The organism is Streptococcus sp. HMSC34B10, from assembly GCF_001839505.1.
GTDB classification, from domain to species: domain Bacteria; phylum Bacillota; class Bacilli; order Lactobacillales; family Streptococcaceae; genus Streptococcus; species Streptococcus peroris.
On record NZ_KV841553.1, the window covers coordinates 1 to 57,671 of the forward strand.

Below are 57,671 nucleotides of genomic sequence, written 5' to 3' on the forward strand. Positions count from 1 at the left end.
TTTTACCTGTCTACTTGACAGGGGGCATATCAAACTTCTAGGTGCTTTTATAAGTTTTCTTTAAGGATACTTTAATATTCTAGAGTTGAAAAGGAGGAACGTCTCATGCGAAAGAAATTCTTTCTAACTAGCGCTGCAGTACTTTTAGCAGTTGCAACACTGCAAAGCGCCCAGGCAGCTACTGATGTTCAAAAAGTAATTGATGAAACCTATGTTCAACCTGAGTATGTCTTGGGTTCTTCACTAACGGAAGATCAAAAAAATCAAACACTGAAAAAACTTGGCTACAATGCCTCAAAAGATACTAAAGATTTGAAGACTATGACACCAGATGTCTACTCAAAGATTATGAATGTTGCAAATGACTCTAGTCTTCAACTTTATTCGTCAGCAAAAATTCAAAAATTGGGTGAAAAATCTCCACTTGAGGTCAAGATTGAAACGCCTGAAAATATCACTAAAGTGACACAAGATATGTACCGTAATGCGGCTGTTACCTTGGGTGTAGAGCACGCGCGTATTTCCGTTGCGGCACCAATCCCAGTTACTGGTGAAAGTGCCCTAGCAGGTATTTACTATTCCCTTGAGTCAAATGGTGTTCAATTACCTCAAGAAAATAAAAATTTGGCACAGAAAGAGCTCAAGGCCTTGTCGGACATCAATGATGAAAACAAAGATAAATCAGGATATGATGCCAATAAACTCAATGTAGCCCTTGCTGACATCAAATCAGCGGTAGCAAAGGCCAAAGAGTCCAAAGGTGAACTAACAGAGGACGATGTTCGTAAGATTGTTGAAGATACTTTAAAGAACTACAAACTAGATCAAGTTGTTACGGGTAACCAAGTTAATGTCATTATTAACTTTGCCTTCAATCTTTCAAAGAGCGATATTCTTAATAACGAAGACTTTGCAAAGACTCTAAAAGATTTGAAACAAAGTATCGTTGCGCAAGCAGGTGATAGTTTCAGCAATATCGACTTAAACTTTGATGCTAATAAAGCTATCCAAGATGGTGGAAACATCCTTAGCTCAATTTGGCAAGCTATCCTTAACTTCTTCAAGAGTTTTGGTGCTTAGGTCAATTCATGGTATAATAGATGGTAACAGGATTGTTGCCGTCTTTTTTTATCGGCTTATAGAAAGTGAAATTATGTTAAAGAAAAATGATATTGTAGAAGTTGAGATTGTCGATTTGACCCATGAAGGAGCTGGTGTTGCCAAGGTTGATGGCTTGGTCTTTTTTGTAGAGAATGCTTTACCAACAGAAAAAATCCTTATGCGTGTCCTTAAAGTTAATAAAAAGATTGGTTTTGGTAAGGTCGAGGAATATTTTACACAATCTCCACATCGTAATCAAGATTTAGATTTGGCTTACCTGCGTTCAGGCATTGCCGACTTGGGACATCTAGCTTATCCAGAGCAACTCAAGTTTAAAACTAAGCAAGTAAAAGATAGTCTCTATAAGATTGCTGGAATCACGAATGTAGAGGTTGCTGATACTCTTGGCATGGAAAATCCTATCAAGTATCGTAACAAGGCTCAGGTTCCTGTTCGTCGCGTTAATGGTGTTCTGGAGACTGGTTTCTTCCGTAAGAATTCTCATGATCTTATGCCGTTGGAAGATTTTTATATCCAGGATCCAGTCATTGACCAAGTTATTGTAGCCTTACGTGATTTGCTTCTCCGTTATGACTTAAAACCCTATGATGAGAAGGAACAGTCTGGCTTGATTCGTAACCTTGTTGTTCGTCGTGGACATCATTCAGGTCAAATCATGGTTATCTTGGTGACAACTCGTCCTAAAATTTTCCGAGTTGAACAGTTGATTGAACAAGTCATCAAGCAGTTCCCAGAAATCGTATCAGTTATGCAAAATATCAATGACCAAAATAACAATGCCATTTTCGGGAAAGAATGGCGTACGCTTTATGGTCAAGATTACATTACGGACCAAATGTTGGGGAATAGCTTCCAAATCTCTGGACCAGCCTTTTACCAGGTCAATACCGAAATGGCAGAAAAGCTCTACCAGACAGCTATTGACTTCGCGGACTTAAGAGAAGACGATGTGGTTATCGATGCCTATTCAGGAATCGGAACTATTGGATTATCTGTCGCTAAGCATGTTAAGGAAGTTTATGGGGTTGAGGTCATCCCAGAAGCGGTAGAGAATAGCCAGAAGAATGCAGAATTGAACGGTATCACCAATGCCCACTTTGTCTGTGACACAGCTGAAAATGCCATGAAGAATTGGCTCAAGGAAGGCATCCAACCAACCGCCATCCTGGTTGATCCACCCCGCAAGGGCTTGACCGAAAGCTTCATCAAAGCAAGCGTCCAAACAGGAGCTGATCGCATCGCCTATATCTCATGTAATGTGGCAACCATGGCGCGTGATATCAAACTCTACCAAGAGTTGGGCTACGAATTGAAGAAAGTCCAGCCGGTGGATCTTTTTCCGCAAACGCATCACGTCGAATGTGTAAGTTTGTTAGAGAAACGCAGCTAAACATCTCGCTTTTACATTTCAAGGGGAGTTCAAAGCTCCACTAGAGCTTTGAACTCCCCTTACCTTTTGAGTCCACAAACGCATCATGTTGAGGTAGTTTCACTGCTTGTACGAGCTGAGGCATCAGTGAATTAGAAGTAAATGATCTCCCATGCGATAGGACTCGTAGAATGAGGAGGGAAACCGACGAAATGATACGGTAAGTCCGAGCCGCTGAGTGCGTTAGTTTGTTGGTAAAACTTAACTAATCCTCAAAAGGTTCACGTTGATGAGTCATCACTACTTGTTCAAACTGATTAAACAAGTATTTATCTGGTGAAAGTCCTACAGTAAGGAGTTTATATATGAGATTCTATGAATTTGGAGATAGGAATTTGCCTCCTATCATACTGATACATGGCGGTGGCAGTTCTTGGTGGAATTATCTTCGACAAGCGCGAATCTTGTCAGAAGAATACCGTGTTATTCTACCCACGCTGAATGGCCACGGTGAAGAATATCAACTCGATTATGTTTCTACGGAAGATTCTGCTTTGGAGATCCTAGACTATGTCAAAGCAAACTGTGGTGGGAAATTGTTTGCGATCGGTGGTGTTTCGCTCGGAGGTCAAATTGCCATGGAGCTTTTGACATTAGACAGCGAGATAGCTGAGAAGGCCATCATAGATGGAAGCCTCTGTATTCCTCAACCAAGGTTTGCTAAAATCAGCATTTTTCTAGTATCACTATTTGGTAAACTGATGTTCAGTAAATTCTCTTGCAAACTTCAATTAAGCATGATGAACAAACTCTATCCTAAACTGGCTTATCCTGAGGAAATAAAAGCTTATTATTTGGAGGATTTGCCAAGGATGTCTATCAAAACATTGGTGACCATTTACAAAACCTATATGGGGCATTACAAGCTAAAGGATACGATTTCTGCAAGTAAGGCGCAGGTTATTTATATTTATGGTGAAAAAGAATTGAACTGTGTGAAAGCATCAGCGAAATTATTTCAACAACTGCATCCAAATACGATTTTGTATGAAGCTAAGGGCTATAACCACGGCTATTTATCAGCTTACCTGCCTCAAGAGTGGATTAATTTGGTGGTGCCATTTTTAAAGAGTGATTCATTGGAAATGTGTAATGAATCTGATATATCATAAGGAGGAATCTGATGCTAGGAGCAATAGTTGGAGATATTGTTGGTTCTGTTTACGAATGGGACAACATTAAAACGAAAGACTTTCCATTATTTCGTGAGGATTGTTTTTTCACAGATGATACGGTTATGACCTGTGCCGTTGCAGAAGCAATTATGAATGGCGGTCAAAAGAATGACTTTATTGATGCCATGAAGAAATATGGTAGAATGTATCCCGATGCTGGTTACGGGGCTAGATTTAATACATGGATTCAAAGCAATGATTGTTCCCCTTATAATAGCTTTGGCAATGGCTCTGCGATGCGTGTTTCTCCGTGCGCTTGGATGATGGATTCCACCACAGGCGAGTTGCCGTCTGAGGTGAAACGTCTGGCGCAACTTTCTGCAGAGGTGACGCATAACCATCCAGAAGGAATCAAAGGAGCAATGGCTACAGTGGATGCTATTTACATGTGCCGTTATTTCTTTGGTGATGATAGTAGCGATAACCCTGAGGAGCTTAAAAGACGCATCAAGGAACACATCGAGAAAGAGTATGGATATGACCTTTCTAAAACGTTAGATGAAATTCGTCCTACGTATCGATTCAATGAAACGTGTCAGGATACGGTTCCTCAGGCCATTGTTGCCTTTTTGGAGAGTACAGATTTTGAAGATGCGATTCGAAACGCGATTTCACTTGGTGGGGACAGCGACACTCTTGCTGCAATCACAGGAAGTATCGCCGAAGCAGCTTATGGAATTCCTGAGTGGATTAAGGACAAGGCCTATAGCTATCTCGATGAGCCTTTGAAAGAGGTGCTTAGACGATGGGAAGAATTCGTAGTAATCAAATAATCGTATATATTGGCGTATGACCATATGTTGACGGGGCATGCAGATTGACGTTACAGTCGTAGATTTGAAAGGTGGAGGTGATGGTTTGACGGAAAATAGACCTAGTTTTAAAGAAATCAAATCATTTGAAGAATTTAACCAATACTATTGGTATCGAGAGGAACTTTCCCAAATTTGTAAGTCTCTTGGATTAGAGTACAGAGGTACGAAGAAAGAATTGACTTTTATAATTGAACAGTATTTTCAGGGAAATAAAATAGAGAAATCTTTGAGAAAAAGCCATAAAACTCAATCCGAAGTAATCACTTTAGAGACTCCGCTCCTGAACTGTGGGTTTTCTTTTAACCAGAAGTTTAGAGATTATTTTTCAGCAGTAACAGGGGTCAGTCCGTTTAAATTCAATGCGGATATGGCAACCGCTTGGCGAAAAGTAAAAAGGGATAATGATTTACAATTTACGATTCAAGACATGATTAAAATTTATTATGGAGAGTCAGATTACGCCAAATATGATCATTCGGCTTGTCAGTGGAATCAATTTTTAAAAGACTTTTGTTCAGATAAAAGTAGTCATCAGTATGCGAACAAGCTAACCGTTGCAGCAATCCTTTGGAGGGAAGTTCGAGATTCAAAAGATGAAAAAGTTTATTCCAAACAGCTTCTGAAAGAACATAGCCATAAAATAGAGGCGTATCGTAAATAAGCAACTACTCTTTCTTCTATCTGATCCATTGTTGCGAAAGCCTCTACGTACCTTTTAAAGGATTATAGATAGGGTTCCTCATGAAGGCAGGTCTACTGGATGTACATCGTGAGCGTTTGTTTCATGATAATTGACGGCAACATAATAATGTTTAGAACGAAAAAGCTTAGGAGGGTTTTCGATGGTTATATTGGAATTGTATCAAGGTGATTATCAAAAGGATTTAGTCGCTTTTGATTCTTTAGAAGAAGGGAGAGCCTTTGTAGCTCAAATTCCGGGATATACTTTAGAAACAGAAGATGGGTTTGAAGTGGAGTATGTGAACCCCAAACAATTGCCGGATTATACGGAAATTGTCTTCAATGGAAATATTGTCCCTTTATCTAGATTTTCGTTTAATCCTGAGGAAAATGTGGATATTATTTGGAAAGAAATTTCGAATCTATCCGCTAAAAACGATAAAGTGATCGAAGGCGCTACAAAAATCGATGCGTATGTCGTTAACAACGATGAAGTGAAAGCCTATGTCGAAGCCAGAGAAGCTAACTTCAGAAAGGCAAAAGACTTCTTAGAACGCAACGGATATGAAGTCGACAGAAGCTTTTTTGGAAGCGAAGACGGCGAAGCAATTCTCTACAGAAAACACGACACCGAAGATTGGCACTTCTTATGCCACTTAGACCCGCTGTTTGTAGAGATTGAAGATGTAGAGGGATATGTGAAAGAAGCGATGAATGCTATTCAATAGCCAACCAAAGTTCGTTTTGAGTTGCTATCACGTCTTGTGTGAGCTGATTGACCATCAAATAGTAAACCTTTAGCATTGCTAGTTTCTTAAGGAGAAATATCTATCATGAAAATGGAAATCGGGAAAACCTATCTTGTAAAAAAAGATATTTTTGGTTTAAAAAAAGATGAACTTTGGACTTTAGTTGACAAGGGTTATCAGGCTTATTTTGGTGAACATAATTTCGTATTTGTCAATGATGATAAAGTGAAGGTATTTGCAGTTTTGCAAGATGGTTCAGAAGAAGATATGCGAATCTACCATCATCCTGATGACTATCTTGAAGAAGTCGCTCATGAGAATTTCTAGAAGAGGATGCGAGTTGCAAATTGAAAGCTCTTACTTTTAATTAAGCTTAGACCTAATTAATCAATTTTAGGTTAAGAGTTTATATTTGAAATAGAGTCTTCATAGAGACTTTTTCGTTATAAAAACATTAGACTGAAACAAAGGTGAAAACCATCCGCTTCAGTCTTTTTTTCTGTTTATGTAGTATAATATAGGATGTAGGTATTTTATTTTTTAATAGTTTTTTCAAGAATGAAAATTCATCTAGAAAGAGGAAAAATATGAAACAATCACTTGAATTTTTAAGAGAAAGAATCACCAATAAGATGCCCTTGGAGGGAATGGTCGCAATCTTTGAAGACTTGTGTCGTGAGCCTATTGATGATGAAATGATTTTGTTTGAAGTAGGGACATTTACAAGTATATCTGATAAACCCTTGTTTCAACCATCATTAGTAAGGCAAGCTCCAAATGAAGATGAAGAGTTTTATCAAGTTCACCTTGATATTTTCTATGAAGCTAGTCAAGAGAATCAAATCTTTAGTGAATCAACCTGGGATGAAGATATAGAGGAAAATATCTTTGATTACATTAGAGCTTCAGAGGTATTTAACTATGCTAAAGAACAGGAATACCAAGCGGTCAAGATTTATATGGACCAAACTTGAGATGGTTAGTTAAAGTGAGAAAATCTAATGACAGGAGAATTATAAATGAAAAAAATTATGGTAATCATCAATCCAACCTCTGGAGGCGAAAAAGCCTTGGATTATAAAGTCAAACTGGAGAATAAAGCTAGAGACTATTTTGAAGATGTGGAAATTAAAATTACGGAGAAAGCGCAAGACGCCACAAACTTTGCAGAAGAAGCTTCTCGTGAGCGATATGATGCTGTTCTTGTTTTTGGTGGAGATGGGACTGTCAATGAAGTAATCTCAGGTATCGCGGAAAAAGACTACATTCCTAAACTCGCGATTATCCCAGGAGGAACTGGAAATCTCATTACGAAATTTTTAGAAATCAATCAAGATATTGATGGTGCCATTGACGAGCTTGATTACAATTCTACAAACAAGATTGATATCGGAAAATCCAATGGGCACTATTTCGGCTACATTTTTAGTATTGGTTCACTACCAGAAGCCATCCATAACGTTGGAATTGAAGATAAAACAAAGTTTGGTATGCTAGCTTATGCGATTAATACCATGAAGTCTGTTGTTACAGATCAAGCATTTAACATTACTGTTGAGACTGAAAATGGAAATTACATCGGCCCTGCCAGCCATGTCTTGGTTCTCCTTACCAATTATTTCGCTGACAAGAAGATTTTTGAACAAGATAAGGATGGTTATGCCAATATTTTGATACTAAAAGATGCTTCAATTCTTACTAAATTGTCAGTCATCCCTGATTTATTAAAAGGGGATGTTGTCGAGAATGAGAATATCGAGTATCTGAAAGCTAGTCACATCAAAATCTCTTCAGATAGTGAATTGGAAACGGATGTTGATGGTGATAAATCAGATAACTTACCAGTAGAAATCAAAGTTCTAGGTCAGCATATCGAAGTCTATTCTCAACCGAAAGAATAATAAAATATGTTTTAAATCAATTTTTGAAGATTCGAAAACTATATAGGTGAAGCACTTGCAAAGTAGTTCTAGCATAAATAATGTTTGTCTGAGTCGGAGTATGGGCTGTTTGGGTTATCTAAGCTAACCAAATTAAACCAAGGAGAAATGAGAGATTTATTGGTTATATCAATAAATATGATAGCGATGGTGAACCCTACCAAACAGAAGTTTGGGAAATGACAGAAGATGATGACCAGTGTGATTAGACCTGAAGGTTTTTGTTAGGTCGGTTTTTCAAATAATATATTTGTTCTTTTATCATGCTTGGTCTATAATGAAATAAATGATAAAAATAGGAGAAAAATATGGAATTACAAGATTTTACAGAAAAAGAACAAGAAATGATTAAAAATGGACTTACAACGTCCAAGATTAGTGACAAGGAAACAGCAGATAAGATTATCACCTTGGTTCCCCAAGATTACATTAAACGGATCCCATTTTTCGTAAGAAAACATGCGATAACACGGACTATTAAAAGAATTTCACTTGAATATCCTGAATTATACGCTGTTGCTGCGCAAAAAGGAGATCTTCCGGAAAAAGAAAGAGAAGAATTACGTCAAATTATTACGGGTATTTTCCAAGAGAAAATGAAGAAGCATGACATCAAGTAGATGCTAAAATCTGTCGTAATAACAACTTTATATTATGCTTGGTGAGCTGAAAGGAATAGAATGGATTATCGAAAAATACGAAACAAATATATACTACCTGGTAGAGTGGTGTCTATTTTGGTAGCTTTTCTCATCATTTTTTTCCATTGGATGATAAAAGATTTAACTTTACAGACCTTGTCTATACTTCTATTGGTTGTTTGCTTGTCTATCTTTGTATGGTTTAATAACACAAAATATCTGAAGAGAGTTGAAACATTAATCTATGTGGATATGGATTTAGCCTCTTTGAAACAGTATATTCAAATAAATAAGAACGCAAGGTCTTCAAAGCTACAAATTGACGCGAAAGTCATAAATGTCATGTACTTCTACATGATTGGAGATTTTGATAGCGCCATCCAAAATTCTCAAGAAATTTTAAATGATAACAAAGTAAAACAACAGTACAAAAATATTTTGCAGAACTATATGATTCGCTCGACGATTCTTTCTCGTCAAAATATGGATAGGGAAGAATTGGACTCTTTGCTAAGAGGTTTGACTATCTCCGATGCTGCGTTTGCAGAAAAAACTAAAAATTTGAGTAGGGCTATCTACGACTTAACAATCGCGCATCAAAGCAATGATTACTTTGAAAATGATAGCCATGATTATAAATACCAGCAACTAGAAATAAACTACTTCCAGGCAATGAATGCCTCTATCAAAGGAGACATTACAAGGGCTACTGACTTGCTCAATCAACTATCAAAAGAAGATGATACGCTCTATATTGTACGAATGGCTAAAAACATACTCGCTTCAATGTAGTTGTTGAAGAAGTGAGGCGCTTGTTATAAAAAGGGATGTTACTATTTAGTGTAAATGAAAAAGCATAACATCAAGTAGATACTAAAATGAGTAAATAGCTACTTTATATTATGCTGACTGATCGGAGAGTAAAATCATTCCCACATGCTGTGTTGGGCTCGGACACCATAGCTTTCTATAGAACCATCTCTATTAAACTTGGCTTCGATCCTGTATCTTTTCCAGAGGTCGTAATCTTCTGTTTGGATGGTTAGAATGAAGTTATCGTCGGTATCGGAGATATTATAATCAGCAGGATTGACTTCAAAGATATCGATTAATTTTCGTGTTTGAAAATCCTGGAGTTTGAGGTTTAATAGATTGACATGATTGATAGAAATTTCCTGTAGTTGATGGGCATCTTTGGGTGTTCTATAGTAGGTAATGACGCAGTTTTTGAGTTGATCAGTATCCTTTCCAGTGGGAGTAAGACTCATAAAACCATAAGGCTGATTATCCCGCTTGATTTCAAGAAGTTGACCGTAGTAGAAATGGTCGTTTTTAGGGTTGGTAATTAGGCTTTCTGGACTTTTATCTTCGAAGGTAAAGCCTTGGTCTAAAAGTTCGGAAGCCTTGGTCTCTCCAATAATAACATTGGTATTTTGAAGCGTTACTGGAACAGGTTGAGCTGGGAGTCCACTCATCATGATGCAAAACATAAAAATATAACTCGTGAAAAAAACAGATCCGATAATAGCATTGGTTGGTGCATAAACATGACTGTTTTGAAAGTTCTTTCTTATTGCTGTTACAATCAACTTGCCAATACTTTTGAAAATCATACTAACAAGTACGATGAAAAATTGTTTTTTCAAACATTCATAGATTGCTTGAGGTTGGCTATAACCATGATAATAAAATCCAACGAATACTAGAAGATTTACAATTAGATAGATTAAAAAGAACCAATGAACCTCTTTAAGAGCATTGGAGTCAGTGATTTCTTCATAGTCAACGTGAATTCTTCCTTGAAATGCCTGTCCAAGCTTATAGATCCATTTTGGGAGATTTTTACCATGTCTGATTGCGACTACAAGTCTGAGATAGAGATAGATGGTAAAGAATAAGGATAAAAAGAAAAGAGCATAAAAAGCCAAAACGATATTAGTGAACATGACTGTTTCCCCTGTTTTTCAATTGCTAGAGAACAATTTTCTTAGCTCCATTATAGCATTTTCTAAAGAAATAGATTTAGAAAAATCAGTATTATACTAAACGATTCAAAAGAGAAAAATCATGGGAATGAATGCTCTACTGACTTTACCCATTGTGCTGATAGAAGGTAGTCCGTTTTTGCTAATCGTTTTGGTAATTGGAAATTGGGTATTAAAGAGAAAGATAAGATTTGAGATAGAACATAAAGGAGTAGAAAGCCATGGCTAGAACGGTGATTATAGATACTTTAATTGCTTTTGCAATCTTTAATCTGCTGCTAGGCCTGGGCTTTTATCTTTTTCTCAAGAAGAAAAAAGAAAATGGGCAGGCGGTGTACGAAACGTCTGTAAACCAGCAAACTCGAACGGATAAGCTAGGGTTAGGTGAGCTTTTGATTTACCTGACATTGATTGCAATTGCAGGGATGTTTGCATTTCAGACCTTAAATAGAGGTGGTGTTGGGAATTCTATTTTAGCTAAAATGATTATTTTCCCAGCTCTAATGGCCCTTTTCAATGCTCGAAAGCGGACTGGGAAGTCTTTGCTTGCCCTCCTTATAACCTTTATGGTCTTTCTAGTAGGAGTCATGTTTAATCTCACGATTGGTTTCCCGCCTCAAGCACCGATTTTGCAGATTAATGAAAATAAAATTACTCTAGCAGAGACCAAAGCAAGTGATCTGATGGAAGCTGGATTTGATATCTATGTAAAACAGGGTGATGGTGGTAGGGACTACGAAGATCTCCTGACAGATAGAAGTTTCCAGAAGTATTCAGGAGATAAATCAATCACCATCGGAAAAGGCTTTAAGCTGGATAGCAATGCTGTGTCCTATGCTCCCTATCTTCTAGTAAAAGACGGCATTGTACTGGGGAGTATCTCCTTTTATGGAGCTGAGGACCAGGATGTGGCTTTAGAAGATTCCAAGGTTATTCAGGTTCGATTTAACAAGGAGAGCATTGAAGCAGCCAAAAAACATTCTATAACATTGAAATTGGATGAACTCAACTTGACTACTAGACTAGATGTTCCACTTGTTCAAGAAACTTTCAAAAAGCATCTATGGTCAATTCCCCCATCCAATACAAACGATGTCACTCAGCTATGGTATGGATTAAAGTGGAAAAGTAATAGCGATCATCTATTTTGGAATGAATATTATAGTCTCATCCGCTTAGATGAAAATTACCACATGATAGATTTTGAATTATCAGCTGAGATTGCAAGAAATGATTGAGAACTGGACCTTATAAAAATAAGGCAAACAAATATTGAGGATGAAACAAGGAGAAAAAATGAAGACTTATTTTATTGGTGGTTTAGGAAGCAATGAGTACCATGCTTTGGATTTTTTTAACGAGTTGAATGAGCCAGTTACGTTTTTAAATCCCTACCATTCAGAAATTACCAGCAAGGAAGATTTAATAGCTTGGTTTTCTCGTGAACTTCATAATGAAACAGAAGTTTGTCTAATTGCTCATTCCTTGGGTGCTGATATGGCTCGCTTTTTGGCAGCTCAGTGTCCACAAGTTGCTTTCTTGATTTTATTAGATGGTGGCTATTTGGACTTGGATCAATTGATGTCTCTTGAGGATGAACTAAGGTCAACGGATGATTACTTTAAAACACAGACCTTTACCGATATAGAAGTGGTCATTTCCGAGGAAAAGAAAGGTGCTCCTTATTGGTCGAAAAATTTGGAGAGGGCTGTAAGAGAGTCCTTTAAATGGAATGAAAGAGATCAAAAATTTGAACTGGCACTCGATCGAGAGAAAGTTTTTAATCTACTAAGGTTAAGACGAGAGCTTAAGGCTAGTGACATTAGATTGGTTGCTACCAAGGTATTGTTGATTGTCCCAGACTTTCCTAAGGATCAAGACTGGCGAACTCAAGCCCTCAATCAAGTACCAGCTTCATTTGAAATGAGGTTTATTGAAGATTGTGGGCATGACCTCTACACAGAACGTCCCAATGAAGTTGCGCGTATGATTCACCAGTGGTTTGAAAAATCAGTAAGGTAAATGATTCAGTTTCGATTTCTTGAAGTTGCTATACAGAAATTTTCTTTTTAAATCGTAAAGAATCGACGAAACTAGCGAAGCAAAAAATAGCCGAAAAGTATTTACAAGCCTTATAAAATATGATATAGTGATAATGCTTAGAAAATGGGATTGATGTTTTCTAGCAAATATAAACCCGAGTAAAAAATACCTACGGACAGGTTGGGTTGAATGCCGAAGCGTGGCTGGTAAGTCACATTATTGATAGGGTTAAAAGCCTACTTTTATAAGTTGATGTTAGGATGAAGATCCTAATTCGTATACATTTGTTAGTGTGGTGAAAGCACACGTCATCTTGTGAAACGATCAATAAAGTACGTAATATTTGCTACTAGAGAGTTTGGAAACATCAGGAACAGAAATACTCAACAGAAACAAAGTAAAAAACGTCAGTAGATTGTAGAGCGGGTGGAAACCTGCTCTTTTTTCATGAGTTCATAAAATGAAGTAGCTCATATGTAAACGAGAAAAATTCCTAAATGAAGTAAAGGAGTTCTATTTGTATCATTTGGATCAAAGTCAAGCCCCGATTTATGAGGGTTTGGTAAAATTACGAAAGAAAAGAATCGTGCCTTTTGACGTCCCGGGCCATAAACGTGGACGTGGAAATCCAGAACTGGTCGAATTGTTAGGCGAAAAATGTGTCGGTATCGATGTGAACTCGATGAAATCTCTAGATAATCTAGGGCATCCCATTTCGATTATTAGAGAAGCAGAGGAGCTAGCAGCAGAGGCGTTTGGTGCAGCCCACGCCTTTTTAATGATTGGTGGTACAACTTCCTCTGTACAGTCGATGATACTAGCCACTTGTAAGGCTGGTGATAAGATTATTTTGCCGCGAAATGTACATAAGTCTGCTATTAATGCTTTAGTCTTATGTGGCGCCATTCCCATCTATATCGAAATGAGTGTGGATCCAAAGATTGGAATAGCCTTGGGACTTGAAAATGACAGACTGGCACAAGCCATAAAGGAGCATCCAGATGCCAAGGCTGTTTTAATCAACAATCCGACTTACTACGGGATATGTTCTGACCTTAAAGGATTGACCAAGATGGCCCATGAAGCCGGAATGAAGGTATTGGTTGATGAAGCTCATGGAGCTCATTTGCACTTTACAGATAAACTCCCCCTATCTGCCATGGATGCAGGTGCAGACATGGCAGCCGTTTCTATGCATAAGTCTGGTGGGAGTTTGACTCAGAGTTCCATTCTGCTCATAGGAGAGCAGATGAGCCCAGAGTATGTTCGGCAGATTATCAATCTTACGCAATCTACGTCAGCTTCCTACTTATTGATGGCCAGTCTAGATATTTCACGACGTAATCTGGCCCTTCGAGGAAAAGAATCATTTGAGAAGGTGATTGAGTTATCTGAGTACGCTCGACGCGAAATCAATGCCATCGGTGGCTACTATGCCTACTCAAAAGAGTTGATTGATGGAATCAGTGTTTGTGATTTTGATGTTACCAAGCTATCTATCTATACTCAAGGGATTGGTCTGACAGGTATTGAAGTTTATGATCTCTTACGTGATGAGTATGACATCCAGATTGAGTTTGGCGATATTGGCAATATCTTAGCCTATATTTCTATCGGAGATCGAATCCAAGACATTGAGCGTTTAGTCGGCGCTCTGGCTGATATTAAGAGACTCTACTCACGTGATGGAAACGATTTGATAGCGGGTGAATATATCCAACCTGAACTCGTTTTATCTCCCCAGGAAGCCTTCTATGCTGAGCGCATTAGCCTTCCAATTGCTGAAACTGTTGGTAGAGTCTGTGGAGAGTTCGTGATGTGTTATCCTCCAGGTATTCCAATCCTAGCACCAGGTGAACGAATCACTCAGGAAATGATTGATTATATACGTTTTGCCAAAGATAGGGGTTGTTCCTTGCAAGGAACGGAAGATCCAGAGGTCAATCACATCAATGTCATTGAGAGAAAGGAGAACTAGATGGACTTATGGTTTTCAGAAGTTCACACACCAGATGTTAAATTGTCGCTACGCACAGTTAAGCAACTCTATGCTGGAAGAAGTGAATGGCAAGATATTGAGGTTTTAGATACGCCAGCTTTTGGGAAGATATTGATCTTAAACGGGCATGTTTTGTTCTCGGATGCAGATGATTTTGTATACAATGAAATGACGGTTCACGTTCCGATGGCTGTCCATCCCAATCCCAAGAAAGTCTTGGTCATTGGGGGTGGTGACGGAGGTGTTGCCCAGGTTTTGACACTCTATCCTGAATTGGAACAAATCGATATTGTAGAACCAGATGAGATGCTGGTTGAGGTTTGTCGAGAGTATTTTCCTGACTTTGCATCTGGATTGGATGACACCCGTGTTCATATTTATTATCAAAATGGGTTACGTTTTTTGAGAAATTGTGAGGACACTTACGATATTATCATCAATGACGCGACTGATCCCTTTGGTCATACAGAAGGTCTCTTTACCAAAGAGTTTTACGGTAGTAGTTATCGGGCTCTCAAGGAAGATGGCATTATGATTTACCAACACGGAAGTCCCTTTTTTGATGAGGACGAATCCGCTTGTCGGAGTATGCACCGCAAGGTCAATCAAGCCTTTCCAATCAGTCGGGTATATCAAGCCCATATTCCAACTAGCCCTGCTGGTTATTGGTTGTTTGGATTTGCATCAAAAAAATATCATCCTATTGAAGATTTTGATAAAGAAGGCTGGAAAAAACGCCAGTTATTTACGGAATACTACACTGCAAACTTGCATATTGGTGCCTTTATGTTGCCTAAGTATGTAGAAGACATTTTAGAAGAAGAGGAAGGAAAAAAATGAGTCGTTTATTAGTTATTGGATGTGGGGGCGTTGCCCAAGTTGCTATTTCAAAGATTTGCCAAGATAGCGAAACGTTTAAAGAAATTATGATTGCTAGCCGTACTAAGTCAAAATGTGATGACTTGAAGGCTAAATTAGAAGGCAAAACAAATACTAAGATTGAGACAGCTGCTCTTGATGCTGACAAGGTAGAAGAAGTGATTGCCTTGATCGAAAGCTACAAACCAGAAGCTGTTTTGAACGTAGCTTTGCCTTATCAAGACTTGACTATTATGGATGCTTGTTTGGCAACAGGTGTCCACTATATCGATACTGCCAACTATGAGGCCGAGGATACAGAAGACCCTGAATGGCGTGCGATTTATGAGAAACGTTGCAAGGAACTTGGTTTTACAGCCTACTTTGACTACTCATGGCAATGGGCTTATCAAGAAAAATTCAAGGAAGCAGGCTTAACAGCTCTTCTTGGTTCTGGTTTTGACCCAGGTGTAACCAGTGTCTTTTCAGCTTATGCACTCAAACATTACTTTGACGAAATTCACTATATCGACATTTTGGACTGTAATGGTGGTGACCACGGTTATCCATTTGCGACAAATTTTAACCCAGAAATCAATCTACGTGAGGTTTCTGCACCAGGTTCTTACTGGGAAGATGGAAAATGGGTAGAAGTCGAAGCTATGTCTATCAAACGTGAGTATGATTTCCCTCAAGTTGGTCAAAAAGACATGTATCTCCTCCACCATGAAGAAATCGAATCATTAGCAAAGAATATTCCAGGAGTTAAACGCATTCGCTTCTTTATGACTTTTGGCCAATCATATCTAACGCACATGAAATGCTTGGAAAACGTTGGTCTCCTTCGTACAGATGCGATTAACTTTAACGGCCAAGAAATCGTACCAATCCAATTCTTGAAAGCCTTGCTTCCAGATCCTGCAAGCCTTGGCCCACGTACTGTTGGTAAAACTAATATTGGATGTATCTTTACCGGTGTCAAAGATGGCGTTGAAAAGACCATCTACATCTACAATGTTTGCGACCATCAAGAATGTTACGCAGAAGTTGGTTCACAAGCCATTTCTTATACAACGGGTGTTCCAGCTATGATTGGTACAAAATTAGTGATGGATGGCACTTGGAAACAACCAGGAGTTTATAACCTTGAAGAATTGGATCCAGACCCATTCATGGAAGCTTTGAATAAATTCGGTTTGCCATGGGTTGTGGTTGAAAATCCACAAATGGTGGACTAATGAAGTTAGAACAAGTACCAACACCAGCCTATGTCATTGATTTAGCAAAACTAGAAGAAAATTGTAGTATTCTGCATCAGGTTCAGGAAAAGGCTGGCTGTAAGGTTTTGCTAGCTCAAAAGGCTTATTCTCTCTATAAAACCTATCCCTTGATTAGCCAGTATCTCTCTGGTACAACGGCTAGTGGACTCTATGAAGCGAAGTTAGCTAGAGAAGAGTTTCCGGGGGAAGTCCATGTATTTGCACCTGCTTTCAAGGAGGCTGACATGGAAGAGCTGCTTCAAATATCGGATCATATTGTCTTCAACTCAGAGAGACAACTACGAAAATATGGTCAACGTTGTCGTGAGGCTGGTATCAGTGTAGGCCTACGCCTCAATCCTCAGTGTTCAACACAAGGAGATCACGCGCTTTATGATCCTTGTGCTCCTGGCTCTCGTTTTGGAGTGACTTTGGATAAGATACCAAGTGATTTATTGGAATTGGTTGATGGACTTCATTTTCATACCCTCTGTGAGCAAGGGGCAGATGATTTACAAACAACTTTGAAAGCAGTAGAAGACCAGTTTGGTGCCTATTTGCATCAAGTTAAATGGCTCAATATGGGTGGTGGACATCATATTACAAGAGATGACTACGATGTGGACTTGCTGATTTCTGAAATTAAACGGATTCGAGAAACCTATGACCTTGATGTCTATATCGAACCAGGTGAAGCTATTGCGCTTAATGCTGGATATTTAGCTACTGAAGTCTTAGACATCGTTGAAAATGGGATTGAGACCTTAGTGCTAGATGCCTCAGCAAGTTGTCATATGCCAGATGTCCTTGAGATGCCTTATCGCCCACCATTGAGAAATGGTTTTGAAGCCCAAGAAAAGGCCTATACCTATAGACTTTCTTCCAATACCTGTCTAACAGGTGATATCATTGGTGACTATAGTTTTGAAAATCCAGTTAATATTGGGGATAGACTTTACTTTGAGGATATGGCAATCTACTCCTTTGTTAAGAATAATACCTTTAACGGGATTGGACTCCCAAGTTTGTATCTCATGGATAAAGAGGGTGAATGCAGTTTAGTCAAGGCCTTTGGCTACCAAGACTTTAAGGAGAGATTATCATGATGGACAGTCCAAAGAAATTAGGCTATCGTATGCCTGCAGAGTATGAACCTCACCATGGGACCCTCATGATATGGCCTACTCGACCGGGTTCGTGGCCTTTTCAAGGGTTGGCTGCTAAAACAGCTTTTAGCCAAATCATTAAAACCATTGCTCAAGGAGAAACAGTTTATCTTTTGGTGGAGGAGGACTATCTATCTGAAGCACAATCCTATCTTGGAGACCAGGTTGTTTATCTAGATATCTCAACAAATGATGCCTGGGCACGTGATACTGGTCCAACTATTCTCCTTAATGATAAAAAGGAAAAGTTGGCAGTCGATTGGTCTTTCAATGCCTGGGGTGGTGCTGTTGACGGTCTCTACCAAGATTATGAAGCAGATGACCAAGTCGCGTCTTCCTTTGCTAAAGAATTAAATATACCTGTTTATAGCGCCAAACCTTTTGTACTAGAAGGTGGGGCTATTCACAGTGACGGTCAAGGAACTATTCTTGTGACCGAAAGTTGCCTTCTAAGCCTTGGTCGTAATCCTCACATGACTAAAGAGGAGATTGAAGAGACCTTACTAGAGAGCCTTGGTGCCGAAAAAGTCATTTGGTTGCCTTACGGTATTTATCAAGACGAAACCAATGAACATGTCGATAATGTTGCAGCCTTTGTTGGTCCAGCGGAGATTGTTTTAGCTTGGGCGGACGACCAAGATGATCCCCAGTATGCCATGTCTGCAGCGGATCTAGCTTTTTTAGAGACGGAAACCGATGCAAAAGGCCGGAGCTTCACCATTCATAAACTTCCAATTCCAGCTCTTCATCAAGTAGTGACGGAAGAAGATTTGCCGGGCTATACTTATGAAGAAGGCGAAGAGGAGCGTTATGCAGGTGAAAGACTAGCAGCTTCCTATGTGAATTTTTACATTGCTAATAAGTCTGTCTTGGTGCCGCAATTTCAAGATGTAAACGACCAAGTGGCCCTAGATATACTCAGCCAGTGTTTTCCAGACCGTGAAGTCGTAGGAATCCTGGCTAGAGATATTCTTTTAGGTGGTGGGAATATCCACTGTATTACCCAACAAATTCCAGAATAGGAGAAAAAGATGAGAAATGTAACGGTTGCAGCCATTCAGATGCAATGCGCTAAGGATGTGGAAACCAATATCCAAACAGCTGAACGGTTAGTTCGTCAAGCTGCTAAGCAAGGAGCCAAAATTATTCTCTTGCCTGAATTATTTGAACGTCCCTATTTCTGTCAGGAACGTCAATATGACTACTATCAGTATGCCCAGTCGGTGACAGAAAATACGGCTATTCAGCATTTTAAAGTGATTGCCAAGGAACTAAAGGTCGTTTTACCAATCAGTTTCTATGAAAAAGATGGTAATGTTTTGTATAACTCTATCGCTGTCATTGATGCAGATGGAGAAGTACTAGGAGTTTATCGTAAAACTCATATCCCAGATGACCATTATTATCAGGAGAAATTCTTTTTCACACCTGGAAATACTGGTTTCAAGGTCTGGGATACTCTCTATGCCAAGATTGGTATTGGGATTTGTTGGGATCAGTGGTTCCCAGAAACAGCCCGTTGCCTTGCCTTAAATGGTGCAGAATTGCTCTTTTATCCAACAGCTATTGGTTCTGAGCCAATTTTAGATACAGATAGTTGTGGTCATTGGCAGCGTACCATGCAAGGACACGCAGCAGCAAATATTGTCCCAGTTATTGCAGCCAATCGTTATGGCTTGGAAGAAGTACAACCTTGCGAGGAAAACGGTGGACAAAGTTCTAGCCTTAACTTCTACGGTTCATCCTTTATGACCGATGAAACAGGAGATATTTTAACTCAAGCCGAACGACAAGATGAAGCCATCCTCTTAACAACTTATGACCTCAACAAAGGAGCAAATGAGCGCCTAAACTGGGGCTTGTTTAGAGATAGAAGACCAGACATGTATAAAGATATTGTCAGATGAAAAAGCCTATCGTAGGCTTTTTTCTGTAGATACTATAGTAATTTTTGATAATGTCCTAGGATTCTGATAAAATGGGGTATAAGAAGTTTTAAAATTTTGTATGTCAGATTTTTAAAATTGAAACATTTTGAGAGGTAAAATATGATTACAGGCGAATTAAAGAATAAGATTGATCAGCTTTGGGAAATGTTATGGACAGAGGGAAATGCGAATCCTTTGACTAACATTGAGCAGTTGACTTATCTTTTATTTATGAAAGACTTGGATAGGGTCGAACTTGGACGAGAAAATGATGCTGAATTTCTAGGTATTCCCTATGAGGGAATTTTCCCAAAAGATAAACCCGAATATCGTTGGTCAACCTTTAAGAATTTGGGAGATGCGCAAGAAGTTTATCGTCTGATGTCACAAGAGATATTTCCATTTATCAAAAATTTAAAAGGTGATACAGATGATACAGCTTTTTCACGCTATATGAGGGATGCTATTTTCCAAATCAATAAACCAGCTACCTTACAAAAGGCGATAGCTGCTCTGGATGAGTTACCTACGGATATAAAAGATATCGGAGACATTTATGAGTATCTATTGTCAAAATTATCTCAAGCAGGGGCAAATGGTCAATTTCGTACGCCTCGTCATATCATTGATATGATGGTTGAACTCATGCAACCAACAATTAAGGATATTATTTCAGATCCTGCCATGGGTTCTGCTGGATTTTTGGTTTCAGCTAGTCGCTATTTAGACCGTAGAAAAGAAGAGTGGCAGACAAATATTGACAGTGTAAAACATTTCCACAATACCATGTTTCATGGGAATGATACAGATACTACTATGTTAAGACTTGGGGCTATGAACATGATGCTTCATGGTGTTGAAAATCCCCAAATTAGCTATCTAGATTCACTCTCTCAAGATAACGAAGAAGCTGATAAATATACTCTAGTTTTAGCCAATCCACCTTTCAAAGGATCTCTTGATTATGATTCAACCTCTGGTGATTTGCTGGCTACGATTAAGACTAAAAAGACAGAGTTGCTTTTCCTTGCCCTTTTCTTACGCACTCTGAAGCCAGGTGGACGTGCAGCTGTTATTGTACCGGACGGTGTTCTATTTGGTTCCTCTAAAGCTCATAAAGGGATTCGTCAAGAAATTGTTGAGCATCACAAACTAGATGCAGTTATTTCAATGCCAAGTGGTGTTTTTAAGCCTTATGCAGGAGTTTCAACGGCTATCCTTATCTTCACTAAGACTGGAAATGGTGGAACGGATAAGGTTTGGTTTTACGATATGAAAGCAGATGGTCTGAGCTTGGATGATAAACGACAACCTATCAGCGATAATGATATTCCAGATATTATTCAACGATTCCATCATTTAGAGAAAGAAGCAGATCGCAAGAGAACAGACCAGTCCTTCTTTGTTCCAATTGATGAGATTAAGGAGAATGATTTTGATCTGTCCATCAATAAATACAAAGAAATCGAGTATGAAAAAGTTGAGTATGAACCAACAGAAGTCATTTTAAAGAAAATCAATGATCTAGAAAAAGAAATTCAAGCTGGCTTAGCAGAGTTAGAAGAATTACTAAAGTAGGGAGATACATGTATGAAAAAAGTGAAGTTGGGGGAAGTTTGTGAGATAAGAATTGGCAAGACACCAAATCGTTCTCAAACTTTATATTGGGGAGGTGACTATCCTTGGTTATCCATTTCAGATATGAAAGGGAAAATATTATGTACGACTAAGGAAAAAATAACTCAAGAAGCTGTCCAAAAAGAAAAAATGCAAATTGTTTCAAAAGGGACAGTTGTGATGAGTTTTAAGTTATCTATTGGCAAGGTTGGGATTCTTGACGAAAATATGTACACAAACGAAGCAATAGCTAATTTTGTGGTTAAAAATAATAAGATGCTTTTTAATGAATATCTTTACTACGCACTACAAGGAATGAATTTTGATAGTTTAACAGACAGGGCTGTGATGGGTAAAACGTTAAACAAGGCAAAGTTGAATAACTTGTCTATTGTATACAACGAGCCTTTTATGCAACAGCAAATTGTTTTGAGATTAGATGGTGTTAACAAATTAATTGAATCTCGTAAACAACAACTATCTGAATTATCAAAACTCGTCAAATCCCGATATTTCGAGGAGGTGGTTGCATGAAGAAAGTGAAGTTAGGGCAATTAGTTTCTATTCAAACTGGTAAATTGGATGCTAATGCAGCAGTTTTCGGAGGTAAGTATCCTTTTTTTACAACAGCTAAAGAAATTTCAAGAATTAACGAATACGCTTATGACGGTGAGGTAGTTTTAGTAGCTGGAAATGGAGATTTAAATGTTAAGTATTATAAAGGAAAATTTAATGCTTATCAGAGAACCTATATTTTGACTAGTAATTCTAATGTAAGAATGAAATATCTATACTACTTTCTTGATAAGTATATAGAAGTTTTACGATACCAATCAATTGGAGGAGTTATAAAGTATATTAAACTCAATAATTTATCAGATGCCCAGATTCCAATGAGGAGTATTTTTGAACAAGATAAAATTATTGGAATATTAGAAAAGTTAGATAATGAAATTATTATTAGAAGTAAACAACTTAGTGAACTCTCAAACCTTGTAAAATCCCGATTTAACGAGATGTTTGGATCAAAGAAGTTTGATAAGGTAAGTATTTCTGAACTGGTTGACGATAGAATAGAAACTGCGAAAAAAATATTTGATCAACACGATACAATTAAATACATTGATATTTCATCAATTGATAATAAAAATTATAAAATGACTGGTTTTCAGGAATATATGTTAGATCAAGCTCCATCAAGAGCTCAACAACATATTAGGAAAGGAGACATTGTTGTTTCAACCGTCCGACCAAATCTTAAAAATATAGCAATGACGGAGCTAGATGACGAGAATTTGGTAGCTTCCAGCGGATTCTGTGTGCTTAGAGCTTTGAAATGTTTACCAGAATATTTATTTGCAATAATTTGCTCTGATAGATTTACGAATAAAATGGCTAATATTGTTACGGGAGCTAATTATCCTGCAATTAAATCTTCCGATATAATGAATTATATTGTTCCTTTACCTCCAATTCAGTTACAAAACGAGTTCGCAGACTTTGTGGCTCAGGTAGACAAATCACAATTGGCAATTCAAAAATCGCTAGAAGAACTTGAAACTTTGAAGAAATCCCTCATGCAGGAGTATTTTGGCTGATATTCTGTCATTGTAATTACGGTAATTATTTGTTATAATACTTCAAAGGAGGAAAACAGATGGTAGTAAAAACAAGAAAACAAGGAAATTCAATCACCATTACCATTCCAAGTGAATTCAATATTCCAAGTGGTGTTAAATACGAAGCAAAATTGTTACCAAGTGGTGAAATTATCTTTACTCCTGAAGAGTCTGGACATCAGTTTTCTTATGTAACTGATGATGCCTTTGACTTAAATTTGGACAAAATTTTTGACGAATACGATGATGTTTTCAAAGCTTTGGTGGAAAAATGACAGTCTATCTGACAGAAATGCAAATTGAAAAAATCAATGCTTTAGCAATTGAACGGTATTCACCTAATGAAAAAATTCAAACAGTTAGTCCTTCTGCCTTAAATATGATTGTCAATTTACCAGAACAATTTGTCTTCGGTAAACCTCTTTATCCGACAATTTTTGATAAGGCAACGATACTATTTGTTCAATTGATCAAGAAGCATGTTTTTGCCAACGCTAATAAACGAACTGCTTTCTTTGTTTTGGTGAAATTTCTACAGTTAAATGGATATCGTTTTTCTGTAACAGTTGAAGAAGCGGTAGATATGTGTGTAACTATCGCAGTAGAATCCTTAACAGATGGAAGATTATCTAGCTACACCAAATGGATTTCTGAACATTCATTTAGAGTTAATGGCAACAATTAAGCTTGGATGTTTAAATCCTATAAGAAAAAAATAGATAAACAGACAGTATTAGAATTCTGTAATGCAGAAAACTAATATTGTCTCTTTTTATTGAAATAATGAAAGTGAGAAAATATGGAAACAAAAGTGACAATCATCATTCAAGAAATGCTACCTCTTTTAAACAATGCACAATTATTAGCATTGCGGGAGAGTTTAGAGCGTCATTTAGTGAGTGGTGTAAATCAACAGAAGTATACGAATAATTCCTTGTTAGCCTTATTTATTACTGCTAAACAGGTGGAGGGTTGTAGTGCAAAAACCATTCGTTATTATCAAAGGACCATTGAAAACTTATTTACAAGCATAAAGCAGTCTGTAACACAACTGACAACAGATGATTTGAGAAGTTATCTAGCACAGTATCAGTCAGAAAAAGATTGCAGTAAAGCAAATTTGGACAATATCCGACGCATCCTGTCTTCGTTTTTTGCTTGGCTTGAGCAGGAGGAGTACATTATCAAAAATCCGATTCGACGGATTAAAAAAATAAAGACAGAACAAACTGTAAAGGAAACTTATACGGATGAACATCTTGAAATCATGCGAGATAATTGTGAGAACTTAAGAGATTTGGCAATGATCGATCTACTAGCTTCAACAGGAATGCGCGTGGGAGAACTTGTGCAGCTGAATCGCTCAGATATTGACTTTGAGAATCGTGAATGTGTAGTATTTGGGAAAGGTAAAAAGGAAAGACCTGTATATTTTGATGCTCGTACGAAAATCCATTTAAAGAACTATATCAATAGCAGAGAGGACAATCATCCAGCTCTTTTTGTTAGCTTGCTCGGAAAAGCCCAAAGACTCGGAATAGCTGGTGTTGAGATTCGATTACGAAAACTAGGTCAAAAACTTGGAATTCAAAAGGTTCACCCTCATAAATTCAGAAGAACACTAGCGACAAAGGCAATTGATAAAGGAATGCCTATCGAACAAGTACAAAAGCTTCTTGGACATAGTAAAATTGATACAACTTTAGCCTATGCTATGGTCAACCAAAGTAATGTCAAACATTCCCATCAGAAATTTATCTCTTAAGTGCAAATCCCGATTTAACGAGATGTTTGGGGATATTTTTGATAATCCACAGTCTAAATTAGAAGATCATATTGAGTTAAATCCTAATAAGAAAGAACTGCAAAATTTTAATGGCGATGTTTCGTTTTTACCAATGTCAAACGTTAGTGAAAATGGGAAAATTGATTTATCTATTATTCGAAATATCGATGATGTTCGTAAGGGATTTACTTTTTTTAAGGATAATGATGTAATTGTTGCAAAAATTACGCCTTGCTTTGAAAATGGGAAAGGTGCTCCAGTATTTGGACTATTGAACGGTGTTGGATTTGGTTCAACTGAATTTCATGTTCTTAGACCCAAGAATACAGTAAATACAGTCTGGTTATACCATGTAACAATGCTTTCGAAATTTAGACTTGAAGGTGAGAGAAAGATGACAGGAAGTGGAGGCCAGAGAAGAATTACCAAGGATTTCATTAATAATTTTAAGCTAAATATACCTCCTCTTTCCCTTCAAAACGAGTTCGCAGACTTTGTGGCTCAGGTTGACAAATCACAATTTGCTTGTCAGATGGCTATAAAACTGTGGAGAAATAGCTTAAAATCTAGTATAATATAGGTATCTATATATTCAAAGTGAGAGAAAAATGGGAAATTTTGATTTTCTTTTAAATAACAAGGAGTATGAATCTTTTTCAAGGCCCTGTATAGAAGCTGAAAATATGATTGGGACATCCACAGTAGCGACAGCATTCATGGCTCGTCGTGCCTTGGAGCAGGCTGTTCATTGGATTTATAGCCATGATTCTTATTTGGAAGCCCCTTATCGTGCTACCTTGTCTTCATTAGTTTGGGATGATGACTTTAGAGAAATCGTAGATCCAGAGCTTCATAGTCAGATGGTTCTCTTGATACGTTGGGGCAATCATGCTGCTCATGGTGGGGAGATTAAGGAACGCGAAGCGATTTTAGCCTTACATCATTTGTACCAGTTCGTAAACTTTATTGATTACTGCTATAGCAATGAATTTGTGGAACGTTATTTTGACGAGAAGTTATTGCCAAGTTCAGAGAATGTCAAGAAAAGAGAAACACCACAAGCCATGGTGGAACTGCAAGACAGTTTACCTGTTATGCCTGACTTTCATGAACAAATGGCTGTACAGCCCTTGGAAGTTCAAGAGAATTATACAGAAAAACGTGAAACTGCTGCACAACGGCAAGAGGTTCCTTTCCACATCGATCAGTTATCTGAGGCTGAGACAAGAAAACTCTTTATTGACATTGATTTACGTTTAGCAGGTTGGACATTTGAAGAAAATTGTCGGGTAGAAGTTGCTATTAATGGACTGAAACACGGTTCAGGAACAGGTTATTGTGATTATACCCTTTATGGCAAAAATGGAAAGATTTTAGCAATTATTGAAGCTAAAAAAGCTTCAGTTAATCCAGAAGTCGGTGAGATACAAGTCAGGGAATATGCTGAAGCGCTAGAGGAAAAGATAGGTTACCAACCGATTTGTTTTATTACAAATGGTCTCAAGCACTATATTCTTGATGGTGTAAATCGTCGCCAGGTCGCAGGATTCTATTCTCAAGAAGAATTGCAATTATTGATGGACAGACGACATTTGCAAAAAACACTTGAGGATATTTCTAGTAAAATCAGAGACGATATTTCTGGACGATATTATCAGAAACATGCGATTGCAAGTGTTTGTGAGGCTTTTTCTAACAATCGAAGACAAGCTCTTTTGGTAATGGCAACTGGTTCTGGGAAAACTCGAACAGCAGTCTCTCTTGTTGATATCCTATCACGTCACAATTGGGTCAAAAATGTTCTCTTTCTAGCTGACCGAACATCTCTTGTAAAACAGGCCTATGATTCATTTAGGAAATTGCTTCCAGATCTTACAGTTTGTAACTTTTTAGAGGATAAAGCCGGGGCAAGATCAAGTCGAATGGTATTTTCTACTTATCCGACCATGATCGGAGCAATTAGTGATCAGGAAGAAGTCATTCAACGTCCTTTCACTGTTGGCCACTTTGATCTTATTATTATTGATGAGTCTCACCGCTCTATTTATCAAAAGTACAAGGCCATTTTTGATTATTTTGATGCTAGAATCGTAGGCTTAACGGCCACACCTCGTCAAGACCTTGATAAAAACACTTATGGATTTTTCAACTTGGAAAATGGTGTTCCTACCTATGCTTATGATCTTGAGAAGGCTGTTGAGGATGGCTACCTGGTTTCCTATCATTCGATTGAAACCAAATTAGAATTACCTACAGACGGCCTTCATTATGATGAACTATCCCAAGAAGATAAAGAATATTTTGATAGCCAATTTGAAGATGATATTCTAGAAAAAGACATTGATGCTGGAGCTTTTAATTCCTTTATTTTTAATAAAGCTACAGTTGAGATTGTTCTAGATGAACTAATGACGAGAGGAATTCAAACAGCTTCAGGGGATGAGATTGGAAAAACGATTATCTTTGCCAAGAATCATGACCATGCAGAATATATTAGAAAGATTTTCAATAAACGTTATCCTGAAAAGGGGAGCGACTATGCTCAGGTGATTGATTACAGTATTAAACATTATCAAACCTTGATTGATGATTTTAAAATTAAGGAGAAATATCCTCAAATTGCAATTTCAGTTGATATGCTTGATACAGGTATTGATGTCCCAGAGGTTGTCAATTTAGTCTTTTTCAAGAAAGTTCGCTCAAAAACAAAATTTTGGCAGATGATTGGTCGTGGAACCCGTCTCTGTAAAGATTTGTTTGGACCTGATCAAGATAAGGAAAATTTCTTGGTATTTGATTATGGTGACAACTTTGAATATTTCAAAGCAGATCCGAGAGAAGGTAGTGGAAGACATATTGTTCCATTAACACAGCGTTTGTTTAATATCAAGGTGGACTTGATTCGTGAACTGCAGGACCTTCACTATCAAGAGGATCCATTTGCAAGAGAGTATCGTCAGCAACTGGTCTCAGAACTTCATAGGCATGTAGAGGATTTAAATGAGTTAGACTTTAGGGTTCGTATGGTCTTAGATACGGTTTATACCTATAAGAAATTAGAAAATTGGCAAAATCTTACAACGATTTCATGCGAGCAACTTCATAGTCATATCTCCCCTCTCATGTTTGATGAAGATAATGAAAATGAAATGGCTCGACGCTTTGATTTATGGATGTTAGAAATTCAAGTCGGACAATTGACCTCTAAGCCATCAAGGACTCATATATCTCAAGTTTTGAAAACTGCTCAGGCCCTTGCTTCTGTTGGCAATATCCCTCAGGTCTTTGCACAGGCAGAAATTATCAGGAAAGTACAAGAACCTGAATTTTGGGAGGAAGTAAGCTTGTCTGAACTTGAAAAAATACGCCTGTCTCTAAGAGATTTATTGCAATTTTTAGATAAAACGAACCGAAAGGTATATTATGTCAATTTTGAAGACCGAATTCTTTCTACTGTATATGAAACCACTCCTTATTTGCAGGTAAATGATCTTCGATCCTATAACGAAAAAGTTGAGCATTATTTGAAAGCTCATTTGGATGAAGAAGCAATTTCTAAATTGTACCATAACAAGAAGTTGACTGCACAAGATTTATTAGCATTAGAAACTCTATTATGGGAAAAATTAGGAAGTAGATCTGACTATCAGCAGCACTATGAAAACAAGGCTATTCCTAGATTGGTGCGGGAGATTATTGGTTTGAATAGAGAGGCCGCTAATCAAGTGTTTTCTAAGTTCTTGTCAGATGAAAGCCTTAATGCTAAGCAAATTTCTTTTGTGAAATTAATTGTCGATTATGTCGTTGAAAATGGGTATATGGATAAGTCGATGCTGACACAAGAACCGTTTAAATCTTATGGATCCGTACAAGTACTTTTTCAACATCAAATACCAATATTGAGGAATATTGTCCAAACAATTGATTTAATCAATAATCGCGCCGAAGAAGTAGCTTGAATATAGAAAGAGAAGCATGATGCAAACACAAGAAGAAATGAATATTCTGGTACCTGAAAAACTAGCGGAAATTGAACGTACTAATGATGTTACCGTATTGTGGGCAATTGAGTCTGGCAGTCGCGCTTGGGGCTTTGAGTCTCCGGATAGTGACTTTGATGTGCGTTTCATTTACAAGCATAAGCAAGATTTTTATCTTAGTTTGAACGATCATCGCGATGTCATCGAACTACCAATTGACGATACCTGGGATGTGAGTGGCTGGGATTTGGACAAGGCTTTAAAGTTGCTTTATAAGTCAAATCCAACTCTCTTTGAGTGGTTACAGTCACCAATCGTTTACCAGCAAGACGAAGGCTTTATTGACCGTATCCTTCCGCTTGTTAGTCAGTATTTTTCCGAGAAAAAGACGCTCCACCATTACCTGAATACTGCTAGAACTCAAATGAATAAGTATCTTTCAGGAGACAAGGTCAAACCTAAAAAGTACTTCTATGCTCTGCGTCCCATTTTAGCCTGTCGTTGGATAGAAAAATATCATTCTGTTCCACCAATTTTGTTTGATGATTTAGTGAAAGAATTGCTTCCTGATAAAATGAAAGAGCATGTATCTAGATTGCTTGATATCAAGGTAAATGGACCTGAAGGTATGGAAATTGAACCGATAGAGCCCATCCAGGACTACATCACCAAAAATATACAAGAGATAGATGATTACATCCAAAGTGTTACCGAGGAGAAGAAAGACTGGGAAGCTCTCAATCAATTTTTCCTTGAAGAATTAGGCCGCGACTGAGGTTTTTTATGGGTAAATGGACATGTAAATGTGGGCAAGCTATGAATGACCACCGAGCGCCCGATCCAAATGCTTATTCAGTTTATTCGGATGAGTTGTTTGAAGAAATCATAAATAAAGCTGACGACCATAATAAAATTTCCTATGAAGACGTTTCAGAGGCTTCTTTCTATATGTGGAAATGCCCAAATTGTGGTAGTTTTATGGTCTTTGGTGAAGATGATGATTCGGATTGTTACACTTTTTATGAGGGCCAGACCAGTGAAAAAGTTGAACCACTTTTCGATCCTAATCAGGAGTTGAATCTCGTTGTCGTTGAGTTTTAAGAAGGTGGAAATGGATATACTTATATCTGTGATGATCCAAGTATTCATATTGGGCATGGTGTGATTGTACCAACTGGAAAGGAAAATATTGAAAAAATAGCTCTGGTAGTCCAGAAATATCATGCTTACCCAAGAGATATCACTTATCCCGTTGAAAAGTTAAAAAGGGTCATCCGTAGGTATTCTATTTTTGATCCCGAGACTTCAAAAATAGTTTGTAAAAATATACTTGAGCATGGAAGAGTTCTAAATGCTTGCTCGAAAAAAGTAAAAATAGAGTCTAAACAAATTTACCATGCAATCAAAACTCCTCTAGGCTATTTTTGGTTGGAGTTAAATAGAATTCCAATTCCGATGAAAATCACACAAATTCAAGTACAAGATAAAAAGTATCAGGTTGATGGAGCCTTTTATATAAAGCCTGCCAAGGTAAACTACAGAAAATTGTTAGAACTTGAATTATGTGCAGATTTTGATATTGACGCCTCTCGCTGGATTGACGTTCTATCAGACGAAAATGTTTGGGGGAATACCTGGGAACTGAATGGCCTTCAATTTGGAATTACTGCAGGAGAGTCTCCAGAATTCGAAGATGAAGTAGTTGCAAGAAAATTTAGCCGTATCCCACTTTATTATGACTGGCATACTGAATTTGAAGACTATTATGGCTTTAGCCTAGCATGGAAAAAATACGAGTCTGATAGTGATTTGTCGATTGATTTCTATACTACATAAAAGAAATGCTCGGTATTATTGTGTAAATTATAAAACAGTATTTGAGATTTTTAGATGAAAAGTAATTTAATTTTACAAGAAAAAGCAGCCCAATTAGGCTACTTTTTTAAAATTCTTTATAAACATAAGGATTCTCTGGTTTGTCGACCTTGATGAAAGACTGGACTTCGAGGGTTGGGAGGATTTGGTTGAGTTCCTTGTGATACCGATTGCTAATCTTGCCTTTGACTCTCACCCAGGTGTTATTCTCATAATGATTGGTATTTCCTGTGGTTAAGAGGCCAAAAACTCCTGAATCAGCGATACAGTGCATAATACCAAAGCGAAAGACAAATTGACTATCGCTGTGACTGGGATCGTTGTAGACAAACCCAATAAACTCGATTTCCTTGCCTTCAAATTCATTTGGATAATCATAGATAGCCTCCATGACTTCCAAGTAATTCTCATCGGTGATAACAATATTAGATTGAGATAAGTATTTATCAGCACTCTTCCGAATAATATTTTCATGAGCTGTTTGTGAATAAAAGCGACTGGTATCCGGCTTAAGATACTGACTGTTCGTTCCTTCACTTGCTTGGATTGCCTTGTCAGTTCCTTCCGACAAAGGGAAATAATATCCTTTTGCCGATACTGTTTGTGAATCCAGAGTGACAGTTGGAAATGTAAATCCAACTAACAAAGGCAAACTTAAGAGGACAAAACTAGCAAGCTTGGCTGAAATACTATGTAAGTGACTATGTTCTTTCAAACGCTTGAAGCAAATATAGGCTTGAACGATGGCTAGTAGCAAAGATAAAACCATAGTGATATAAGCCAGATAAGAATAGTGGAGATTTAGATACTGATTGAGCTTACCTGATAGGTGCAGATAAAGGGTTAAGATAAAATAGCCAAATATGATAAAAAAACGTATCATAGAATCACCCCGACTAGATAAGAATAGACAAGAACAACAAGAGTTACAATCGTCATGAATTGCCAAATAAATCGAGTTTTAAGATAATTCTTCATCATGAGGAGGTTCTTGACATCAAGCATGGGACCTATAACCAGAAAGGCAAGCACTGGAGCAAAGCCAAAACTTGATAGAAGAGAAGATCCGATAAAAGCATCGGCTTCACTACAAAGCGATAGTAAGAAAGATAAGACCATCAAGAGAACGATAGCCAGCAGTGGTGTTGCACTAATTGATGTCAGGATACGAGTTGGTACATAAACCTGGACTATGCTAGCAAACAGACAACCGAAAACCAAATAACGTCCCATATCAAAGAATTCATCGATAGCTTGGATAAAGACCTGAAGAATTTTTTGACCTTTACTCAAGTGAGAAAAATCATGCTCATGACAAGCCAGCCTATTTTCCTTCTGAATAGGTTCTTCCCAGAAAAATCCAAGGAAAATACCCAATATAGTAGCGACAAGAATCGAACCCAAAGCTCGTAGTAAGACCATTCTAAATGAATTCCCAAAGGCTGAATAGGTTGCAAAGAGTACGATGGGATTGATGATAGGAGCTGTTACTAGAAAGGGAACAGCTGTATAGCTTGGAACCTTCTTTTCTAAAAAACGATTGATGATCGGAACAATTCCACATTCACAAGAAGGAAAGAGAAATCCAATAAACGTACCAAAAAAGATCCTCCCCAAGCGATTTTTAGGGAGAAATCTATATACTTTTTCAGGAGTCACATAGACTTCAATGGCACCAGAGATGACGCTACCGATTAGAACGAAGGGTAGAGCTTCAATAATGATTGATAGAAAGATAGCACCAGCTTGTAAAACACTTGAAGGCAGGTTTTGAAAGAGTGTCATCTATTTTTTCTTTTCTGCCTTATCTTTCTTTTTTTTGTCGTCTGGAAATGTTACTTGTTTCAAATCAGGAAGTTTAGCGAATTCTTCGAACATCTTATCTAAGTCATCAGTTTTTGTAAATTTAACAGCCATACGGCATACCTCGATTCTTTGTGTTATCTCTATTATACTATTATTTCTGGGAAATGGTTGAAATTTAAAACAAACATGGCTCTTCTCTTTATAAAGTTGAATGAAAGCAACAAATTAATGAAAACAAGCTTTCCTGCTTATGGTATAATAGTTTCATGGATAAAAAATATGAAAAAATTTCCCAAGATTTGGGTGTAACTTTAAAGCAGATTGATACTGTCTTGTCTTTGACAGCAGAAGGAGCAACTATCCCATTTATCGCCCGTTATCGGAAAGATATGACCGGAAGTCTAGATGAGGTAGCCATTAAAGCTATTATCGACCTCGATAAGAGTTTAACTGCTCTAAATGATCGTAAGGAAGCCGTCTTAGCAAAAATCAAAGAGCAAGGCAAGCTAACTAAGGAGTTAGAAGAAGCAATTCTATCAGCAGAAAAACTCGCAGATGTAGAAGAACTCTATCTTCCCTATAAGGAGAAACGTAGGACCAAAGCAACGATTGCGCGTGAGGCTGGACTTTTTCCACTTGCTCGTTTAATTTTACAAAATGTTTCTAACCTAGAAAAAGAAGCAGAAGCATTTGTCTGTGAAGGTTTCGAAACTCCTCAAGAAGCTTTGGCTGGAGCTGTAGACATCTTGGTTGAAGCACTATCCGAGGATGTTCATTTACGTTCAATGACCTATCAAGAGGTACTTAGACACTCTAAGATTACTTCTCAAGTCAAAGATGAGAGTCTTGATGAAAAACAAGTCTTTCAGATTTATTACGATTTCTCAGAGACAGTTGCAAACATGCAAGGTTACCGTACGCTTGCCCTTAATCGTGGTGAGAAGCTAGGCATTTTGAAAATTGGCTTTGAGCATGCGACTGATCGTATTCTATCTTTCTTTAATGTTCGTTTTAAAGTTAAGAATGCTTATATTGACGAGGTTATTCAGCAATCTGTTAAGAAAAAAGTCTTGCCAGCTATTGAGCGCCGTATTCGCACTGAACTAACAGAAAAGGCAGAAGAAGGAGCTATCCAACTCTTCTCAGAAAACCTTCGCAATCTTCTCCTTGTTGCTCCTCTTAAAGGGCGCGTGGTCCTTGGATTTGACCCTGCCTTTCGTACAGGTGCCAAGCTTGCAGTCGTTGATGCGACTGGGAAGATGCTAACAACGCAAGTCATTTATCCAGTCAAACCAGCTTCAGCTCGTCAGATTGAAGAAGCTAAGCGTGATTTGGCTGATTTGATTGGCCAATACGGTGTTGAAATTATTGCTATCGGAAATGGAACCGCCAGCCGTGAGAGCGAAGCTTTCGTCGCTGAAGTTCTTAAGGATTTTCCAGAAGTCAGCTATGTCATTGTTAGTGAAAGTGGCGCATCTGTCTATTCAGCTAGTGAACTTGCACGTCAAGAGTTTCCTGATCTAACCGTTGAGAAACGCTCTGCTATTTCTATTGCTCGTCGCTTGCAAGATCCACTTGCTGAGTTGGTTAAAATTGATCCCAAATCCATCGGTGTCGGTCAATATCAGCATGATGTAAGTCAGAAGAAACTATCTGAAAGTCTGGACTTTGTCGTAGATACAGTCGTTAACCAAGTTGGTGTCAATGTCAATACAGCTAGTCCAGCCTTACTTTCGCACGTAGCTGGGCTCAACAAGACAATCTCTGAAAATATCGTGAAGTATCGTGAAGAAGAAGGCAAAATCACTTCACGCGCCCAAATCAAGAAAGTCCCTCGTTTAGGAGCAAAAGCCTTTGAACAGGCTGCAGGTTTCCTCCGTATCCCTGAAAGTAGCAATATCCTTGACAATACAGGTGTTCACCCAGAAAACTATGCAGCAGTCAAGGAACTCTTCAAACGTTTGGACATTAAAGACCTAAATGAAGAAGCACAATCTAAACTCAAATCTATTTCAATCAAGGAAATGGCTCAAGAATTAGACCTCGGTCAAGAAACCCTCAAAGATATTATTGCAGACCTTCTAAAACCCGGTCGTGATTTCCGTGATTCTTTTGATGCTCCAGTCCTTCGTCAGGATGTTTTGGATATCAAGGATTTAAAAGTTGGACAAAAACTTGAGGGAGTGGTTCGGAACGTCGTTGACTTCGGTGCCTTTGTTGACATTGGTATTCACGAGGATGGTCTGATTCATATCTCTCACATGAGCAAGAAATTCATCAAGCATCCGAGTCAAGTAGTTTCAGTTGGTGATTTGGTAACCGTTTGGGTGAAGAAGATTGATGTCCAACGCGAAAAAGTAAATCTGTCGCTCCTTGCACCCGATGAATCTAATGAATCTAACTGATTACGTTAGGCTAGTCTCTTTAGAAGACTTTGGGAAACCTTTCAAACATCAAGCTCAATGGAATACTCGTCTGCGGTCGACAGGTGGACGATTTTTTCCTCAGGATGGTCATTTGGATTTTAATCCTAAGGTTTATCAAGAACTTGGTTTGGATGTTTTCCGAAAAATTGTCCGTCACGAACTATGTCATTACCATCTATACTATGAGGGCAAGGGTTATAAACATAAGGATTTAGCCTTTAAGGAACTGTTAAAAGAAGTAGATGGGCTTCGCTTTGTACCTCCTTTACCGAATGCTAGTCAAAAACCAACTCTAGTCTATATTTGTCAAGCGTGTAGTCAGACCTATCAGCGAAAACGCCGAATCGACACGAGACGCTATCGATGCGGTCTTTGTCATGGTAGACTTATCCTACAAAATCCGACTAAGGACTGATGCAAGCTGTTTTGGTTCATGTTATACTCATATCAATAATACCGAAAGAGGTACAAATCATGAATACAAAATTTTATAAAATGAGGCGAAATCGTATGGTGTCAGGAGTTTTGGCAGGCTTATCAGATAAGTTTAATTTTGATGTAACCCTAGTTCGTTTTCTATTTGCAATCTTCACTGTAGCAAATTTTGGACTCGGAATCATCATCTACATCATCCTAGACTATATCTTACCTACCAAGGAAGATATCGAAGCTGATATGTACGGAACTGGCCCTCGCAAAATGAAAGAAGCTGAACCAATCGATGATGACAAAGGTTGGTTTTGGTAATCACCTTTTCTATTTAATTAAAGTTTTAAACCCTTGTAATTACAGGGGTTTTTCTTTTGCTTGAAAATTTATGGTAAACTAATAGTAGTTCATTTCAAAAAAATAATCCAATCTTACAAAAATGTAAGATTAAAGCTCCAAATGTAAGGTTATGTTATGGAACCAACTCTTTTTTTAGAGTACAATTATATCATAAAGATAAAGGAGCAAAACTATGAAAAATATTTTACAAAAGAAACAAGCAAGTAAACCGAGTCCAAAGGATATCGAGCGAGTTGAGCTCGGCATTCAAATGATGCAGGCTCAGTTTCAATTAATGGGATATTAAAAAGGAGATTATCATGACACTACTAGATGTAAAACACGTTCAAAAAATTTATAAAACTCGTTTCCAAGGCAACCAAGTAGAAGCTCTAAAAGATATTCACTTTACTGTAGAAAAGGGTGACTATGTTGCCATTATGGGTGAATCTGGTTCTGGGAAGTCAACGCTACTCAATATTCTTGCCATGCTTGATAAACCAACTCGTGGTCAAGTCTTTCTAAATGGAACTGACACAGCGACCATTAAAAATTCTGAAGCCTCAAGCTTCCGTCGTGAAAAGTTAGGCTTTGTCTTCCAAGACTTTAATTTGTTAGATACGCTTTCTGTCAAAGACAATATCTTACTCCCTTTGGTATTGTCTAGAAAGCCTATTACAGAAATGATGAAAAAATTGGTAGTTACGGCTGAAAATCTTGGTATCAATCAATTGCAGGAGAAGTACCCTTATGAAATTTCTGGTGGACAAAAACAACGTGTAGCAGTTGCACGCGCCATCATCACAGAACCAGAAATTCTCCTTGCTGACGAACCGACAGGAGCTCTAGATTCTAAGTCATCTGCAGCCCTCCTTGATATCTTTGATCAGATCAATGAGCAAGGACAGACCATTCTCATGGTTACCCATTCAACGGCAGCTGCTAGCCGTGCAAAACGTGTCCTTTTCATCAAGGACGGCATTCTTTACAATCAAATCTACCGTGGTGAAAAGACTGATCGTCAGATGTTCCAAGAAATCTCTGATACCTTGACTGTTATGGCAAGTGAGGTGAACTAGTATGTTTCGATTAACCAATAAGTTGGCTATCTCCAACTTAATCAAAAACCGCAAACTCTATTATCCTTTTGCTCTGTCTGTCATTTTGGCAGTCACTATTAGCTATCTCTTTTATTCCCTAGCCTTTAATCCTAAAATTGTGGATTTGCGTGGTGCGTCTGCCATTCAATTTACCTTACAACTAGGGCTTGTCGTTGTGACACTTGCATCTGCCATTATTGTGCTTTATGCCAACAGTTTTGTCATGAAAAACCGTTCCAAAGAACTGGGTGTATATGGCATGTTGGGCTTAGAAAAACGCCATTTGATTGGTATGACCTTTAAGGAACTCTTGATATTTGGTTTAGTAACAGTCACTGCTGGTATTGGGATTGGTGCCCTCTTTGACAATCTCATCTTTGCATTATTGCTTAAACTTGCAAAGATGAAGGTAGAGCTAGCCGCAACCTTCCAATGGTCCGTAGTTCTTTCAATCCTTATTGTATTTGGTCTTATCTTTTTAGTCCTTGTGTCCCTAAATGCCCTACATATCATCCGTATGGATGCACTCCAACTCTCTCGTGAGAAAACAAAAGGTGAAAACAAGGGGCGTTTCCTAGTTCTTCAAACACTTGTAGGGCTAATTGCACTAGGTAGTGGCTACTATCTAGCACAAAGCGTAAAAGACCCAATTTCAGCAAGCCTTACTTTCTTTATTGCCGTCATGTTGGTAATAGTTGCGACCTATCTTTTATTCAATGCGGGTATTACAGTTTTCTTACAGTTACTCAAGAAAAACAAAAGATATTACTATAAACCCAATAACCTCATCTCTGTATCTAACCTCATCTTTCGTATGAAGAAAAATGCTGTAGGTTTAGCAACCATTGCCATCCTTTCAACCATGGTTTTAGTTACTATGTCTGCAGCAACCAGCATCTACAACGGTTCTGAAAACATGAAAAAACTCATGTATCCTCACGATTTTGATGTTAAGGGAAAAAATGTAGAAGTTGAGGATTTAGACAAGCTTTTGACTCAATATGCCAGCGAAAAGAACTTAACGATTAGCAACAAAGACGTTCTTAGCTATGCTAGTTTTGGTCTTTCGAGTCAAGATGGGACCAAATTAACCATCTTTGAAAAAGGGCAAAATAGTGTTATGCCCAAGACTGTCTTCCTAGTTTTTGACCAAAAAGACTATGAAAAAATGACTGGACAAAAGCTTCATTTAACGGATAACGAAGTAGGTCTTTGGGTTAAAAATGACCAACTAAAAGGTCAGAAAGCATTTAGTCTTAACAAACAAGAGTACCGTATCAAGGAAGAAATCCAACAAGATTTTATCATCAATCATGTTTCAAACCAGTATGCTCTCTTGATTTCGGATTATAACTACCTTGTTGTTCCAAATTTACAGAGTTTTTTGGACAAATACCAGGATTCTGCTGTCTATACTCAGTTCTACGGTGGTATGGATGTAACCGCCAGTCAAGAGGAGCAGATAAAACTAGCTGACGATTTTAATCGGTATGTGATCAACTTTAGTCATAATCTCAAGAGCGAAGACGGTATGGTATACGGTGGAGATACTGCAAGTGATGCAATTAGCCAAGCGAACGCTCTCTTTGGCGGAGTCCTCTTTATCGGTATTTTCCTCTCTATCATCTTTATGATAGGTACTGTACTGGTTATCTACTATAAACAAATCTCAGAAGGTTATGAAGACCGTGAACGCTTTGTTATCCTGCAAAAAGTTGGCTTAGACCAAAAACAAATCAAGCAAACCATTAACAAGCAAGTCTTGACTGTCTTCTTCCTCCCTGTAATCTTCGCCTTTCTACATTTGACCTTTGCTTATCACATGTTAAGTTTGATTCTCAAGGTTATTGGGGTTATCGATACAGCCATGATGTTAACCGTAACACTTTCTATCTGTGGCGTCTTTGCTTTAGTCTATGTACTAATCTTTATAATTACTTCAAGAAGTTATCGCAAGATTATCCAGCTATAATAAAAAATACCTCGATTTTTTCGAGGTATTTTTATGTTTTAAATGCTAAACAATTGTCCAAATAGATAAGTAACACCCATGGTCAAAAGGCCGATGCAAAGGTTACGAATCATAGCTGTTTTGGTTGGTGCTTTTCCAAGTTTGGCACTTGTATATCCAGTGACTAGAAGTGAAATTGCTACAATGATAACAGTAGCAGGGATTCGATAGTCACTTGGAAAGATGGTTATCGAAAGCACAGGAGGCAGGCTACCAAGTACAAAAGCGACGAAGCTAGATGCTACAGCATGCCAAGGATTGGTAAACTCTTCATACTCGATTCCGTATTTTTCCTCAACTAAAGCTTTTAGTGGATCTTTCAAAAAAGCTTTGTTAACTAATAATTGAGCTGAAGTTTCACATTCACCATTTTGTAGATAAGCAGCATAGAGAGATTTCTTTGCAGCCTCGATATCCTTATCCAAAAGTAATTGCTCACGAGCTACAGCGGCTTCTTCAGTGTCTTTTTGAGTAGATACTGAAACATATTCACCTCCAGCCATAGAAAAGGCGCCAGCAAGAATAGCAGCCAATCCCGAGAGGAAGATAATCAAGATATTATTAGTAGCACTGGCAACTCCGATAACAACACCAGCTATAGAAATAATTCCATCATTAGCTCCGAGCACACCAGCACGTAAAATATTTAAACGACCAGCGAAGTTTGAATCAATTTCATGTGTAATTTCTGACATTCTACTCTCCTTTATCATTCAATAACTCTATTATAAAGGAGTAAAAAGTCGAAAACAATTATTTTGAACTATCTTAGAAAAGTTGCACAATTCTAATTATCAAATTAATAAAAAGCTCCATAACCATTTCTTATGTCAAGATGTAACAAATTTATATTTGAAACCCAGTTCATTTGGCAATACAAGGAACATAAATGAATCTTCTCAAACTACCAATATTGCAGATATAAAATCATTGGTAGTCCGTTCAGCTACAACGATCCATGCAAAGTTTTTAATTTAGATTTAGAAGCAGCAGGAGTAACTAAAAATCAAATCCGTCTTTCAATCGGTCTTGAAAATGTCGACGATTTGATTGAAGATTTGCGTCTTGCACTTGAAAAAATCTAAAAATAACTAGTTTTTATCGAATTAAGGATCCTTCTCACGAATAATTAAGTGAGGAGGATTTTTATGTATAGTATTTCATTTCAAGAAGATTCGCTTTTACCAAGAGAAAGACTTGTTAGGGAAGGAGTAGAGGCTCTCAGCAATCAAGAATTACTAGCTATTTTGCTAAGAACAGGAACAAAACAGGCTAATGTCTTTGAAATAGCACAGAAGATTTTAAATAAGCTAACTTGCCTAACAGATTTAAAAAAAATGAGCCTACAGGAATTGCAGACTTTATCAGGTATTGGACGTGTTAAGGCGATTGAACTACAAGCTGTGATAGAGCTGGGCTATCGCATACATAAACGCGAAACAGTGGAAATGGAGAGTATCCTTAGTAGTCGAAAGTTAGCTAAAAAGATGCAAGATGAACTTGGAGATAAAAAACAAGAGCACCTAGTGGCGCTCTATCTGAATACTCAAAATCAAATTATTCATCAGCAGACTATTTTTATTGGGTCAGCTACTAGAAGCATTGCTGAACCGAGAGAAATTCTCCACTATGCCCTAAAGCACATGGCAACATCTGTGATTCTGGTTCATAATCATCCATCAGGTGCAGTAGTTCCTAGCCCCAATGATGACCATGTTACGAAACTTGTAAAAGAAGCCTGTGAGTTAATGGGTCTGGTCTTATTGGACCATCTAATCGTCTCACATTCCGATTATTTTAGTTATCGTGAAAAGACGGATCTAATATAAAATTGTTCATTGTAATAGTATCATTATTCTAACTGCTTTACAGTTCATTGACGACATAGTCGAAAAGTTTTTTGTCTTTGGGGCGATTTTCAAAGAGAAATTCTGGATGCCATTGAACACCGAGATAAGGAAAACCATCTGTAGTTGTAACAGCCTCAATAATACCGTCTTTAGGATCATGTGCTACAATCTTTAGATTAGGTGCCAAATCTTTAATGCTCTGATGGTGAAAAGAATTGATATGAGAGATTTCTCCATAGATTTCTCGAAGAATGGTATCTGGTTCAGTAACAAGTCTCTGAGTTGTATATTCAGCAGAAGTGTCTTGCCAATGGTCTTCGATATCTTGATAAAGGGTTCCACCCATAGCAACGTTAAAGAGTTGAGTACCTCGACAGACAGAAAAAATTGGTTTATTCTGTTCAATGGCTTCTTTGATAAGTGCTAGCTCAAAAATATCCCTTTGAAGGTGGTAGTCGTCGCTATCAATAGTTTTTGATTTGCCATAGTACTTTGGATCAACATTTTGACCACCTGTTAGGATAAGTTTATCAATCAAGCTGATGTAATAACTAGCTAATTCTTCATCACCAATCGGTAGGATAATGGGGATACCTCCAGCTTCCTTAACTCCTTCAACAAAGCCTTTGGCAGCATAACTCATCATAAGCTCATCATCTGGATGGGCTTTTTCGTTTCCTGTAATCCCAATAATTGGTTTGTTCATAAATATTTACACTTTCTAATCTTCTTTCCTCATGAAATAGAGGAGAGTTTGAAGTTCGCTTGTAAGATCGACATACTGAACAACCGCGTCTTTAGGAAGATGTAGGTGAACAGGTGAAAAACTGAGAATACCTTTGATACCAGCATTAACTAATAATTCAGCAACTTCTTGAGATTTAACACTAGGAACGGTAAGAATTGCTGTCTTGATATTAGCATTCTTTATTTTTTCGTTTATTTGAGATATTCCATAGATTGGAACACCATCAGGAGTCTGAGTGCCAACCTCTGGATGATTATCTAGGTCAAAAGCCATAACAATTTTCATCTTGTTACGTTCATGAAATCGATAGTGAAGGAGAGCATGACCCATATTACCGATACCAACTAGCATAACATTTGTAATAGAATTATCATTTAAAAGGTCAGCAAAAAAGTTCATGAGCTTTTTAACATCGTAGCCAAATCCTCGTCGACCAAGTTCACCAAAGTAGGAGAAGTCACGACGAACAGTTGCAGAATCGATACCAATCGCCTCTGCAATTTGCTTGGAATTAGCTCTTTCGATTTTTTCAGCATTAAATCTTTTAAAGATACGATAGTAGAGAGAAAGTCTCTTCGCTGTTGCTTTAGGAATAGTAGACTCTTTTTCTTTCATATTATCACAACCTTTCTATTTACTATTTTATAGAAAGATTGTGAAAAAATCAACAATAACGAAAAAAAACTAAGAAAAATCTTAGTTTAGATATTATTTTGATACTTTGTTAAAAAACGGTATAGGTCACCAAGAAGTCCTTGATAGATTTCAGCCCCATTATGCGTTAGAGATGTTATAACAGTTGTATCTGGAAGAGTCACACAGCCTGAAAGGGATAGCATAAGGGATTCAAGATTTTCAAATTCATGTACTCGCTCTACATGATAAGCGTCCTTGTAAGTTAATCGAAACATAATGACCTTCTATCTTTCACTTTTGGTAAATATTCCACGTTCAACAAGACTATCCATCAAGAAGTAGAATTTCTCTTGGTGGATATGAGTTTCTTCTGATTTGAAGATATCAACTAAACGTAGGCCAAATTTATCTGTAATATTTATTTTAGCGCCTGTTAGGTCTTTGTTGATAATAATTTTCAGTTGGAAACCTTCTCCACTATTTGGAACTTTCTCAAGAAGACGTGTCAATTCATAGTTACCGACTTTAGTTTCAAAAAAGGTATTATCTTTTAGAGTAAACTTTTTCACAGTTGGGCTAAGTGTATAATCGTAACGGCAATTTTTTAGTTTAATGGTTTGTTCGAATGCCATTGAGTTATCCTCCGATGATATTTTTAAGAATTTTAGCAAGAGTTATCATTTCTTGCTCTGTGTTTTGAGGTGAGATACTGACGCGAACGGATTCGTGCAAGCGAGGAGAGTTTTCTCCGTAGAGTGCCTGAAGGACATGACTGACCTGAACGACACCAGCAGTACATGCAGAACCAGTTGAAATAGAAATACCTTCAAGGTCTAGGCGGAGTAGTAGTAGATCATTTCGTTGACCTGGAAATCCGATATTGAGGACATAAGGGAGTTGGTCTTTCCCTTGATTGAGATAATAGTCAATCTCAGCAATTTCATTTAAGAATGTGTCTTTTAATTGTTGAACTTTTTCAAAGTTAGTTTTTAAATGTTCGATATCATTCTTAAGTGCTGCAACCATACCTATAATTGCAGGAAGGTTTTCTGTTCCTGCTCTTTTTTTCTGCTCTTGATCTCCACCATGAAGATAGGAATCAAAATCTGTAGAAGTAGCGTAGAGAAAGCCGATACCTTTTGGACCGTGAAATTTATGAGCCGAAGCACTGAGAAAATCAATCCCTAATTCTTCTGGATGAATTTCTAATTTACCAATTGCCTGAACCGCATCTACATGATAAACAGCTGGATGATTTTTTAGAACTTCACCAATTTCAGCAATAGGTAATAGAGTTCCTGTTTCATTGTTTGCAAACATAGTTGAAACTAAGATGGTATCTTGACGAAGCGCTTTTTTGACCTGTTCTGCTGTGATTTCATGATTCTCAGGTTTTAAAATAGTTACTTCAAACCCGAAGTTTTCAACAAGATATTGGATTGGTTCAAGTACAGCATGATGCTCAATAGCAGTAGTAATAATGTGTTTGCCACGATTTTGGTGACGAAGACAATAACCGATGATAGCAGTATTATTACTTTCTGTCCCACCGGAGGTGAAGAAGATCCGTTGTGGCTTTGTTCCTAATATATTTGCCAACTCTTGACGTGCTTCACGTAATAATTTACCTGCTTGGCGTCCATGACCATGGATACTAGAAGGGTTCCCATATGTTTCTTGCATGACTTGAGTCATCGCTGAGATAGCTGCAGATGACATGGGTGTCGTAGCAGCATTATCCAAATAAATCAAAAACTCACCTAATTTCTATTTAAATTTAAATAGGGGACTAACTGGTTTTCTTTCATGAATACGAACCATGGCATCACCAATCAAGTCGCTTGCAGTAATGTATTGTACGTTTTTAGGTTTTTTGCTTTCTGTCACAACAGAATCTGTAACCAAGATTTCTTTGATGCTAGTTGCATCCAGTAACTCTGCAGCACCGTCAACGAAAAGTCCGTGACTTGAGACCGCATAGATTTCAGTTGCTCCATCTCGTTCAACGATTTTAGCTGCTTCAGAGAATGTACGGCCAGTATTAAGAATATCATCGATTAAGATTGCTTTCTTACCTTCAACTTCACCGATGATGTAACCTTGGCTGCGTTCGGAATCGTCTTGAGCATAGTCAATGATTGCAATCGGTGCATCGAGGTATTCAGCAAGGCTACGAGCCCGTTTTACACCTGAGTTTTTAGGACTTACGACAACAACATCTGAACCTGTCAACCCTTTATCACAGTAATGTTTTGCAAAAAGTGGAATTGTATAGAGGTTGTCAACTGGAATATCAAAGAATCCTTGAACCTGAACAGCGTGAAGGTCTAGAGTCAATACACGGCTAACTCCAGCTTTTACCAACATATTTGCAACTAACTTAGCTGTTAGAGGTTCACGAGAAGAAGCGATACGGTCTTGACGTGCATATCCAAAGTATGGAAGTACAACATTAATGGTATTTGCACTAGCACGGACGCAGGCATCTACCATAATTAAAAGTTCCATTAAATGGTTATTCACTGGGAAGCTCGTTGATTGGATGATATAAACATCATATCCACGAACGCTTTCTTCGATATTGACTTGGATTTCACCATCTGAAAATTGACGGGATGATAGTTTTCCAAGTGGAACACCGGAAGCATCTGCAATTTTTTGAGCTATTTCATGATTGGATGAAAGTGAAAAAAGCTTCATATTTTTTGTATCTGACATCGATAAACCGTCCTCTATAAACTAAGTAAATCAGCGAAAAAAACAATTTCAAAGGAAGTGTTTTCTTTCACAGATTTTATCATATTTTGTCTACTCTATTTTATCAAAAAAAGGAGATAATTTCAGTATTTTTTCATATTTTTGATAAATCGTACTAATTTAGAAGGTGCTTTCTTAAATTGGATTCCATTTTCCTTTAAAAACTCTTGAAAATCACGACTTCCTTGCTCTCCATCTTCAACTTCCAATTCTAACTCATAATCAATAACATCAAAGTAGCTACTTTGATCGAGAGCCATGAGTCCTATGGCTGTTTCTTTCTCATAACGTAAAGTTGTTAAACAACCCAGAACAATCCAACCACTTGTTGAAACACCTCGATTTGATAACTCATCAAGAATCATTCCTTGAGGAAGTTTACATTCTTCAAGACAAGCATTGGCTTCGTCAAGAGTGAGGGCTTGATTGTATTCCATATTACCAACTTCTTGAGGGATTTTTATGGTTAATTCTGCACTTGTAGCAAAAGTACGAATACGCATGGCGATTTTATGTTGATGAAGGTAAAAATCAGGCGTATCTAGGTAGTAATTTCTTTGTGTGACGGGCTTAACTTCTGAAAAGTGATCTTTCAATTTTTGATATTCTACCTCGGTCAGAAGTGTTTTCATTTCAATTTCTAAATGTTTCATTTTTATAACCTTTTCTTTATATTTGAAAGCGATTTATGGTATAATAAGTATTGTATTTATTGTATAAGATTTTCAATGGAAAATCAAAAATTAGATCAATTAAAGTGTAGAGAGTTGGACCTTATAGTTATATGATTACAGAATGGGAAGAATTTTTAGATCCTTACATTCAGGCTGTCGGAGAGCTGAAGATAAAACTCCGAGGTATTCGAAAACAATACCGCAAACAAAATAAACATTCTCCAATCGAGTTTGTCACAGGTCGTGTTAAACCGATTGAAAGTATTAAAGAAAAAATGGCGCGTCGTGGGATTGGCTATGATACGTTGGAACAAGATTTGCAAGATATTGCAGGTTTACGTGTGATGGTTCAATTTGTAGAGGATGTACATGAAGTGGTTTCTATCCTTCGTAAAAGACAGGATATGCGAGTTGTTCAAGAACGTGATTATATCACTCACCGTAAGGCCTCTGGTTATCGCTCTTATCATTTGATTATAGAGTACACGGTTGATACGATTAATGGCGCAAAAACAATTCTTGTTGAAATTCAGATTCGTACCTTGGCTATGAATTTTTGGGCTACGATTGAACATTCACTCAACTATAAATACCAAGGAGATTTCCCGAAGGAAATCAAAGAAAGGCTAGAAATTACGGCGAGAATTTCTCATCAACTGGATGAAGAAATGAGTAAAATACGTGCGGATATCCAAGAAGCACAAGCGCTCTTTGATCCTTTGTATAGAAAGTTAAATGACGGGGTAGGAAACAGTGACGATACCGATGAAGAATACAGGTAAACGAATTGACCTAATTGCCAACCGTAAACCTCAGAGTCAAAAAGTTCTTTTCGAATTAAAAGAACGATTAAAAAAGAATAATTTTATCCTCAATGATAAAAATCCAGATATTGTCATCTCTATTGGTGGAGATGGCATGTTGTTGTCTGCCTTTCACAAGTACGAAAACCAACTAGATAAGGTCAGGTTTATTGGAGTTCACACAGGTCACTTAGGTTTTTATACGGACTATCGAGATTTTGAATTGGACCAATTGGTCACAAATTTACAGTTAGATAATGGAGCTCGTGTTTCTTATCCGCTCTTAAATGTCAAAGTCTTTCTCGAAAATGGTGAGATCAAGTCTTTTAGAGCCCTAAATGAAGCTAGTATTCGTCGGTCTGATCGCACTATGGTTGCAGATGTTATTATTAACAATGTTCCCTTTGAACGTTTTCGTGGAGACGGTCTTACAGTTTCAACACCAACAGGAAGTACAGCTTATAATAAATCGCTAGGTGGAGCAGTCCTACATCCTACGATAGAAGCTTTGCAATTGGCTGAAATTGCTAGTCTAAATAATCGAATTTACCGAACACTTGGTTCATCAATTATTGTACCTAAAAAAGACAAGATAGAATTGATACCAACTCGAAATGACTATCACACAATCTCGGTCGACAATAGTATCTATTCTTTCCGAAATATTGAGAAAATAGAGTATCAGATTGACCACCACAAGATTCATTTTGTAGCTACACCAAGCCACACCAGTTTTTGGAATCGTGTTAAAGATGCCTTTATTGGCGAGGTGGACGAATGAGGTTTCAGTTTATTGCTGACGAACATGTCAAGGTAAAAACCTTTCTGAAAAAACATGAAGTTTCCAAAGGTTTACTTGCTAAGATTAAGTTTAGAGGCGGTGATATTCGAGTCAATGGACGTCCGCAGAATACAACCTATCTCCTAGATATTGGTGATGAAGTTGTCATCGATATTCCGCCAGAGGAAGGATTTGAGACACTTGAATCAATTGATTATCCTCTAGACATTTTATTTGAAGATGATCATTTCTTGATTATCAACAAACCCTTTGGTGTTGCATCAATTCCCAGTGTCAATCATTCTAATACGATTGCCAACTTTATAAAGGGTTACTATGTCAAACAAAACTATGAGAATCAACAAGTCCACATCGTGACGAGACTTGATAGAGATACATCGGGCTTGATGCTTTTTGCTAAACACGGCTATGCGCATGCCAGATTAGATAAACAGTTGCAAAAAAAGGCTATTGAAAAGCATTATTACGCCCTAGTCAAGGGAGATGGTCATCTGGAACCTCAGGGAGAAATCATTGCACCCATAGCCCGTGATGAAGACTCTATCATCACTAGGCGGGTAGCAAAGGGAGGTAAATATGCCCATACGTCCTATCAAATCGTGGCATCTTATGGGAATATTCACTTAGTTGATATTCGTCTCCACACCGGAAGAACCCACCAGATTCGGGTTCATTTCTCGCATATTGGTTTTCCGTTACTTGGAGATGATCTTTATGGGGGAAGCTTAGAACATGGCATCGAACGCCAGGCTCTACATTGCCATTACTTATCGTTCTATCATCCTTTCTTAGAAGAGCAGTTGGAGCTAGAATGCCCACTGCCGGATGATTTCGACACACTTATTACACAGTTATCAAATAATAATTTATCTTAAAAGGAGTCAAAACTCATGGAAGTTTTTGAAAGTTTGAAAGCCAACCTAGTTGGTAAAAACGCACGCATCGTTCTACCTGAAGGTGAAGAACCACGTATCCTGCAAGCAACAAAGCGTTTGGTAAAAGAAACAGAAGTTATTCCTGTCCTCCTAGGAAACCCTGACAAGATTAGAATTTATCTTGAAATTGAAGGTGTTACGGATGGTTACGAAGTTATCAATCCAGAACATTTTCCACAATTCGAAGAAATGGTAGCTTCTCTTGTGGAACGTCGTAAAGGAAAAATGACAGAAGAAGAAGCGAGAGAAGTACTCATCAACGATGTTAACTACTTTGGTGTGATGTTAGTTTATATGGGCTTGGTTGATGGTATGGTTTCAGGAGCTATTCACTCAACAGCTTCGACCGTTCGTCCAGCTCTTCAAATTATCAAGACTCGTCCAAATGTTAGCCGTACATCAGGTGCCTTTCTTATGGTTCGTGGCACTGAACGTTACTTGTTTGGTGACTGCGCTATCAACATCAACCCAGATGCTGACGCCTTAGCTGAAATTGCGATTAACTCAGCTATCACAGCTAAAATGTTTGGTATTGAACCTAAGATTGCTATGCTTAGCTATTCAACTAAGGGTTCAGGTTTTGGAGAAAGTGTTGATAAGGTTGTTGAAGCAACTAAAATCGCTCATGAATTGCGTCCAGACCTTGAAATTGATGGTGAATTGCAATTTGATGCTGCCTTTGTTCCAGAAACTGCCGCTCTTAAAGCTCCAGGAAGTAATGTAGCTGGACAAGCTAATGTCTTCATCTTCCCTGGTATCGAAGCTGGTAACATTGGTTACAAGATGGCAGAACGTCTTGGTGGATTTGCTGCTGTTGGACCTGTTCTACAAGGACTTAACAAACCGGTAAATGACCTTTCTCGCGGATGTAACTCTGACGATGTTTACAAATTAACTCTTATCACAGCAGCACAAGCTGTTCATCAATAAGAATGGTATCCCTCTTTTCCTCTCGGTAAAGGGGGATTTCCCTTTTTAAAAGACACAAATCATCTGCAAAAACAGCTAAAATATGGTAAAATAGTCAGTAATCATCTATGTTTTATAGAATAAGTTTGTATGAAGAAAAGGAAATAGAATGGCAACTATTCAATGGTTTCCTGGCCACATGTCCAAGGCACGACGTCAGGTTCAGGAAAATTTAAAATTTGTTGATTTTGTGACAGTTTTAGTGGATGCACGTTTGCCCTTGTCCAGCCAAAATCCAATGCTGACTAAAATCATCGGAGATAAACCAAGACTATTGATTCTAAACAAGGCAGATCTTGCTGATCCGACTGCAACAAAAGAATGGCGTCAGCATTTTGAATCACAAGGCATTCAAACACTGGCAATCAACTCTAAAGAGCAAATTACAGTTAAAGTCGTGACAGACGCTGCCAAAAAACTCATGGCAGATAAGATTACTCGTCAAAAGGAACGAGGCATTCAAATTGAAACCCTGCGTACCATGATTATTGGGATTCCAAACGCTGGAAAATCAACACTGATGAACCGTTTGGCTGGTAAGAAGATTGCTGTAGTTGGTAACAAGCCTGGTGTGACAAAAGGTCAACAATGGCTCAAAACAAATAAAGATTTGGAAATCTTGGATACTCCAGGGATTCTTTGGCCAAAATTCGAAGATGAAACGGTTGCTCTTAAACTTGCCCTTACTGGAGCCATCAAAGATCAGTTGCTTCCAATGGATGAAGTGACGATTTTCGGTCTCAATTACTTTAAAACACATTATCCTGATAAGCTTCAAGAGCGTTTTAAACAAATGAATCTGGACGATGAGGCTCCTGAAATTATCATGGATATGACTCGTATCCTTGGTTTCCGTGATGATTACGATCGTTTTTACAACCTTTTCGTCAAGGAAGTTCGTGATGGAAAACTGGGCAACTATACATTAGATACATTGGATGACCTCAATGGCAACGATTAAAGAAATCAAAGAAGCATTAGCAAAGATAAGAGAACTTGAAAGTCCCTTATTTAAGGAATTTGAAAAAGATTCTCGTTCAGGTGTCCAAAAGGAAATTGAAAAGCGTAAAAAGGCCATCCAAGCAGAAATGGATGAAAATCTGCGCTTAGAAGGTATGTTATCTTATGAAAAAGAGCTTTACGCACAAGGCTTTAACCTAATTGCAGGTGTCGATGAAGTTGGTCGTGGCCCTTTGGCTGGACCTGTCGTTGCTGCAGCAGTTATTCTGCCGAAAAATTGTAAAATCAAAGGTCTAAACGATAGCAAACAAATACCCAAGAAAAAGCATAGAGAAGTTTTTCAAGCTGTTAAAGACAATGCCCTAGCAATCGGTATCGGGATTATGGATAATCATATCATTGACCAAATTAATATCTATGAAGCGACTAAATTAGCCATGAAAGAGGCTATTTCTCAACTTGAACCTCAACCAGAGCATCTTTTGATAGATGCTATGAAATTGGATTTGCCGATTTCTCAGACATCCATCATCAAAGGAGATGCCAACTCCCTATCCATTGCTGCGGCTTCTATAGTTGCTAAGGTTACCAGAGATGATCTTATGGTTGCCTACGGACAGCAATTTCCAGGTTATGATTTTGAACACAATGCTGGCTACGGTACTGCAAAACACCTAGAAGGAATAAAACAATACGGTATAACATCCATTCATAGACGAAGTTTTGAACCAATCAAATCATTCATCTCAGAAGAAGGGAAAAGTGACTTGTTATGAAGATTAAATCAGAAATACTACGCCCTAAAAAAGAATTTGAATTTGCTTCTAGTTCAATATTGTCACAAGTCGTACGTGGAATATTAGTAGGGCTTGTGGTAGGAGCTATAGTTGGTTCGTTTCGCTTTTCAATTGAAAAAGGATTTCATGTTATTCAAGGACTATACCAAGATAAGCAACATCTTTTGCAGAATATTGGCATGATTGTTATCCTGTATGTTTTTATTATTTGGCTAGGAGCAAAACTGACACGTTCAGAAAAAAATATAAAAGGTTCCGGGATCCCTCAAGTAGAGGCTGAATTAAAAGGACTTATGTCTCTTAACTGGTGGAGTATCCTCTGGAAAAAATACATCCTTGGGATTTTAGCAATTGGTGGAGGACTCATGCTCGGACGTGAAGGTCCCAGTATCCAACTAGGCGCCATGGGAGGAAAAGGGATTGCAAAATGGCTAAAATCAAGTCCCTTAGAAGAGCGCTCTCTCATTGCAAGTGGTGCAGCTGCTGGACTAGCTGCTGCATTCAACGCCCCTATAGCCGCATTATTGTTTGTTGTTGAGGAAGTCTATCATCATTTTTCAAGAGTCTTTTGGGTATCTGCTTTAGCAGCCAGTATCGTTGCTAACTTTATCTCCCTCTTGATTTTTGGATTAACGCCTGTATTGGATATGCCTGACAATATCCCTCTGATGACTCTTGATCAATACTGGATTTATCTGGTGATGGGTATTTTCCTTGGATTATCTGGTTTTCTCTACGAAAAAGCAGTTTTGAATATTCCACTTGTTTATGATTGGATCGGTGAAAAAATCCACTTAGACCGAGCCTATTATCCCATTATAGCTTTTCTCTTGATTATTCCGGTTGGGGTTTATTTTCCAAATGTTCTCGGAGGAGGCAATCAACTAGTCCTTTCTTTAACGAGTCAAGATTATCCGTTTAAAATATTATTACTATACTTCATCATCCGATTTGCTTGGAGTATGATTAGTTATGGCAGCGGACTTCCTGGAGGAATTTTCCTACCTATCCTTGCTTTAGGTTCTCTATTAGGAGCTCTTGTTGGAGTAATCTGCGTGAACTTTGATCTTATTAGCCCTGAACAATTTCCTATTTTCGTGATTTTAGGTATGAGTGGTTATTTTGGTGCAATATCAAAGGCTCCACTGACAGCTATGATTCTTGTTACTGAGATGGTAGGAGACATTCGTAACCTCATGCCGCTCGGTCTTGTGACACTTGTAGCTTATATTGTCATGGATTTGCTTAAAGGCGCTCCAGTATACGAAGCTATGCTTGAAAGATTGCTACCAGAAGAAGTAGCTGCAGATCAAGGAGAAGTAACCTTAATCGAAATTCCAGTTTCAGAAAAAATTTCAGGAAAACAAGTCCATGAATTAAACCTCCCACACAATACCTTAATTACAACGCAAGTACATAACGGTAAAACGCAAACAGTTAACGGAACGAGCAAATTATACGTAGGAGATACGATTCACCTTGTCATCCCAAAAAATGAAATTGGAAAAGTTAAAGATTTGCTACTATAAAAACATAATTTAAGTTATGTAATTTTTAAGAACAAAAAGATTAGAGAATGTATTTGTTACATAATTTAATTTATGTTAAGTATTTATTTTTTAGGATATTTAAAATAATTAAAGGGAGATGATATGAGTAGAAATAAAGCTCTTGCAGTTTATTTACTGGGGACTTTTAGCCAATTATTATTAGTTTGTTTAGTTGTATTTTTCTGCAATTATTATGCTGTTCATTCTGATCTAATAAATGTTTTCGGAGTAATGATAGGTGGTATTTCTACAGCCTTATGGGGAAGTATTGTTGCTATTTGGTATTATGAGATTGACTTAAAGAAGATAATAAAAGATTTTTTTAACATTCAGACCAGTTACAAACATTATTTATTAGCATTTTTTCTTATTATTCTTGATTTCTCTTTTCTATTTTTTGGGGGGAAAATCGTACAATTTATCTGGTATCTTCCTATTCTGATGTTTTTTAAATTTATTATATTTGGAGGTTTGGAAGAAATTGGTTGGAGATACGTATTTCAGCCAATTTTACAAGAAAAGTTTCACTATTTTCAAGCGACAATTTTAACATTTATCATGTGGTCAATTTGGCATTTATTGTTCTTTTATATAGATGGTTCTCTAGCCAACCTTCAAATAGTACCTTTTTTATTTGGATTACTAACAAATTCCTTTATTCTTTCAGCTCTTTATTTAAAAACAAAGAATCTCTGGATTTGTGTAATGACACATTCAATGATTAATATGTTTTCTCAATTGACTATTAGTGACGACCATTACGGAATGTATCTAATCAGAATTATTGTTATTGTTGCATCGTGTTATCTAGTAATGTCTAGCAAAGTAAAGTATAAAACATATTAAATAGTATTTAGAATAATTTTGAACATTTAATAGAGTGTTAAAAATCCAAATCACTTTGTTGATTTGGATTTTATTGATTTTAGAGAAAATTATAAGTTTATGTAAAAGTTATTTAAACATTGATAGAAAAAATAAAAGTTAATGTACATTTGAACGATTTTTAGTTTTCACTTAAATAAAGTACATAATTGAGTATAATTGGCTTAAAAATTTTTTGGTTTTTTTATCCATTCCTATAAAACTAAAAGTTTATGTACAATTGACTTAACTAGAGCTAAACCATTGATACAACTGAATTAGAAGCATAAAGTACATTCTTTAAAAAGTGTACTTTATTTTTATTTTGTACATTATTCTGGAGTGGTATTTTGTATGTTTTCTAGTTCATAACATCATCTGATTTAAGGGATTATTTTGTACATTTTTTACTCTAATAAGTGCAGAAGAAGTGGTGGTTCAATTGTACATTTTTTTAAAACTTATTTATGTTCCTACTTAACACAAGATATAGATTTTTATTTTGTTGATGGTATAATTAATGATAGATGATGCGCTATTTCTAAACGTAAAATACAAGATTTTCTAATTTATTTTCTTTTAGACTAGAAGATTATTGCAATAAATACTATGTATAAACTATTAAAAAGGTAGGAGCTATAATGGCCGATAAATTTGGACAGTTTTTTAAAGATACACTAAAAGAAATTCTCGTAGAACATGTAAAAGAATTAAAAAATCAATCTGAAATTGATAAATTTTATGAAAAATATGAAAAGGCTGATTTTTCAGGATTATATCTAGAAATGATTAATGACACTTCAAATCAAATGGTAAGAGATGCTAAGATGATAATGCATGAGAATACGTTACTGTTTAGAGGAGAGGAAACAGAAATAATTGCAAGAATAGAGCAAAAGTGGTCTAATGCGTTTGCTACATCTGAGACCATGTATATGATGGTTCTTGAATCTGTAAAAGATTATTCTGATTATGTAAATAAAATTGATAACAAGGAGAGAGAAAAATCTATTCATAAATACACAGCCTTAAAATACATACACGGAAGAGGTCTACAACAATTTTTAGAGATAATCACTTTAATGAAAAATGGATTTGCTGATGGTGCGTATTCTAGATGGCGTTCACTTTACGAATTAAATATTATTGCGTCGTTTATTTCAGAATATGGAGAGGAAGTTGCTGAAGCTTATATTTCATCACATAATACAGAAGATCGTTATGAATGGGCAAGAGCTTGTGGTGAATTTAGTCCTAAAAAGAGATATATAAGTTTTGACGATATCAGAAAAAAATCCAATTTCCCATCAGAATTATGGCAACAACCATATCGAATCTCTAATGAAGTCACACATGCATCATCACAAGGCACATTTAATCGATTAGGTCTAATGGACGGGGAAGAGAAAATAAGTGTAGGGCATACTGATTATGGACTAACAATACCTGGTGAACACTCTGCTATAACAATAGCGCAACTTACGGGGTTGCTTTTGATGGTATATCCATCTGGTGATTCTATAATAGCTGCAAAAATGCTAAATAAGTGGATTGATGTGGTAAGAGAGCAATATTTTAAAACACATGACTATATTTTTCCTGATGAACCCAAATTATGGAATAATGAAAAAAATTTAAGTCTAAGATAGATATTTGATAGAATAAAAAAGTACAAAAAATTAAAATTATTTTTATTAAAGACTCAGCAAAACACAATATATTGTTTTTTTTATTTGTATACATAAAGTTTTCATTGAAAATTACTACATGTTAAAACTAAAAAATTTTGTACTTTTCCCGAGACAGTGGATAAACCCTTGATACAACTGAGTTTAAGGAGTAATGTAGACTATTTGAAAAATGTACTTTATTTTATTATGTAAAATTGAAAAAGCTAGAATAACGTTCATCGTGGTATCTATATTGTAGTCCATTAGGAGATTTTTTAATGTATATTTTAGAAGAAAGTTTGGTGAAGTTGATGAAGAGCAAAAGTACATTTTTAGGTATAGAAAAACAGACACCGAAGTAAGATGTCTGTTCTCCAATCTATTTTAGATTATTGTTCTTAAAAATACATACTAATTCTTGAAGAATAATCCTTTGTAAGTCTTAGTTTTACTGGGGGTTCGTGGTATAATAGAATTATTACTACAAAAATTAGGAGTTATTAAGATGCTCAACTTATATTGTGATGAGTCTTGTCATTTGGAAAATGATGGTGAGAGTGTAATGTTAATAGGAGGGATTTCTTGTCCAGACTATGTAAGGAATATTGTCTATAAGGAGATAAAAGAAATAAAAAGAAAACACGGTATTTCTTCACGTTCTGAAATAAAGTGGAGGAAAGTTTCAAATTCTAAAATTACCTTTTATGAAGATCTTGTAAATTATTTTTTTGATAATGAGCATCTTAATTTTAGAGTAGTTATAATAGACAAAAATAAATTAAACCATAAGAAATATAATCAAACCCACGATGATTTTTACTATAAGCAGTACTTTTATTTAGTAAGAAAATTTCTCTTTGAGGATGATGTTAACGTTTTTATAGATATAAAAGACACAAATAGTATTTTAAAAGTTAACAAGTTAAAGAATATTCTTGAAAACTGGAAGCAGTCACCCAAACATATCAAAAATATTCAACAAATTCGCTCTCATGAAAACTCAATAATGCAATTAGCTGACCTATTGATAGGGGCAGTAGCTTATAAAAATAGGAGCTTTGAAAGTAGTTTAGCTAGAATCAGGCTAAGTAATTTAATCTCTAATAGAGCTAAGCATGAGTTAACAACGAATACAAAGTATAACGCAATAAAATTCAATATTTTTAAAATGGAGTTAAGTGATGAGCAGTAACGTAACAGATTTTTGTCCTATCCTTCCTCCGAAGATAACACTTGATCAATTTAATGGTGACTATGCTCTTTATGATGATTTTTTATATGAGAATGTATTTTTAGAGCAATTGTTCAACTTCAAGATAACTTTTAGAGGGAAATTTGTCGAGTTAAAGTCGTATCCGTATTTTGAAGGTAAAGAAGATAGTTATTTTCATCTTACCTGTAAAAATTTTGATATAGATTCAGAAGAACGAGAACCTGATTTAAGAAGGAGCGAAAGATTATGTTGGTTAAGACCTGCAATAGAAACGGATCATAACAAGATTTGCAAACAAGATTGTTTCTTAATATATGAACGACCGTATAAAAAATCTAATAGAATATTTTTATTAGATCCAGTAGATCGCTATTTTATTGTACTTGAAGAAAGACCTAGTTACTATTTATTGATAACAGCATTTTACATACACTATGATAATGTACTTCGAAAGAAACTGAAAGAATACGATAAATATAAAACTAACTGAGAAAAACAGAAAACGTCCCTATGATTAGGGACGTAATCGCAATCTCCTTCAACAACTTGGTCGATGAGTTAACTATATTATACCAAAACTATAAAATATTGCAAGTATTTAATTAACAGACAGCAATAATTTCAGAGATATTCTCCCAAATGTCCAAATGGATATCTCTATTCCCGCATGAAATTTATTTACAAAGAGTAACATTATGGACTTACAAGAACTTTACGACAACCTATCAACTGAGTTAAACACTCTTGGTATTCGGTTAGATAAAAATATTTACCAAGGAATGCAAAAAGAATCGCTAAAAGGATTTCTTAGTGACTTTGAGAAGCCGGTGTATTAGGCACACCTTTGAAGTCAACTCAAGGATGTAGAATCTTTGGATAGCTATCAGAGATTGTTAGATGGGACTGATGACCGCCAATCTGATTATGTTAAGCAATCCATTCAGCGCTTTTACACGGAGTTTGTTGAATCAATCAGGGATGAATTATATTAAAGAACACTGATGACAAAAAGTCTGGCAAATTCCTTGTCAGACTTTAACTATATGATTTTAGTAAAGTATATTCTCACTAAAATTCAGGTTTAATAAATTTCCAGTTTTCACTTTGATAGGGTAGACTTTAGGATATTTTTGTTCCAAAAAAAAACTAAAAGTTTATGTACAATTGATTTAACTAGAGCTAAACCATTGATAAAACTGAATTAGAAGAATAAAGTGCACTCATTAAGTAGTGTACTTTATTTTTGTTTTGTACATTTTTTGTTGATGGCTTAATCAATACTACATCTCTATCAGGCAATTCAGACTCCATTTAGTCCTCTAAAACCCATGTTGAGTGTGTATCTTTGCTGGTAAAAGCTTAGAAACCTTGTAGCGAAGTAATAATGAAAAGCCTTTATTATAAAGGTTTTTCATATTCCAATAAAGAACTTGACATTATTAGTTACTTCCACTACAATAGAATTACATACCATTGGTATGATAGAAAGGGACTGGAATGGCAAGAAATAGAAACTCACATGAAACTAGACAAAAAATACTAGAGGTCTCTAAAAATTTATTTTTAGAAAAAGGATTTGATAATACGTCAATACAAGATATCATAGATGGGTTAGGTGGATTAACAAAAGGTGTTATCTATCATCATTTTGAGTCTAAATACGAT

59 protein-coding genes and 2 pseudogenes (1 of these 61 running past the window's edge) are annotated in these 57,671 nt (G+C 37.0%); 49 read left to right on the plus strand and 12 right to left on the minus strand.

The genetic code is table 11. The features are described 5' to 3' along the window. Window positions 1–105 precede the first annotated feature (105 nt). The 11 genes from HMPREF3237_RS04340 to HMPREF3237_RS04390 all read left to right on the plus strand — a co-directional run bounded on the left by HMPREF3237_RS04340 (window position 106) and on the right by HMPREF3237_RS04390 (window position 9,344). Window positions 106–1,080, plus strand: coding sequence for a DUF1002 domain-containing protein (locus HMPREF3237_RS04340; RefSeq protein ID WP_070888966.1), 975 nt, complete (start codon window positions 106–108; stop codon window positions 1,078–1,080). Between the two features lie 73 nt (window positions 1,081–1,153). Further along, a complete protein-coding gene (rlmD, locus tag HMPREF3237_RS04345) occupies window positions 1,154–2,512 on the plus strand; it encodes a 23S rRNA (uracil(1939)-C(5))-methyltransferase RlmD (protein ID WP_070888967.1) in 1,359 nt (452 codons plus the stop codon). 344 nt (window positions 2,513–2,856) lie between these two features. Continuing rightward, window positions 2,857–3,663: an alpha/beta hydrolase gene (locus tag HMPREF3237_RS04350; RefSeq protein ID WP_016465878.1), complete on the plus strand. Its 807-nt coding sequence runs from the start codon at window positions 2,857–2,859 to the stop codon at window positions 3,661–3,663. 11 nt (window positions 3,664–3,674) lie between these two features. Then, window positions 3,675–4,499, plus strand: a complete 825-nt coding sequence (locus HMPREF3237_RS04355) for an ADP-ribosylglycohydrolase family protein (protein WP_070888968.1) — start codon at window positions 3,675–3,677, stop codon at window positions 4,497–4,499. Window positions 4,500–4,584: 85 nt separating this feature from the next. Further along, window positions 4,585–5,202, plus strand: coding sequence for an SAP domain-containing protein (locus HMPREF3237_RS04360; RefSeq protein WP_025173263.1), 618 nt, complete (start codon window positions 4,585–4,587; stop codon window positions 5,200–5,202). A 181-nt stretch (window positions 5,203–5,383) separates the two neighbouring features. Beyond that, on the plus strand, window positions 5,384–5,950 hold the full coding sequence (locus HMPREF3237_RS04365; RefSeq protein ID WP_016465875.1) for a hypothetical protein: 567 nt from the start codon (window positions 5,384–5,386) through the stop codon (window positions 5,948–5,950). Between the two features lie 105 nt (window positions 5,951–6,055). Continuing rightward, window positions 6,056–6,298 (plus strand): hypothetical protein, encoded by a 243-nt coding sequence (locus HMPREF3237_RS04370; RefSeq protein ID WP_016465874.1) that lies wholly within the window; start codon window positions 6,056–6,058, stop codon window positions 6,296–6,298. A 260-nt stretch (window positions 6,299–6,558) separates the two neighbouring features. Further along, a complete protein-coding gene (locus HMPREF3237_RS04375) occupies window positions 6,559–6,945 on the plus strand; it encodes a hypothetical protein (protein ID WP_016465873.1) in 387 nt (128 codons plus the stop codon). A 45-nt stretch (window positions 6,946–6,990) separates the two neighbouring features. After that, window positions 6,991–7,872 (plus strand): diacylglycerol/lipid kinase family protein, encoded by an 882-nt coding sequence (locus tag HMPREF3237_RS04380; RefSeq protein WP_070888969.1) that lies wholly within the window; start codon window positions 6,991–6,993, stop codon window positions 7,870–7,872. Window positions 7,873–8,219: 347 nt separating this feature from the next. Further along, complete coding sequence (locus HMPREF3237_RS04385; protein WP_070888970.1) at window positions 8,220–8,531, plus strand: hypothetical protein; 312 nt, start codon at window positions 8,220–8,222, stop codon at window positions 8,529–8,531. Window positions 8,532–8,591: 60 nt separating this feature from the next. Continuing rightward, entirely contained in the window at window positions 8,592–9,344 is a 753-nt protein-coding gene (locus tag HMPREF3237_RS04390) for a hypothetical protein (RefSeq protein ID WP_070888971.1), read from the plus strand. Window positions 9,345–9,478: 134 nt separating this feature from the next. Here the strand turns inward: HMPREF3237_RS04390 and HMPREF3237_RS04395 are convergent, their stop codons facing one another. Continuing rightward, window positions 9,479–10,498 carry a hypothetical protein gene (locus HMPREF3237_RS04395; protein WP_070888972.1) on the minus strand — a complete coding sequence of 340 codons (1,020 nt, stop codon included), beginning with the start codon at window positions 10,496–10,498 and terminating at the stop codon, window positions 9,479–9,481. Between the two features lie 260 nt (window positions 10,499–10,758). Here HMPREF3237_RS04395 and HMPREF3237_RS04400 point away from each other — a divergent pair, with 260 nt between their 5' ends. From HMPREF3237_RS04400 to HMPREF3237_RS04485, 18 genes and pseudogenes are all read left to right on the plus strand, one after another. Next, on the plus strand, window positions 10,759–11,775 hold the full coding sequence (locus HMPREF3237_RS04400; RefSeq protein ID WP_070888973.1) for a hypothetical protein: 1,017 nt from the start codon (window positions 10,759–10,761) through the stop codon (window positions 11,773–11,775). Between the two features lie 58 nt (window positions 11,776–11,833). Further along, the gene (locus tag HMPREF3237_RS04405) at window positions 11,834–12,559 is read left to right on the plus strand and encodes an alpha/beta hydrolase (RefSeq protein WP_070888974.1); all 726 of its coding nucleotides are present in this window, start codon (window positions 11,834–11,836) and stop codon (window positions 12,557–12,559) included. A gap of 538 nt (window positions 12,560–13,097) precedes the next feature. Then, window positions 13,098–14,558, plus strand: coding sequence for an aminotransferase class I/II-fold pyridoxal phosphate-dependent enzyme (locus tag HMPREF3237_RS04410; protein ID WP_006145521.1), 1,461 nt, complete (start codon window positions 13,098–13,100; stop codon window positions 14,556–14,558). Next, window positions 14,559–15,419: a polyamine aminopropyltransferase gene (gene speE / locus HMPREF3237_RS04415; RefSeq protein ID WP_006145522.1), complete on the plus strand. Its 861-nt coding sequence runs from the start codon at window positions 14,559–14,561 to the stop codon at window positions 15,417–15,419. It abuts the gene before it with no gap. Next, the gene (locus HMPREF3237_RS04420) at window positions 15,416–16,675 is read left to right on the plus strand and encodes a saccharopine dehydrogenase family protein (RefSeq protein WP_006145523.1); all 1,260 of its coding nucleotides are present in this window, start codon (window positions 15,416–15,418) and stop codon (window positions 16,673–16,675) included. Before speE ends, HMPREF3237_RS04420 begins: the two co-directional genes overlap by 4 nt. After that, window positions 16,675–17,802, plus strand: a complete 1,128-nt coding sequence (gene nspC, locus HMPREF3237_RS04425) for a carboxynorspermidine decarboxylase (RefSeq protein WP_006145524.1) — start codon at window positions 16,675–16,677, stop codon at window positions 17,800–17,802. Before HMPREF3237_RS04420 ends, nspC begins: the two co-directional genes overlap by 1 nt. Next, complete coding sequence (gene aguA / locus HMPREF3237_RS04430; RefSeq protein ID WP_070888975.1) at window positions 17,799–18,884, plus strand: agmatine deiminase; 1,086 nt, start codon at window positions 17,799–17,801, stop codon at window positions 18,882–18,884. Before nspC ends, aguA begins: the two co-directional genes overlap by 4 nt. 9 nt (window positions 18,885–18,893) lie before the next feature. Then, window positions 18,894–19,769 carry an N-carbamoylputrescine amidase gene (gene aguB / locus HMPREF3237_RS04435; RefSeq protein WP_070888976.1) on the plus strand — a complete coding sequence of 292 codons (876 nt, stop codon included), beginning with the start codon at window positions 18,894–18,896 and terminating at the stop codon, window positions 19,767–19,769. Between the two features lie 141 nt (window positions 19,770–19,910). Then, entirely contained in the window at window positions 19,911–21,368 is a 1,458-nt protein-coding gene (locus HMPREF3237_RS04440; protein ID WP_070888977.1) for a type I restriction-modification system subunit M, read from the plus strand. 12 nt (window positions 21,369–21,380) lie between these two features. Then, the gene (locus HMPREF3237_RS04445; protein ID WP_070888978.1) at window positions 21,381–21,941 is read left to right on the plus strand and encodes a restriction endonuclease subunit S; all 561 of its coding nucleotides are present in this window, start codon (window positions 21,381–21,383) and stop codon (window positions 21,939–21,941) included. Beyond that, window positions 21,938–23,005 carry a restriction endonuclease subunit S gene (locus tag HMPREF3237_RS04450; RefSeq protein WP_070888979.1) on the plus strand — a complete coding sequence of 356 codons (1,068 nt, stop codon included), beginning with the start codon at window positions 21,938–21,940 and terminating at the stop codon, window positions 23,003–23,005. The genes HMPREF3237_RS04445 and HMPREF3237_RS04450 overlap by 4 nt, the downstream gene beginning before the upstream one ends. Before the next feature lie 59 nt (window positions 23,006–23,064). Continuing rightward, window positions 23,065–23,301 (plus strand): AbrB/MazE/SpoVT family DNA-binding domain-containing protein, encoded by a 237-nt coding sequence (locus HMPREF3237_RS04455; RefSeq protein ID WP_070888980.1) that lies wholly within the window; start codon window positions 23,065–23,067, stop codon window positions 23,299–23,301. Beyond that, a complete protein-coding gene (locus HMPREF3237_RS04460) occupies window positions 23,298–23,711 on the plus strand; it encodes a type II toxin-antitoxin system death-on-curing family toxin (RefSeq protein ID WP_070888981.1) in 414 nt (137 codons plus the stop codon). Before HMPREF3237_RS04455 ends, HMPREF3237_RS04460 begins: the two co-directional genes overlap by 4 nt. A gap of 114 nt (window positions 23,712–23,825) precedes the next feature. Next, window positions 23,826–24,791 carry a site-specific tyrosine recombinase/integron integrase gene (xerA, locus tag HMPREF3237_RS04465; protein WP_070888982.1) on the plus strand — a complete coding sequence of 322 codons (966 nt, stop codon included), beginning with the start codon at window positions 23,826–23,828 and terminating at the stop codon, window positions 24,789–24,791. 22 nt (window positions 24,792–24,813) lie between these two features. Beyond that, window positions 24,814–25,392, plus strand: coding sequence for a restriction endonuclease subunit S (locus HMPREF3237_RS04470; RefSeq protein ID WP_070888983.1), 579 nt, complete (start codon window positions 24,814–24,816; stop codon window positions 25,390–25,392). A 28-nt stretch (window positions 25,393–25,420) separates the two neighbouring features. Beyond that, complete coding sequence (locus tag HMPREF3237_RS04475) at window positions 25,421–28,771, plus strand: DEAD/DEAH box helicase family protein (protein ID WP_070888984.1); 3,351 nt, start codon at window positions 25,421–25,423, stop codon at window positions 28,769–28,771. A 19-nt stretch (window positions 28,772–28,790) separates the two neighbouring features. Further along, window positions 28,791–29,567, plus strand: coding sequence for a nucleotidyltransferase domain-containing protein (locus HMPREF3237_RS04480; RefSeq protein WP_070888985.1), 777 nt, complete (start codon window positions 28,791–28,793; stop codon window positions 29,565–29,567). A gap of 8 nt (window positions 29,568–29,575) precedes the next feature. Beyond that, window positions 29,576–30,628, plus strand: a pseudogene (locus HMPREF3237_RS04485) (hypothetical protein). 106 nt (window positions 30,629–30,734) lie between these two features. Here the strand turns inward: HMPREF3237_RS04485 and HMPREF3237_RS04490 are convergent. The 3 genes from HMPREF3237_RS04490 to HMPREF3237_RS09080 are packed head-to-tail and all read right to left on the minus strand — an operon-like array spanning window position 30,735 to window position 32,584. Continuing rightward, a complete protein-coding gene (locus tag HMPREF3237_RS04490; RefSeq protein WP_070888986.1) occupies window positions 30,735–31,550 on the minus strand; it encodes a TIGR03943 family putative permease subunit in 816 nt (271 codons plus the stop codon). Then, window positions 31,547–32,452, minus strand: a complete 906-nt coding sequence (locus tag HMPREF3237_RS04495) for a permease (RefSeq protein ID WP_070888987.1) — start codon at window positions 32,450–32,452, stop codon at window positions 31,547–31,549. Before HMPREF3237_RS04495 ends, HMPREF3237_RS04490 begins: the two co-directional genes overlap by 4 nt. After that, entirely contained in the window at window positions 32,453–32,584 is a 132-nt protein-coding gene (locus HMPREF3237_RS09080; RefSeq protein WP_049495059.1) for an SPJ_0845 family protein, read from the minus strand. A gap of 155 nt (window positions 32,585–32,739) precedes the next feature. Between HMPREF3237_RS09080 and HMPREF3237_RS04505 the strand changes: the two genes are divergently transcribed. The 5 genes from HMPREF3237_RS04505 to HMPREF3237_RS04525 all read left to right on the plus strand — a co-directional run bounded on the left by HMPREF3237_RS04505 (window position 32,740) and on the right by HMPREF3237_RS04525 (window position 38,739). Further along, a complete protein-coding gene (locus tag HMPREF3237_RS04505; protein ID WP_070888988.1) occupies window positions 32,740–34,878 on the plus strand; it encodes a Tex family protein in 2,139 nt (712 codons plus the stop codon). Then, the gene (locus HMPREF3237_RS04510; protein WP_070888989.1) at window positions 34,865–35,314 is read left to right on the plus strand and encodes a SprT family protein; all 450 of its coding nucleotides are present in this window, start codon (window positions 34,865–34,867) and stop codon (window positions 35,312–35,314) included. Before HMPREF3237_RS04505 ends, HMPREF3237_RS04510 begins: the two co-directional genes overlap by 14 nt. Window positions 35,315–35,373: 59 nt before the next feature. Next, on the plus strand, window positions 35,374–35,646 hold the full coding sequence (locus tag HMPREF3237_RS04515; RefSeq protein WP_025168673.1) for a PspC domain-containing protein: 273 nt from the start codon (window positions 35,374–35,376) through the stop codon (window positions 35,644–35,646). Window positions 35,647–35,987: 341 nt separating this feature from the next. Continuing rightward, window positions 35,988–36,746 (plus strand): ABC transporter ATP-binding protein, encoded by a 759-nt coding sequence (locus tag HMPREF3237_RS04520; protein WP_006152604.1) that lies wholly within the window; start codon window positions 35,988–35,990, stop codon window positions 36,744–36,746. A gap of 1 nt (window position 36,747) precedes the next feature. Next, complete coding sequence (locus HMPREF3237_RS04525; RefSeq protein ID WP_070888990.1) at window positions 36,748–38,739, plus strand: ABC transporter permease; 1,992 nt, start codon at window positions 36,748–36,750, stop codon at window positions 38,737–38,739. A gap of 38 nt (window positions 38,740–38,777) precedes the next feature. Here the strand turns inward: HMPREF3237_RS04525 and HMPREF3237_RS04530 are convergent, their stop codons facing one another. Beyond that, window positions 38,778–39,473 carry a VIT1/CCC1 transporter family protein gene (locus HMPREF3237_RS04530; RefSeq protein ID WP_070888991.1) on the minus strand — a complete coding sequence of 232 codons (696 nt, stop codon included), beginning with the start codon at window positions 39,471–39,473 and terminating at the stop codon, window positions 38,778–38,780. A 202-nt stretch (window positions 39,474–39,675) separates the two neighbouring features. On the opposite strand from HMPREF3237_RS04530, the pseudogene HMPREF3237_RS09085 reads away from it, so the two are divergent. Then, window positions 39,676–39,863, plus strand: a pseudogene (locus HMPREF3237_RS09085) (PLP-dependent transferase); the annotation flags it as partial. A gap of 63 nt (window positions 39,864–39,926) precedes the next feature. Continuing rightward, window positions 39,927–40,607: a RadC family protein gene (radC, locus tag HMPREF3237_RS04535; protein WP_070888992.1), complete on the plus strand. Its 681-nt coding sequence runs from the start codon at window positions 39,927–39,929 to the stop codon at window positions 40,605–40,607. 37 nt (window positions 40,608–40,644) lie between these two features. Here the strand turns inward: radC and HMPREF3237_RS04540 are convergent, their stop codons facing one another. From HMPREF3237_RS04540 to HMPREF3237_RS04570, 7 genes are all read right to left on the minus strand, one after another. After that, window positions 40,645–41,334 carry a gamma-glutamyl-gamma-aminobutyrate hydrolase family protein gene (locus HMPREF3237_RS04540; RefSeq protein WP_070888993.1) on the minus strand — a complete coding sequence of 230 codons (690 nt, stop codon included), beginning with the start codon at window positions 41,332–41,334 and terminating at the stop codon, window positions 40,645–40,647. 15 nt (window positions 41,335–41,349) lie between these two features. Then, on the minus strand, window positions 41,350–41,991 hold the full coding sequence (locus tag HMPREF3237_RS04545; protein WP_070888994.1) for a redox-sensing transcriptional repressor Rex: 642 nt from the start codon (window positions 41,989–41,991) through the stop codon (window positions 41,350–41,352). Between the two features lie 86 nt (window positions 41,992–42,077). Further along, on the minus strand, window positions 42,078–42,287 hold the full coding sequence (locus tag HMPREF3237_RS04550) for a DUF4649 family protein (RefSeq protein ID WP_070888995.1): 210 nt from the start codon (window positions 42,285–42,287) through the stop codon (window positions 42,078–42,080). A 9-nt stretch (window positions 42,288–42,296) separates the two neighbouring features. Then, window positions 42,297–42,644, minus strand: a complete 348-nt coding sequence (locus HMPREF3237_RS04555; RefSeq protein WP_006145543.1) for a DUF1831 domain-containing protein — start codon at window positions 42,642–42,644, stop codon at window positions 42,297–42,299. Between the two features lie 4 nt (window positions 42,645–42,648). Next, window positions 42,649–43,764 (minus strand): cysteine desulfurase family protein, encoded by a 1,116-nt coding sequence (locus tag HMPREF3237_RS04560; protein ID WP_070888996.1) that lies wholly within the window; start codon window positions 43,762–43,764, stop codon window positions 42,649–42,651. A 15-nt stretch (window positions 43,765–43,779) separates the two neighbouring features. Next, a complete protein-coding gene (locus HMPREF3237_RS04565) occupies window positions 43,780–44,730 on the minus strand; it encodes a ribose-phosphate diphosphokinase (protein WP_070888997.1) in 951 nt (316 codons plus the stop codon). 122 nt (window positions 44,731–44,852) lie between these two features. Then, a complete protein-coding gene (locus tag HMPREF3237_RS04570) occupies window positions 44,853–45,422 on the minus strand; it encodes a CYTH domain-containing protein (RefSeq protein WP_070888998.1) in 570 nt (189 codons plus the stop codon). Between the two features lie 131 nt (window positions 45,423–45,553). Between HMPREF3237_RS04570 and HMPREF3237_RS04575 the strand changes: the two genes are divergently transcribed. From HMPREF3237_RS04575 to HMPREF3237_RS04630, 13 genes are all read left to right on the plus strand, one after another. Next, window positions 45,554–46,225, plus strand: a complete 672-nt coding sequence (locus tag HMPREF3237_RS04575; RefSeq protein WP_070888999.1) for a GTP diphosphokinase — start codon at window positions 45,554–45,556, stop codon at window positions 46,223–46,225. Further along, the gene (locus HMPREF3237_RS04580) at window positions 46,209–47,027 is read left to right on the plus strand and encodes an NAD kinase (RefSeq protein ID WP_070889000.1); all 819 of its coding nucleotides are present in this window, start codon (window positions 46,209–46,211) and stop codon (window positions 47,025–47,027) included. The genes HMPREF3237_RS04575 and HMPREF3237_RS04580 overlap by 17 nt, the downstream gene beginning before the upstream one ends. Then, window positions 47,024–47,923, plus strand: coding sequence for an RluA family pseudouridine synthase (locus HMPREF3237_RS04585; RefSeq protein WP_070889001.1), 900 nt, complete (start codon window positions 47,024–47,026; stop codon window positions 47,921–47,923). Before HMPREF3237_RS04580 ends, HMPREF3237_RS04585 begins: the two co-directional genes overlap by 4 nt. 15 nt (window positions 47,924–47,938) lie before the next feature. After that, window positions 47,939–48,913, plus strand: a complete 975-nt coding sequence (pta, locus tag HMPREF3237_RS04590) for a phosphate acetyltransferase (RefSeq protein WP_070889002.1) — start codon at window positions 47,939–47,941, stop codon at window positions 48,911–48,913. A gap of 148 nt (window positions 48,914–49,061) precedes the next feature. Then, on the plus strand, window positions 49,062–49,913 hold the full coding sequence (gene ylqF, locus HMPREF3237_RS04595; protein ID WP_070889003.1) for a ribosome biogenesis GTPase YlqF: 852 nt from the start codon (window positions 49,062–49,064) through the stop codon (window positions 49,911–49,913). Next, on the plus strand, window positions 49,900–50,688 hold the full coding sequence (locus HMPREF3237_RS04600; RefSeq protein WP_070889065.1) for a ribonuclease HII: 789 nt from the start codon (window positions 49,900–49,902) through the stop codon (window positions 50,686–50,688). Before ylqF ends, HMPREF3237_RS04600 begins: the two co-directional genes overlap by 14 nt. After that, a complete protein-coding gene (locus tag HMPREF3237_RS04605; protein WP_070889004.1) occupies window positions 50,685–52,238 on the plus strand; it encodes a ClC family H(+)/Cl(-) exchange transporter in 1,554 nt (517 codons plus the stop codon). Before HMPREF3237_RS04600 ends, HMPREF3237_RS04605 begins: the two co-directional genes overlap by 4 nt. 123 nt (window positions 52,239–52,361) lie before the next feature. Continuing rightward, entirely contained in the window at window positions 52,362–53,105 is a 744-nt protein-coding gene (locus HMPREF3237_RS04610) for a CPBP family intramembrane glutamic endopeptidase (protein WP_006145558.1), read from the plus strand. A 659-nt stretch (window positions 53,106–53,764) separates the two neighbouring features. After that, window positions 53,765–54,772, plus strand: coding sequence for a DUF5677 domain-containing protein (locus HMPREF3237_RS04615; RefSeq protein ID WP_000763879.1), 1,008 nt, complete (start codon window positions 53,765–53,767; stop codon window positions 54,770–54,772). A 526-nt stretch (window positions 54,773–55,298) separates the two neighbouring features. Continuing rightward, the gene (locus tag HMPREF3237_RS04620; RefSeq protein WP_000933618.1) at window positions 55,299–55,985 is read left to right on the plus strand and encodes a DUF3800 domain-containing protein; all 687 of its coding nucleotides are present in this window, start codon (window positions 55,299–55,301) and stop codon (window positions 55,983–55,985) included. Next, the gene (locus tag HMPREF3237_RS04625) at window positions 55,975–56,496 is read left to right on the plus strand and encodes a hypothetical protein (protein WP_000097857.1); all 522 of its coding nucleotides are present in this window, start codon (window positions 55,975–55,977) and stop codon (window positions 56,494–56,496) included. The genes HMPREF3237_RS04620 and HMPREF3237_RS04625 overlap by 11 nt, the downstream gene beginning before the upstream one ends. Before the next feature lie 205 nt (window positions 56,497–56,701). Next, window positions 56,702–56,842, plus strand: a complete 141-nt coding sequence (locus HMPREF3237_RS08995; protein ID WP_006151551.1) for a hypothetical protein — start codon at window positions 56,702–56,704, stop codon at window positions 56,840–56,842. Window positions 56,843–57,503: 661 nt separating this feature from the next. Then, window positions 57,504–57,671 carry the start of a TetR/AcrR family transcriptional regulator gene (locus tag HMPREF3237_RS04630; RefSeq protein ID WP_000113543.1) on the plus strand. 462 nt of this gene lie beyond the right edge of the window, so only the first 168 of its 630 coding nucleotides appear in the window; it begins with the start codon at window positions 57,504–57,506; the stop codon falls past the right edge of the window.

Coding starts and splice junctions, on each gene's coding strand:
- HMPREF3237_RS04340 (WP_070888966.1), top strand. CDS start 106: ATGCGAAAGAAATTCTTTCTAACTAGCGCTGCAGTACTTTTAGCAGTT.
- rlmD (WP_070888967.1), top strand. CDS start 1,154: ATGTTAAAGAAAAATGATATTGTAGAAGTTGAGATTGTCGATTTGACC.
- HMPREF3237_RS04350 (WP_016465878.1), top strand. CDS start 2,857: ATGAGATTCTATGAATTTGGAGATAGGAATTTGCCTCCTATCATACTG.
- HMPREF3237_RS04355 (WP_070888968.1), top strand. CDS start 3,675: ATGCTAGGAGCAATAGTTGGAGATATTGTTGGTTCTGTTTACGAATGG.
- HMPREF3237_RS04365 (WP_016465875.1), top strand. CDS start 5,384: ATGGTTATATTGGAATTGTATCAAGGTGATTATCAAAAGGATTTAGTC.
- HMPREF3237_RS04370 (WP_016465874.1), top strand. CDS start 6,056: ATGAAAATGGAAATCGGGAAAACCTATCTTGTAAAAAAAGATATTTTT.
- HMPREF3237_RS04375 (WP_016465873.1), top strand. CDS start 6,559: ATGAAACAATCACTTGAATTTTTAAGAGAAAGAATCACCAATAAGATG.
- HMPREF3237_RS04380 (WP_070888969.1), top strand. CDS start 6,991: ATGAAAAAAATTATGGTAATCATCAATCCAACCTCTGGAGGCGAAAAA.
- HMPREF3237_RS04385 (WP_070888970.1), top strand. CDS start 8,220: ATGGAATTACAAGATTTTACAGAAAAAGAACAAGAAATGATTAAAAAT.
- HMPREF3237_RS04390 (WP_070888971.1), top strand. CDS start 8,592: ATGGATTATCGAAAAATACGAAACAAATATATACTACCTGGTAGAGTG.
- HMPREF3237_RS04395 (WP_070888972.1), bottom strand. CDS start 10,498: ATGTTCACTAATATCGTTTTGGCTTTTTATGCTCTTTTCTTTTTATCC.
- HMPREF3237_RS04400 (WP_070888973.1), top strand. CDS start 10,759: ATGGCTAGAACGGTGATTATAGATACTTTAATTGCTTTTGCAATCTTT.
- HMPREF3237_RS04405 (WP_070888974.1), top strand. CDS start 11,834: ATGAAGACTTATTTTATTGGTGGTTTAGGAAGCAATGAGTACCATGCT.
- speE (WP_006145522.1), top strand. CDS start 14,559: ATGGACTTATGGTTTTCAGAAGTTCACACACCAGATGTTAAATTGTCG.
- HMPREF3237_RS04420 (WP_006145523.1), top strand. CDS start 15,416: ATGAGTCGTTTATTAGTTATTGGATGTGGGGGCGTTGCCCAAGTTGCT.
- nspC (WP_006145524.1), top strand. CDS start 16,675: ATGAAGTTAGAACAAGTACCAACACCAGCCTATGTCATTGATTTAGCA.
- aguA (WP_070888975.1), top strand. CDS start 17,799: ATGATGGACAGTCCAAAGAAATTAGGCTATCGTATGCCTGCAGAGTAT.
- aguB (WP_070888976.1), top strand. CDS start 18,894: ATGAGAAATGTAACGGTTGCAGCCATTCAGATGCAATGCGCTAAGGAT.
- HMPREF3237_RS04440 (WP_070888977.1), top strand. CDS start 19,911: ATGATTACAGGCGAATTAAAGAATAAGATTGATCAGCTTTGGGAAATG.
- HMPREF3237_RS04445 (WP_070888978.1), top strand. CDS start 21,381: ATGAAAAAAGTGAAGTTGGGGGAAGTTTGTGAGATAAGAATTGGCAAG.
- HMPREF3237_RS04450 (WP_070888979.1), top strand. CDS start 21,938: ATGAAGAAAGTGAAGTTAGGGCAATTAGTTTCTATTCAAACTGGTAAA.
- HMPREF3237_RS04455 (WP_070888980.1), top strand. CDS start 23,065: ATGGTAGTAAAAACAAGAAAACAAGGAAATTCAATCACCATTACCATT.
- HMPREF3237_RS04460 (WP_070888981.1), top strand. CDS start 23,298: ATGACAGTCTATCTGACAGAAATGCAAATTGAAAAAATCAATGCTTTA.
- xerA (WP_070888982.1), top strand. CDS start 23,826: ATGGAAACAAAAGTGACAATCATCATTCAAGAAATGCTACCTCTTTTA.
- HMPREF3237_RS04470 (WP_070888983.1), top strand. CDS start 24,814: ATGTTTGGGGATATTTTTGATAATCCACAGTCTAAATTAGAAGATCAT.
- HMPREF3237_RS04475 (WP_070888984.1), top strand. CDS start 25,421: ATGGGAAATTTTGATTTTCTTTTAAATAACAAGGAGTATGAATCTTTT.
- HMPREF3237_RS04480 (WP_070888985.1), top strand. CDS start 28,791: ATGCAAACACAAGAAGAAATGAATATTCTGGTACCTGAAAAACTAGCG.
- HMPREF3237_RS04490 (WP_070888986.1), bottom strand. CDS start 31,550: ATGATACGTTTTTTTATCATATTTGGCTATTTTATCTTAACCCTTTAT.
- HMPREF3237_RS04495 (WP_070888987.1), bottom strand. CDS start 32,452: ATGACACTCTTTCAAAACCTGCCTTCAAGTGTTTTACAAGCTGGTGCT.
- HMPREF3237_RS09080 (WP_049495059.1), bottom strand. CDS start 32,584: ATGGCTGTTAAATTTACAAAAACTGATGACTTAGATAAGATGTTCGAA.
- HMPREF3237_RS04505 (WP_070888988.1), top strand. CDS start 32,740: ATGGATAAAAAATATGAAAAAATTTCCCAAGATTTGGGTGTAACTTTA.
- HMPREF3237_RS04510 (WP_070888989.1), top strand. CDS start 34,865: ATGAATCTAACTGATTACGTTAGGCTAGTCTCTTTAGAAGACTTTGGG.
- HMPREF3237_RS04515 (WP_025168673.1), top strand. CDS start 35,374: ATGAATACAAAATTTTATAAAATGAGGCGAAATCGTATGGTGTCAGGA.
- HMPREF3237_RS04520 (WP_006152604.1), top strand. CDS start 35,988: ATGACACTACTAGATGTAAAACACGTTCAAAAAATTTATAAAACTCGT.
- HMPREF3237_RS04525 (WP_070888990.1), top strand. CDS start 36,748: ATGTTTCGATTAACCAATAAGTTGGCTATCTCCAACTTAATCAAAAAC.
- HMPREF3237_RS04530 (WP_070888991.1), bottom strand. CDS start 39,473: ATGTCAGAAATTACACATGAAATTGATTCAAACTTCGCTGGTCGTTTA.
- radC (WP_070888992.1), top strand. CDS start 39,927: ATGTATAGTATTTCATTTCAAGAAGATTCGCTTTTACCAAGAGAAAGA.
- HMPREF3237_RS04540 (WP_070888993.1), bottom strand. CDS start 41,334: ATGAACAAACCAATTATTGGGATTACAGGAAACGAAAAAGCCCATCCA.
- HMPREF3237_RS04545 (WP_070888994.1), bottom strand. CDS start 41,991: ATGAAAGAAAAAGAGTCTACTATTCCTAAAGCAACAGCGAAGAGACTT.
- HMPREF3237_RS04550 (WP_070888995.1), bottom strand. CDS start 42,287: ATGTTTCGATTAACTTACAAGGACGCTTATCATGTAGAGCGAGTACAT.
- HMPREF3237_RS04555 (WP_006145543.1), bottom strand. CDS start 42,644: ATGGCATTCGAACAAACCATTAAACTAAAAAATTGCCGTTACGATTAT.
- HMPREF3237_RS04565 (WP_070888997.1), bottom strand. CDS start 44,730: ATGTCAGATACAAAAAATATGAAGCTTTTTTCACTTTCATCCAATCAT.
- HMPREF3237_RS04570 (WP_070888998.1), bottom strand. CDS start 45,422: ATGAAACATTTAGAAATTGAAATGAAAACACTTCTGACCGAGGTAGAA.
- HMPREF3237_RS04575 (WP_070888999.1), top strand. CDS start 45,554: ATGATTACAGAATGGGAAGAATTTTTAGATCCTTACATTCAGGCTGTC.
- HMPREF3237_RS04580 (WP_070889000.1), top strand. CDS start 46,209: ATGAAGAATACAGGTAAACGAATTGACCTAATTGCCAACCGTAAACCT.
- HMPREF3237_RS04585 (WP_070889001.1), top strand. CDS start 47,024: ATGAGGTTTCAGTTTATTGCTGACGAACATGTCAAGGTAAAAACCTTT.
- pta (WP_070889002.1), top strand. CDS start 47,939: ATGGAAGTTTTTGAAAGTTTGAAAGCCAACCTAGTTGGTAAAAACGCA.
- ylqF (WP_070889003.1), top strand. CDS start 49,062: ATGGCAACTATTCAATGGTTTCCTGGCCACATGTCCAAGGCACGACGT.
- HMPREF3237_RS04600 (WP_070889065.1), top strand. CDS start 49,900: ATGGCAACGATTAAAGAAATCAAAGAAGCATTAGCAAAGATAAGAGAA.
- HMPREF3237_RS04605 (WP_070889004.1), top strand. CDS start 50,685: ATGAAGATTAAATCAGAAATACTACGCCCTAAAAAAGAATTTGAATTT.
- HMPREF3237_RS04610 (WP_006145558.1), top strand. CDS start 52,362: ATGAGTAGAAATAAAGCTCTTGCAGTTTATTTACTGGGGACTTTTAGC.
- HMPREF3237_RS04615 (WP_000763879.1), top strand. CDS start 53,765: ATGGCCGATAAATTTGGACAGTTTTTTAAAGATACACTAAAAGAAATT.
- HMPREF3237_RS04620 (WP_000933618.1), top strand. CDS start 55,299: ATGCTCAACTTATATTGTGATGAGTCTTGTCATTTGGAAAATGATGGT.
- HMPREF3237_RS04625 (WP_000097857.1), top strand. CDS start 55,975: ATGAGCAGTAACGTAACAGATTTTTGTCCTATCCTTCCTCCGAAGATA.
- HMPREF3237_RS08995 (WP_006151551.1), top strand. CDS start 56,702: ATGGACTTACAAGAACTTTACGACAACCTATCAACTGAGTTAAACACT.